Annotated in this window: 41 protein-coding genes and 2 pseudogenes (2 of these 43 only partly in view); 19 read left to right on the top strand and 24 right to left on the bottom strand. The window is 72.3% G+C overall.

From position 1 onward, the window contains the following. Nucleotides 1–569 carry the beginning of a Dyp-type peroxidase gene (locus BJ971_RS27045; RefSeq protein ID WP_184996007.1) on the bottom strand. Its footprint begins 754 nt before the window's first position, so the window shows 569 of its 1,323 coding nt (coding positions 1–569); it begins with the start codon at nt 567–569; its stop codon lies beyond the left edge, outside the window. Between the two features lie 74 nt (nt 570–643). Next, nucleotides 644–1,357 (bottom strand): hypothetical protein, encoded by a 714-nt coding sequence (locus tag BJ971_RS27040; RefSeq protein ID WP_203709088.1) that lies wholly within the window; start codon nt 1,355–1,357, stop codon nt 644–646. A gap of 126 nt (nt 1,358–1,483) precedes the next feature. On the opposite strand from BJ971_RS27040, the gene BJ971_RS27035 reads away from it, so the two are divergent. After that, complete coding sequence (locus BJ971_RS27035) at nt 1,484–2,605, top strand: catalase family protein (protein WP_184996006.1); 1,122 nt, start codon at nt 1,484–1,486, stop codon at nt 2,603–2,605. A gap of 17 nt (nt 2,606–2,622) precedes the next feature. Next, nucleotides 2,623–3,300: a GAP family protein gene (locus tag BJ971_RS27030; RefSeq protein WP_184996005.1), complete on the top strand. Its 678-nt coding sequence runs from the start codon at nt 2,623–2,625 to the stop codon at nt 3,298–3,300. 297 nt (nt 3,301–3,597) lie between these two features. On the opposite strand, the pseudogene BJ971_RS42540 reads toward BJ971_RS27030, so the two are convergent. From BJ971_RS42540 to BJ971_RS27005, 5 genes and pseudogenes are all read right to left on the bottom strand, one after another. Then, nucleotides 3,598–3,711 (bottom strand): annotated as a pseudogene (locus BJ971_RS42540) (S24/S26 family peptidase); the annotation flags it as partial. Between the two features lie 88 nt (nt 3,712–3,799). Next, the gene (locus BJ971_RS27020) at nt 3,800–4,699 is read right to left on the bottom strand and encodes an oxygenase MpaB family protein (protein ID WP_184996004.1); all 900 of its coding nucleotides are present in this window, start codon (nt 4,697–4,699) and stop codon (nt 3,800–3,802) included. Nucleotides 4,700–4,769: 70 nt separating this feature from the next. Then, the gene (locus BJ971_RS27015; protein WP_184996003.1) at nt 4,770–8,105 is read right to left on the bottom strand and encodes a WD40 repeat domain-containing protein; all 3,336 of its coding nucleotides are present in this window, start codon (nt 8,103–8,105) and stop codon (nt 4,770–4,772) included. After that, on the bottom strand, nt 8,092–8,778 hold the full coding sequence (locus BJ971_RS27010) for a hypothetical protein (protein WP_184996002.1): 687 nt from the start codon (nt 8,776–8,778) through the stop codon (nt 8,092–8,094). Before BJ971_RS27010 ends, BJ971_RS27015 begins: the two co-directional genes overlap by 14 nt. Continuing rightward, nucleotides 8,775–9,113: a hypothetical protein gene (locus tag BJ971_RS27005; RefSeq protein WP_184996001.1), complete on the bottom strand. Its 339-nt coding sequence runs from the start codon at nt 9,111–9,113 to the stop codon at nt 8,775–8,777. Before BJ971_RS27005 ends, BJ971_RS27010 begins: the two co-directional genes overlap by 4 nt. Nucleotides 9,114–9,332: 219 nt before the next feature. Here BJ971_RS27005 and BJ971_RS42310 point away from each other — a divergent pair, with 219 nt between their 5' ends. From BJ971_RS42310 to BJ971_RS26980, 5 genes are all read left to right on the top strand, one after another. Next, a complete protein-coding gene (locus tag BJ971_RS42310; RefSeq protein ID WP_184996000.1) occupies nt 9,333–10,634 on the top strand; it encodes an outer membrane protein assembly factor BamB family protein in 1,302 nt (433 codons plus the stop codon). 30 nt (nt 10,635–10,664) lie between these two features. Continuing rightward, entirely contained in the window at nt 10,665–11,504 is an 840-nt protein-coding gene (locus BJ971_RS26995) for an oxidoreductase (RefSeq protein WP_184995999.1), read from the top strand. A 13-nt stretch (nt 11,505–11,517) separates the two neighbouring features. After that, complete coding sequence (locus tag BJ971_RS26990) at nt 11,518–12,117, top strand: TetR/AcrR family transcriptional regulator (RefSeq protein ID WP_184995998.1); 600 nt, start codon at nt 11,518–11,520, stop codon at nt 12,115–12,117. Nucleotides 12,118–12,293: 176 nt separating this feature from the next. Next, a complete protein-coding gene (locus BJ971_RS42305) occupies nt 12,294–14,231 on the top strand; it encodes a GGDEF domain-containing protein (RefSeq protein WP_184995997.1) in 1,938 nt (645 codons plus the stop codon). Between the two features lie 32 nt (nt 14,232–14,263). Continuing rightward, a complete protein-coding gene (locus BJ971_RS26980) occupies nt 14,264–15,226 on the top strand; it encodes a threonine ammonia-lyase (protein WP_184995996.1) in 963 nt (320 codons plus the stop codon). On the opposite strand, the gene BJ971_RS26975 is transcribed toward BJ971_RS26980, so the two are convergent. After that, the gene (locus tag BJ971_RS26975; RefSeq protein ID WP_239087140.1) at nt 15,202–16,062 is read right to left on the bottom strand and encodes an alpha/beta fold hydrolase; all 861 of its coding nucleotides are present in this window, start codon (nt 16,060–16,062) and stop codon (nt 15,202–15,204) included. The genes BJ971_RS26980 and BJ971_RS26975 overlap by 25 nt on opposite strands. A gap of 131 nt (nt 16,063–16,193) precedes the next feature. On the opposite strand from BJ971_RS26975, the gene BJ971_RS26970 reads away from it, so the two are divergent. Next, a complete protein-coding gene (locus BJ971_RS26970) occupies nt 16,194–16,526 on the top strand; it encodes an STAS domain-containing protein (RefSeq protein WP_184995995.1) in 333 nt (110 codons plus the stop codon). Nucleotides 16,527–16,535: 9 nt separating this feature from the next. Here BJ971_RS26970 and phoU read toward each other — a convergent pair whose 3' ends face one another. Next, nucleotides 16,536–17,177 carry a phosphate signaling complex protein PhoU gene (gene phoU / locus BJ971_RS26965; RefSeq protein WP_184995994.1) on the bottom strand — a complete coding sequence of 214 codons (642 nt, stop codon included), beginning with the start codon at nt 17,175–17,177 and terminating at the stop codon, nt 16,536–16,538. A 300-nt stretch (nt 17,178–17,477) separates the two neighbouring features. Here phoU and BJ971_RS26960 point away from each other — a divergent pair. Next, nucleotides 17,478–17,884: pseudogene (locus BJ971_RS26960) on the top strand (HNH endonuclease family protein); the annotation flags it as partial. A gap of 60 nt (nt 17,885–17,944) precedes the next feature. Here the strand turns inward: BJ971_RS26960 and BJ971_RS26955 are convergent. The 7 genes from BJ971_RS26955 to BJ971_RS26925 form a co-directional block, all read right to left on the bottom strand. After that, entirely contained in the window at nt 17,945–18,418 is a 474-nt protein-coding gene (locus BJ971_RS26955; RefSeq protein WP_184995993.1) for a hypothetical protein, read from the bottom strand. A gap of 8 nt (nt 18,419–18,426) precedes the next feature. After that, entirely contained in the window at nt 18,427–19,950 is a 1,524-nt protein-coding gene (locus BJ971_RS26950) for an alkaline phosphatase D family protein (RefSeq protein ID WP_184995992.1), read from the bottom strand. A 243-nt stretch (nt 19,951–20,193) separates the two neighbouring features. After that, nucleotides 20,194–20,577, bottom strand: a complete 384-nt coding sequence (locus BJ971_RS26945) for an STAS domain-containing protein (RefSeq protein WP_184995991.1) — start codon at nt 20,575–20,577, stop codon at nt 20,194–20,196. Between the two features lie 83 nt (nt 20,578–20,660). Then, the gene (locus BJ971_RS26940; protein ID WP_184995990.1) at nt 20,661–21,929 is read right to left on the bottom strand and encodes an MFS transporter; all 1,269 of its coding nucleotides are present in this window, start codon (nt 21,927–21,929) and stop codon (nt 20,661–20,663) included. A gap of 31 nt (nt 21,930–21,960) precedes the next feature. After that, nucleotides 21,961–22,740 carry a MerR family transcriptional regulator gene (locus BJ971_RS26935; protein ID WP_184995989.1) on the bottom strand — a complete coding sequence of 260 codons (780 nt, stop codon included), beginning with the start codon at nt 22,738–22,740 and terminating at the stop codon, nt 21,961–21,963. 19 nt (nt 22,741–22,759) lie between these two features. Beyond that, nucleotides 22,760–23,521, bottom strand: a complete 762-nt coding sequence (locus BJ971_RS26930; RefSeq protein WP_184995988.1) for an ABC transporter permease — start codon at nt 23,519–23,521, stop codon at nt 22,760–22,762. Next, on the bottom strand, nt 23,518–24,306 hold the full coding sequence (locus BJ971_RS26925) for an ABC transporter ATP-binding protein (RefSeq protein WP_377884855.1): 789 nt from the start codon (nt 24,304–24,306) through the stop codon (nt 23,518–23,520). Before BJ971_RS26925 ends, BJ971_RS26930 begins: the two co-directional genes overlap by 4 nt. Before the next feature lie 214 nt (nt 24,307–24,520). On the opposite strand from BJ971_RS26925, the gene BJ971_RS26920 reads away from it, so the two are divergent. Next, nucleotides 24,521–25,183, top strand: coding sequence for a hypothetical protein (locus tag BJ971_RS26920; RefSeq protein ID WP_184995986.1), 663 nt, complete (start codon nt 24,521–24,523; stop codon nt 25,181–25,183). On the opposite strand, the gene BJ971_RS26915 is transcribed toward BJ971_RS26920, so the two are convergent. The 3 genes from BJ971_RS26915 to BJ971_RS26905 form a co-directional block, all read right to left on the bottom strand. Further along, nucleotides 25,151–26,857 carry a GAF domain-containing SpoIIE family protein phosphatase gene (locus BJ971_RS26915; RefSeq protein ID WP_275411344.1) on the bottom strand — a complete coding sequence of 569 codons (1,707 nt, stop codon included), beginning with the start codon at nt 26,855–26,857 and terminating at the stop codon, nt 25,151–25,153. The two genes, BJ971_RS26920 and BJ971_RS26915, sit on opposite strands and share 33 nt — an antisense overlap. A gap of 133 nt (nt 26,858–26,990) precedes the next feature. Then, the gene (locus BJ971_RS26910) at nt 26,991–31,838 is read right to left on the bottom strand and encodes a GAF domain-containing sensor histidine kinase (protein ID WP_184995985.1); all 4,848 of its coding nucleotides are present in this window, start codon (nt 31,836–31,838) and stop codon (nt 26,991–26,993) included. Nucleotides 31,839–31,986: 148 nt separating this feature from the next. After that, a complete protein-coding gene (locus BJ971_RS26905; protein WP_184995984.1) occupies nt 31,987–32,964 on the bottom strand; it encodes a pectate lyase family protein in 978 nt (325 codons plus the stop codon). A 410-nt stretch (nt 32,965–33,374) separates the two neighbouring features. On the opposite strand from BJ971_RS26905, the gene BJ971_RS26900 reads away from it, so the two are divergent. The 6 genes from BJ971_RS26900 to BJ971_RS26875 all read left to right on the top strand — a co-directional run bounded on the left by BJ971_RS26900 (nt 33,375) and on the right by BJ971_RS26875 (nt 47,359). Continuing rightward, entirely contained in the window at nt 33,375–35,012 is a 1,638-nt protein-coding gene (locus tag BJ971_RS26900; RefSeq protein ID WP_184995983.1) for a non-ribosomal peptide synthetase, read from the top strand. Next, nucleotides 35,009–40,288, top strand: a complete 5,280-nt coding sequence (locus BJ971_RS26895) for a non-ribosomal peptide synthetase/MFS transporter (protein ID WP_184995982.1) — start codon at nt 35,009–35,011, stop codon at nt 40,286–40,288. The genes BJ971_RS26900 and BJ971_RS26895 overlap by 4 nt, the downstream gene beginning before the upstream one ends. Before the next feature lie 84 nt (nt 40,289–40,372). Continuing rightward, a complete protein-coding gene (locus BJ971_RS26890; RefSeq protein ID WP_184995981.1) occupies nt 40,373–43,816 on the top strand; it encodes an ATP-binding protein in 3,444 nt (1,147 codons plus the stop codon). Nucleotides 43,817–43,833: 17 nt separating this feature from the next. Continuing rightward, nucleotides 43,834–44,991 carry a hypothetical protein gene (locus BJ971_RS26885; protein WP_184995980.1) on the top strand — a complete coding sequence of 386 codons (1,158 nt, stop codon included), beginning with the start codon at nt 43,834–43,836 and terminating at the stop codon, nt 44,989–44,991. A 64-nt stretch (nt 44,992–45,055) separates the two neighbouring features. Then, on the top strand, nt 45,056–46,243 hold the full coding sequence (locus tag BJ971_RS26880; protein WP_184995979.1) for a hypothetical protein: 1,188 nt from the start codon (nt 45,056–45,058) through the stop codon (nt 46,241–46,243). Nucleotides 46,244–46,270: 27 nt separating this feature from the next. Then, a complete protein-coding gene (locus BJ971_RS26875; RefSeq protein ID WP_184995978.1) occupies nt 46,271–47,359 on the top strand; it encodes a hypothetical protein in 1,089 nt (362 codons plus the stop codon). A 54-nt stretch (nt 47,360–47,413) separates the two neighbouring features. Here BJ971_RS26875 and BJ971_RS26870 read toward each other — a convergent pair whose 3' ends face one another. Both BJ971_RS26870 and BJ971_RS26865 read right to left on the bottom strand, forming a co-directional pair. Further along, on the bottom strand, nt 47,414–49,168 hold the full coding sequence (locus BJ971_RS26870; RefSeq protein WP_184995977.1) for a M20/M25/M40 family metallo-hydrolase: 1,755 nt from the start codon (nt 49,166–49,168) through the stop codon (nt 47,414–47,416). Nucleotides 49,169–49,270: 102 nt separating this feature from the next. Further along, complete coding sequence (locus BJ971_RS26865) at nt 49,271–50,572, bottom strand: lipase family protein (protein WP_239087142.1); 1,302 nt, start codon at nt 50,570–50,572, stop codon at nt 49,271–49,273. 266 nt (nt 50,573–50,838) lie between these two features. Here BJ971_RS26865 and BJ971_RS26860 point away from each other — a divergent pair, with 266 nt between their 5' ends. Next, nucleotides 50,839–51,087, top strand: coding sequence for a hypothetical protein (locus BJ971_RS26860; RefSeq protein ID WP_184995975.1), 249 nt, complete (start codon nt 50,839–50,841; stop codon nt 51,085–51,087). A 60-nt stretch (nt 51,088–51,147) separates the two neighbouring features. Here the strand turns inward: BJ971_RS26860 and BJ971_RS26855 are convergent, their stop codons facing one another. From BJ971_RS26855 to BJ971_RS26845, 3 genes are read right to left on the bottom strand one after another with little or no spacing between them, the layout of a single operon-like run. After that, on the bottom strand, nt 51,148–52,368 hold the full coding sequence (locus BJ971_RS26855; RefSeq protein ID WP_239087143.1) for an SGNH/GDSL hydrolase family protein: 1,221 nt from the start codon (nt 52,366–52,368) through the stop codon (nt 51,148–51,150). A gap of 9 nt (nt 52,369–52,377) precedes the next feature. Further along, entirely contained in the window at nt 52,378–54,858 is a 2,481-nt protein-coding gene (locus BJ971_RS26850) for an NPCBM/NEW2 domain-containing protein (protein WP_184995974.1), read from the bottom strand. 26 nt (nt 54,859–54,884) lie between these two features. After that, on the bottom strand, nt 54,885–55,958 hold the full coding sequence (locus BJ971_RS26845) for a cellulose binding domain-containing protein (protein WP_311772791.1): 1,074 nt from the start codon (nt 55,956–55,958) through the stop codon (nt 54,885–54,887). 170 nt (nt 55,959–56,128) lie between these two features. On the opposite strand from BJ971_RS26845, the gene BJ971_RS26840 reads away from it, so the two are divergent. After that, nucleotides 56,129–56,512 carry a VOC family protein gene (locus tag BJ971_RS26840; RefSeq protein WP_184995973.1) on the top strand — a complete coding sequence of 128 codons (384 nt, stop codon included), beginning with the start codon at nt 56,129–56,131 and terminating at the stop codon, nt 56,510–56,512. Nucleotides 56,513–56,609: 97 nt separating this feature from the next. Next, nucleotides 56,610–57,671 carry the 5' portion of an amidohydrolase family protein gene (locus BJ971_RS26835; RefSeq protein WP_184995972.1) on the top strand. The gene runs 978 nt beyond the window's last position, so only the first 1,062 of its 2,040 coding nucleotides appear in the window; the start codon lies at nt 56,610–56,612; its stop codon lies beyond the right edge, outside the window.

The following is a 57,671-nucleotide window of genomic DNA, read 5'->3' as shown; positions in this document are numbered from 1 at the left end:
CGCGGGTTGGAGCCGGGCAGGCCGACGCCCTCGATGTTCGGATGACTGATGCCGTCGCGGAAGCCGAAGGTGGTCCGCCCGGTCGGGAGCTGGCGAACCTCCTGCTGCCAGATGACCTCCACGCCGGGTGTTTCGTGAAAGGCGACGTGGGCGCGCTCGAGAGCCTTGTGCAGCCGGGCGGCATCGGGAGAGAGCGCGCTCACCGCGATGTGCACCTCGCCGGTTCCGAACGGAGGCTCCCAGTTGGCCGGGGCGCTCTCGCCCACGTCGCCGATGTGGTCCGCCCGCGCGGCCATGCCCTCGCGGAACGGCTGCGAGAAGCTGTCCAGCGACTCCTGGGGTACCCCGAGGGCCCGCAGCCCCTGGTAGGTGAACGCCACCGCCACCCAGGCGTCCTGGCTCGGGTCGGGGCTGGGCCAGCCGCCGTCGATCGCCGGGAGCAGCCGCCGCAGCAGGGCACGCCCGGCGTGGCGGTCGTCGACGCGCAGAAAGGCGAACCTTCCCACATACGGCACCGGCCGCGGACGCAGTGCCGCGCTCTGGATGTCGTCGATCTCGATGCCCGTCATGTCATCTGTGCTTCCGCATCGGTCCTACGTGGACAACCCCACGGGGGTCGCAGGCGCGGGCGGGGATTCCGCCCCTAGGCTTCCGCTTCCGCCATCAGCCTCTGGAACTCCGGCGTGGCCTTCAGTTCCGCGATCGCCGGGTTGTCCAGCATCTCGCGGAATTCCTGGGTGTCCAGCAGTGCCTGGAACGCCTCGTTGACGTGCTGGTCCTTCCAGATCTGCTGAACGGTCAGATCGGGATAGGAACTGATGAACACCGCCGCGGGCTCCTGGCGCTCGAGGAACCAGTTCTTCACCCCCGGATCCTTGATGCCGGGGAAGTCTTCGCAGTGCTGGAAAACCTCTCCGAAACGGTCACCGACCACCGTCTTGGCGAAGTCGTCGATGTAGGCGTCCCAGGTGCCGTCGAAGACGCTGGCGAACATGAATTGTGTGTCGTTGTCGAATATCACGTGGCGCGCGTCGTGCAGGGTACCGATCTGGCGCACCGCATCGTGGGCCTTGGCATCCGCCGCCGGGCTGGCCATTGTCGCGAGAACCTTGCGCAGCTTGTCCGCATGACCCGGCCTGATCTTGGCAAATACGGTGAACTCGGTGCTCATCCCATCCTTCGCGCCTTTGCGCTCCAGCTGGGCTGTCGACTTTCCGGCCATGGTGAGTCTCCTGCCGCGGGATCCGTCCGAGGGTCGCCCGGTGCTCAGGGATGAGGCGCCATCGCCCTCGTCACCGATTCTGGCCGCGACGCCGACGCCGGACTGCGGGATTGCGGAAAGACGGAACAGAAACAACGCCGCAGTCTGCCTACGGACTGCGATCTGTCTCAATCCCGGAATCAGCGGCATCGAGCTCGGCTAGAGTTCACCACGAATCACCCCATAGGCCTGATATCGAACACAGGTGGAGTCGGTCGAGTCATGGCATCGAAGTTCGTTCCCTACAGCCCGGACGTCGAGGTCGTCGATCCGCACTTCGACAAGCACGCACAGACGGTGATCGGGAAGACCCAGCGGTTCATCACCGGGTCGGTCGAGTCCGAGGGCACCGGGCAGGCGGTGCGTGACGCGCACGCCAAGGGATACGGACTCGTCAGAGGTGAGGTCGAGATCCTCGACCGGCTGCCCGCCGAGTACGCGCAGGGCATCTACGCCACACCCGGCAGGCATGACGCGCTCATCCGCTTCTCCAACGGCTCGCCGCATGCCGGTGCCGACGCGCGACTCGGCAAGGCGACCGGGCTGGCGCTGAAGATCTTCGACATCGACGGGCAGACGCTGCTCGAGGACGAGCCCGGCAGCCGCACGTTCGACTACACCAACATCAACGCACCGGTCTTCTTCTGCAACACCGTCGAGCATTACCTGTTCATCCAGGAACTGTTCCTCGCGGCGCCGGAATACTTCGCGCAGGGCCGTCCCGGGCAGCACCGATTCTACCGGGACTTCGTCACCGGCAAGGGAACGCTGGGCGAGGACGAGTGGGCGTGGGACGAGTTCCTGGCCTTCCTCGTCGTCGCCCAGCGGCCCCTGGTCAACCTCCTGCTGTCGACGTACTGGTCGATGGGCGCGGTCCGGCACGGCGACTACATCGCCAAGGTCCGCTTCGCCCCCGACCCCGCCTGTGCCCAGGCGGTGGTCCAGCGCACCATCGACCCGTCGTCCGCGGAGGACGTCTTCCGGCCCGCCCTGGCGGCCGAACTCCGCGACCGGCCGTACACGTTCGACATCCAGGTACAGCTCTGCGCCGACCTGGAGCGGATGCCCGTCAACGACCTCACCGTCGAATGGCCGGAGAAGCTGTCACCGTTCGTCACAGTGGCCAAGCTGCGCCTGCCACAGCAGGACATCACCAGCGGCGACAACCTCACGAAGATGGACGCGCTTTCCTTCACCCCGTGGCGGGTCACCGCCGCACACGCACCGCTGGGCGAACTGATGCGCGCACGCAAGGAGGTCTACCGCCAGTCCTCCATCCTGCGCCACCAGCTCAACAACCAGGAACGCCGCGAGCCACCCAGTGCGGACGAAGTGCTGTCGTAGACGGTCAGGAGGACGGCATGGGCGCAGTTCTCGGCGACGAACTGGGATTCGCGGCTGGCGTGATGATCAGCCCGCTCCCGATCATCGCGATGATTCTCATCCTGGCGACCCCGCGTGGGCGAATGAGCGGGTTGGTGTTCGCCGCCGGCTGGCTGGTCGGACTCTCGGCGCTCGGCGCGATCACCCTGGTGCTCTCGGGAGGTGCGGGCGCCTCCGGGAACGGGCAGCCGGCCGACTGGGTAGGCGTGCTCAAACTCGTCATCGGGTTGCTGCTCCTCCTGCTCGGTCTCCAGCAGTGGCGTCACCGTCCCAGGGACGCCTCGCAGGCGGAACTGCCCAAGTGGATGGCCGCGATCGACCGCTTCACCCCGGTGAAGATCCTCGGGCTCTCGCTCGTGCTGTCCGCGGCCAACGCCAAGAACGCCGGGCTGACCATCGCCGCGGCCGCCGCGATCAGCTCGTCCGGGATTCCCACCGACCAGCAGATCGCGGTGCTGACGATGTTCGTGCTCATCGGCTCCCTGGGGATCCTGATCCCGCTTGTGGTGTTCCTGATCGCGGGCGAGCGCGCCAGGAACACCCTTTCCAGCTGGAAGAACTGGGCCGCGCTGCACAACGCCGCCATCATGACGGTCCTGTTCGTCGTGCTCGGCATGAAGCTGCTCGGGGATGGCATCGGCATCCTGATCTCCTGATGCCCCGATTCTGAAGTTATCCGTGATTCGCGTATTACCTGCGTTCTGAGCTGCGGTACAGCACCTTCGCCGAGCGCCCGCTCGACCGGCTGCGCCACGATGAGCTACGTCTACGTGGTCGGCAACGACGTGCGGGCCGGCCAGGTCTTCATCCGCGCCCGGACGGTACGGGGCAGCGGCCTCTCCGCGGACGTCGGTGCCGGCCGCGACCACACAACCACGCACCAGGCCGGCGTCGACGGTCCCGTCGGTGACCGCCGCCACCCGCTTCACCACCCGCGCCTGGCCGCCGCCCGGCACCGCCGCGGCATCGGCCAGCACGATGTCGCCGCGGGCGGCGCCACTGGACCAGGTGTCCACGATGATCCGGTCGCCCGGCACGATCGCCGGCGCCATCGACCCGGTCGGCACCGCGTACACCCGGTAGCGGAGCAGGAACAGGGCCGTCGCACCCAGCAGCAGGAGCAGCCCGGTGGCCAGGGCGGCGTTGCGGAGACGCTCAGCCGCGACGCCGGAACTCGGCCGGCAGGTCCGCCGGGGGAGCGGCCGGGCCGAGGTCGGCCGGACGATAGCGGCCGGGATAACCCGGATAGCTGCGGTTGTGCGGCGCCACCCCGAGCACCGAGCGGCGGCGGGGCGGCGCGAACCGCAGCGCGCGGGCCCGGGCCCGCAGGCCGGCGTGAGCCAGCCGGGACACCCAGCGCGGTGCCGGGTCGAAGCCGAACGCGCGCAGCATCGGTTCGTCGAGCATGCCGCGCACACCCAGGCGGGCGGCGGGCCGCAGCGGCCGCGGGAACCAGGAGGCGAACAGCTCCAGGGTGTACTCGCCGATCTCGCGGTTGGTCGGCGCGTAGACGAAGGTGAGCCGCTCGTACTCCCGCTTGAACGCCTGGAACTCGGCGTAGCCGGCCGGGATGTCCCGGATGCCCATGCGCCTGCCCACCTCGCGGTAGTAGTGGAACGCCGCGAGCCGTTCGTTGTCGTGCGGCGCGCGCCAGCCGTAGCGGTCGAGCCAGTCGATCGGGTCGTAGACGAAGGTGGAGAGCACGTAAAGCATGTCGTCGTTGCTGATCGTGTATCGGCCGTGCGCCTGGTTCACCACCCGTAGCGCCTCCCGGCCGCGCGGCGAGTCATAGCCGTGCGCCGCGATCTCGGCCATCAGCAGCAGGGTGTCGTCGTAGCGCCGCTGCGGCCGGTCGCGGAACTCTCCGGTCGCCGCCAGCAGCCGCGAGACGCTCGGCACGCAGTACGTCCGGAACAGCGCGAACTCCAGCGCCCGGGTGTAGTCCCAGGGGAACTCGAGCCCGGCGGACAGCTGGTAGATCTCCAGGTGGTCGCGCTCCGGGTCGAGAGCGGCGATCCGGTGCAACCTGCGATGGCGGTACAGCCCGGCGGCCATCGGCTCATCTCCCTCCAGGCTTGATATTTGATATCTTAACGGTGACGTCAACCAAAGGCGACGATCGATATCAGCGAGGACAGAGCGGGCTGTTCGGCAGGCCCGGCGCGTACCGCGCCCACATCTGCCGGCTCAGGTCATGGCCCGCGATCCGGCAGGCGGCGGCGATCGGATCGGTGATGACGTCGAGGATCGGCTGGAGGTTCCGCAGCCGGATCAGCGCCTCGCCGTTGTAGTAGCCCACAACGCCGTCGGCGGTATGGGTGGCGGCGAGCAGGCCGTCGCGGGTGAGGGCGGCGTGGCCGAAGTAGACGGGGTTCTCGTCCTCGCTGTCGAAGGCCACGGCGCGAGCCGCCGCGCGTGGATCGGCGACATCCCAGATGTCGATCGCGCCCGGCACCGCGAGCACCAGGGCGGATCCGGCGAGTACCGCCTGGTCGGCGTTCGCGTCGGCGTCGGCCCGCACGGTGTTCAGCAGGACCGGGGACGCCGGATCCGCGACGTCCCACACCGTGCCGGGACCGTTGTCGCCGGTCACGTACATCCGGCGGCCGTCCGGTGCGAAGACGATCACCCCGGCCGCGTCCTCGCCGGCGGGCAGGTTCCGGGTGGCCAGCGCGGACGGATGGCCGGGGTCGGAGACGTCCCACCAGGTCACGGTGGTGGACGCGACGACGGTGACCAGGGTGCGGCCGTCCGGGGAGAAGGCGATGATCCGGGGCTGGGCGCCCGCCGGCAGCACGCTGACCGGTCGCGGCTCGGCGCGGACGTCCCACAGCGACACCGACGCCGTCGCGGACGCCGACGCCGTCGGCGCGGCGTCCTGGCGGGTGACGACGGCGAGCAGGGCGCCGTCCGGTGACATCGCCCGCGGCTCCACACCCTTCGCGCCGATGGCCGGTATGGCACCGGTCCGCCGGAAGCGGCCGCCGGAGTCGACCGTCCAGACACCGATGCCGTCGCCGGAGGCGACCGCGAAACGGGTCGCGCCGCGGTCGAACACGCTGCGCGAGAACGAGTCGCCGGTCGGCTCGACGGCTCCCAGGCGGACCGGACGGGCCGGATCGCCGACCTCCCACAGCGAGGCGCCCTCACCGGCGACCGTGACCAGCAGGCGGTTCGATCCCGGCTGGGCGGCCAGGCCGGTGACCCGGGCCGGTGCGAGCGGCAGCGTACCCACGGTGGGTGGTTCGTCGAGACCGGACACCCGCCACAGCGTGGGATCCTCACCGGTGAACACCAGGGCGACCGCGCCGTCGGGCGAGAGGTCGGCGCTGCTCACCTGCTCGTTGGTGAGCGCGAGGTGGCGAACCAGCGTCGGGCCGGACGCGCCGAGCTGCCAGACGTAGCTCTTCGCATCCGCCGCGCCGACCAGCCGGGAGCCGTCCGGGGTGAACCCGAGCGAGGCGGTCGGCAGGCCGAACGCCGACCTCACCGGCACGGTGCCGCCGCGGACGGGCCGGGCCGGATCGCCGACATCCCACAGGTGGATGCCGTCGGCGAGTCCGAGCGCGAGGATGCCCCGCGATGAGACGGCGAGGTCCTGCGCATGGCCCGGAATCGAGGCGACGACCCGGGGCTCGGCCGGCCGGCTGACATCGGCCAGGACCACCCGTTCGTACTCGGCGACGGCGAGCAGGCGGGAGTCGCGGGAGAAGGCGAGCGCGGCAGCGGATCCGCGGCGGTCGGTGATGATGACGGCGTGTTGCCGTGGTCGTCGCGGATCGGCGACCGACCACAGCCGGGTCGGCTCGCCCTTGGCCGTGGTCGCGAGCAGGCCGTCGGGCGCGTACCGCACGCTCTGCACGGGGACGTCGCTGACCGGTGCGGGCAACGTCGTGCCGCCGGCCGGTACGAGGTGGAGCCGGTCGCCGACGGCGAGGGCGAGGGTCCGCCCGTCGGGGGCGAAGGCGCAGCCGCTCACCTGTGCGGGCACCGGGATGCGCGTGTCGACCGTCCGGTCCCGGGCGTTCCACACCACGACCTCCCGCGGCGGTAGCTGCCGAATGGTGACGACGCGGGTGCTGTCCGGGGACCAGACCTGTGACCCGCCGCAGGGCACCTGGAGACCGGTGCCGGTCAGGGCGCCGGCATAGCGGTTGGCCAGCGCGCTGCGGATCAGCGAGGCTCTCGCGCCGGGCGCGCCGCGCCGCGTCGCGAGGCCCTCCAGCAGCAGAGCGTCGGCGGGGTCGACGGCACGCAGGTCGCGGGCGGCGGGCAGCAGGCCGGCGGCGATCTCACCCTGGTGCGTGGCCCGGGATGCCCGGACGGCGGCGAGCATGCCGCCGGTCACCCCGGCCGCGGCGACCATCAACGTGATCATGATGAAGACGAAGGCCGGATTGAGACGGGTACGGCTCAGCCGTACCGCCGCGGGAAGGTCGTCGGCGAACCGCAGCCGGACATCGCGCATCAACGGCTCGGGAATGCTCTCCCGGTCGGAGGAGCCGGCGAGGATGACGCGCAACCGCCGGCGTACCGCCGCCTCGAGCTTGTTGGGCACGCCGGTGACCGGGGACAGCCGCTGGTCGGGTTCGAGTCCGGCGGTGATCGCGCGGCGGCGGTCGAGCCGGCGTACCCGTATCGGCGGCGGGGTCCGCCGGGCCAGGTCGGTCAGCGCCACCCCGAAGGCCGCGCCGAGCGACCCGCCGGTCACCTCGTCGCAGGGCGTGTCGTCGGTGGTGAGGCGCCACACCACGCACCGCCGGTGCAGCGACTTCCCGGCGGTGCGCCACGCCACGTCCAGCGCCTGCGCGAACCACCGGTCGCCGACCAGGAACAGCATGGCGCGCGGGTCCGGGTAGAGGCCGGGCGGCCCGCCGTCGAGCAGCGTCAGGCGCAGGGTGCCGTGCCCACCGGTGGAACGCCGGTCGAACAGCACCGGTGTCTGCGCCTCGCGGCGGCGGCGCGGAAACTCGCCGGTCAGCGCCCGAACCAGCAGGTCGAGCAGGCCGAACGCGGCGGCGTCCGGCCCGTTGGCGTCGTCGGCGAGCACGGCGAGCCGGCGCCGGACCGCGGCCTGCGGCGAGTCGCGGCCGGCGGGAATGTCCGCGCCGGTCAGTGGCATCTCGGGCAGCACGTTGGCGCGGCGCCAGTGCGCCGCGGCGCCGCGCAGCAGGTCCCCGGGTTCCGCCGCGCCGCCCAGAGCGGCGACGACGTCGGTGGCGGCGAGCGCCGCCGACGCGGCCGGCCCGGGCGCCGCCGTCGGGGCCTGCCACAGCCGGGAGGTGCCGGGCCAGGCGGCACGGGTCGCGAAGGCCGCCGCCGCGTCGCCGCCCGCGGCCAGCCGTCGCCGCAGTTCGTCGGTGGCGCCGGGGTCACCGGTGGCGTTCCGGCACAGCTCGAACCAGGTACCGGGGCCGTACAGCAGCCGCGTGCACAGCTCGTAGGGGTCAGCGGGCGGCATCTTGGATCGTCTGGCTCAGCGGGTCGTCGTCGGGCCGGGCCGCCACGATCGCCGCCCAGGCCGGCATCGCCGGATCGGGGGTGGCCCTGACCGACCGCGCGACCGTTGCCAGGGTCGCCGCGTCGCCGCCGTCGAGCTCCGCCACCGCGAGGTCCTCGTCGACGGTCACGTCGGCCCACCTGGACATCCCGGTCAGGTGCAGTACCCCCACCGATCCGCCCGCGGTGTCCGGCACGAGCAGCAGAAGATAGCGGTCGCTGCCGCTCACGGTGGTGACCTCGACGGGCAGCACCCGGTCGGCCGGCAACCGGCCGCCGGCCCGCACGAGCAGCTCGATCCTGCCGGCCCCCGACTCCCGGATGACGAACTCCCGGTCGCCCACGCTCCACCGGGCCTCGGGATGGCCGGTCTCCTCGGTGGCGGCCATTCGCGCGGCGAGCCGGTCGAACCGGGGCAGCCGCAGCCGGGCGCCCTCGGCCGTCGGCTCGGTGACACCGCGGCCGAACGTCGCCGGCTCGGCGGTGTGCGGCGCGGGCAGCGGGAAACCCAGCAGGGTGGACCAGTAGCGGCGCCACAGCCCGTACCCCTGCCAGGCTCGGGGTCCCGGCGATTCCCGGCCGGCGGCCGGGGCCGTGGTCAGCGCACGCCAGTAGCGCTGGGACAGACCGCTCACGGCGTCCCGCTCTCCACCGGCACCGACGGCACGCGGGACGCGCCGAGCTGGGCGAGCAGCGCGGGGCCGGAGGCGCCGACCGCGATCGCGGTGAGCGCACCGGAGATCTGCGTGTGCAGGATGGCCGCGGCGGCCGCGCCGAGGGCCAGCCGGGTGACGGCGACGAGCGTGTCGGCGGCCGGGTCGATGTAGCGGGTCACCGGCGGAAGCCGGCGGCCGCGGCGGCGGGCGGCGTGGCGGTCCTTCTGCCAGGCCGCGAGGTTGCCCCAGACGGCGACGACCTCGACGATGCCGCCGCCGACCATGCCCAGCAGTGCTGCGGTCGTCCACTCCATGCCAGCCGCTCCCGCCGAACTGTTCAAGAGGCCTCAACCTATCGAAGAGCACGGACCTTTGTGGACCCAGGACGCCGCCTGTGGACGGATACTGGCAGAGACCGCTGTCGCGGCGGTGGATCGGGGGACACCGTGGGACGACGACGGAGAGGCGCGGCGGGGCTGTGCCTGGTCCTCGCCGTGTCGGGCTGCGGTTGGCTGTCGGATGAGGAACCGCCGGTGCGGCCGGCGCCGAAGGCCCGGCAGTTGTGGGTCAGCGACGGCAAGCCGGTCGGTCAGCCGCTGGCCATCGGCGGCGTCGTGGTCGGTGAGGTGACCGAGAACCGCGATCTCTTCGTGGTGGGCATCGACCCGGTCACCGGCAAGGAGCTCTGGCGCGCGGCTGCCTCGCCGGGAGAGGTGGTGCCCGGCATCGCGGTCGCTCCGGTCGAGGCCGGCGACAAGGTCGCCTTCTTCCGGCGCGATCCCGCCGGCAATCTGTACGCCCGGCTCGTCGTCGCCGACGGCCGGACCGGCGACGAGGTGGCCTCGACCGGCCCGCTGCTGTTCGGATCTCCGCCGGAGCAGTGCCCGGACAGCGACGACGTGTGCACACTGTCGCGCACCGGCTACGACAAGCCCTATCAGACCCACCGGCTGAACGTCGCCACCGGCAGGTACGTGGCCGAGAAGACCGGATTGCCGCCCCGTGCCAGGCGCATCGGCACGGCGGGCCTCGTCGACTTCGGCCAACGGGATCCCGAGATCATCGGATTGGTCCGGAAGGGCAAGCTGCGATGGCGGACGCCGCTGCGCGACGCGTTTCCGGCGGAGGGATTCAGCACCGACAACGGGTGGAACTGGCAGCTGTTCCCCGACGAGAAGGTCTATGCCGGCAGCGTCTATGGCAAGAGGACCGGCTCCTACGGCAAGACCGACGTCGTCGTCTCCCTGGAGGCCGCCGCGACGGCCGGTCTCTCCGAGGAGAACGGCGCCCTGTTGTGGACCGACGCCGGCAGCGACATCTCCTGCACCGGCAAGAAGGCGCCGGCCCGCTGCCGGTCGAAGGGCACGTTGACCATCTCCCCGAAGCTCGATCGCACGTTCACCGGCCTCGACGTGACGGTGGAGGGATTCGACGTGCGGACCGGCAGGACGACCTGGTCGGTCCCGGTCGGCGCCGCCGAGGGGCTGGTCGGCGCGAAGACGGCCGCACCGACCGCCGGTGACACCGAGATCATCGTACGAACGGCCTCCGGCCCGCTGCTGCTCGATGTGAACACCGGCAGGCAACGTGCGCCGGGCGCCGACGAGATCTTCTGGTGCGGGACCCGCCTCGACTTCGAGTACCGCGAGCCCTACTTCAGCAAGGGCGTCGCGATCTACCAGCGGGCCGGTGAGCGGGCGGTGACCTGCAACGCGGCGGGTGACCCGGTGGCCGGCTCACCCACCGTCGCGGCGACGACCGCGACGGGGGCGCACGTGGGCCCCTACGCGGTGGTCGCCACGGAGACCGGCTTCGTCGGCTATTCCCTCGCGTGACCCTTGACGGTGTACGGTACCGTTTCGTACATGGCGGAGAAACTTGCGATCGTGACCGGCGCGTCCGGCGGTATCGGCTTTCACACGGCACGCGAACTCGCGGCGCGGAACTGGCGCGTCATCACCGCGGCGCGGCACCGCAACGACGACATTCCGGGTGCCGAGTGGTGGGAGCTCGACCTCGCCGACCTCGCCTCGGTGCGGCGCTTCGCGAGCAGATTCCTCGACGGGTACGGCCGGCTCGATCTGTTGATCAACAACGCCGGGGTGATGGCCCTGCCGCGGGCGGTGACCGTTGACGGGTTCGAGCGGCAGTTCGGCGTCAACCACCTCGGCCACTTCGCCCTGACCGGCCTGCTCCTGCCCGCGCTCCTGGCCGGCGACCGGGCCCGGGTCGTCACCGTGACCAGCGGGCTGCACCGGCGCGGCCGGATGAACTTCGACGACCTGATGGGCGAACGCCGCTACTCGAAGCTCGGCGCCTACACCCAGTCCAAGCTGGCCAACGTCCTGTTCGCCCTCGAACTCGGCCGCCGGACCCCGCTGACCAGCGTCCTCGCCCACCCCGGCTTCGCGCACACCGACCTGGCCCGCACCGGCAACCCGCTGCGGTCGGCGTTCCTCGCACTGGCCCGCCTGTCGGCGCAGTCGGCCGAGGCCGGCGCCCTTCCGTCACTGCACGCGGCGACGAACCCCGAGGTCAAGGCCATGGAGGCGTACGGGCCGGACGGCCCGGGCGAGCGCAGGGGCAACCCGACCCGGATCGAGGTGTCCGCACGCGGACGCGACGAGGGTGATGCCCGCCGGCTCTGGGCGATCTCCGAGGAGCTGACCGGGGTGCGATACCGTACGGTCACCGTCGCCGACTGACCTGGAGGGCCGGTTGCCGCAGTCACCGGCCACCACGCAGCACCGCCTCGATCCGGGACGTGAGCAGGCCATCCTCGACGCCGTCCGTGACCTGCTGGCCGAGGTCGGCTACGACCGGATGACGATCGACGAGGTGGCGCGCCGGGCCCGGGCCAGCAAGGCCACCATCTACCGCCGCTGGTCCGGCAAGCCCGGCATGGTGGCCGCCGCCCTGCACGGCATGATGCTGGAGCACCCACCGCTTGCCGACACCGGCTCGCTGCGTGGCGACCTCATCGCGGCGCTCAACACCTTCTGCCGCGTCTACGAGCGCAAACAGCCGATCGTGCTGAGCCTGCTTTCGGCGATCCGCACCGATCCCGACCTCGGCCGGCTCCTGCACGAACACGTCCTGGAGACCGGTGTCGCCGACGCGGAGTTCGTCTTCGCCCGCGCGGTGGCCCGTGGCGAGCTGGCCGGCCCTCCGGACGCCGGCGCCGTCATCGAGGTCTGCAAGGCGCTGCTCTGGCACCGGCTGCTGCTCAGCGGGGAATCGCTCGACGAACCGTGGGTGATCCACGTGGTCGACAGCATCCTCCGGCCGATGCTGGGGCACCCCGGAAACCTCTCGTGAGCGGTGCGGAACATCCGCTCAACATCCGCCGCGCGCGGGCGATAGATAACCAGTAGCGCTACCGCTACCCCCGGTTATCTGGATGGTCGCCGATGCACGCCGATGCAAGCGCTGAGCCTCCGCGCGCCCGCGGGGACTCGCGCGCGGCCACCGTGCGCACCAGCGGCGCTCGTGCCATGCTCGCGCCGGCCGTCGTCGCCGTGTACCTCGCGGCAACGCCGCACGGGTCGCACCGTCCGCTCATGCTCGCCGTCGCCGCCGTGATGTTCGCGGTCGCGGCCGCGACCTGGCGCGCGGCGCCGTGGATCGCCCGGTCCCGGGCACGCGTGACGGTTCAGGCCCTCGGCGTGCTCGTCAGCCTCGCCGGCTCGGCCACGCTCAGCCTGCTCGACGGTGGCATCCACGGCCCGCTCGGTGCGCTCGTGCCGATCACCGTCGTCTTCTACGCGATCATGATGCCGCCCCGTCCGTTCGCGGTGACCGGGGTGCTCGCCGCGGTGGCGTACTGGGTCGTGGCGGTGCTGGGCGAGCCCGCTCCCGCCGGGTACGCCGTGGTCTACACGCTCGGCCTGGGCGGAGTCTCGATCCTGTGCATGCGGCACGCCGCCGCCCTCGCCACGCTGCGGCGCCGGCTGTCCGAGGCGTCGCGCGTCGACCCACTCACCCGCAGCCTGAACCGCCGTGGCTTCGACGAGCAGCTGGAGCGCGCGGTGGCCCGGGCGAGGCACGGCGGCGAACCGGTCACCCTGCTCCTCGCCGACCTGGACAAGTTCAAGATCATCAACGACACCTGGGGCCACCGGGCGGGCGACGCCGTCCTGGCCGCCACGGCCCGCACCATGAGCGGCGCGCTGCGCGACACCGACCGGGTGGGCCGGCTGGGCGGCGACGAGTTCGGCGCGCTGCTGACCGGAACCGGTCCGGACGACGCACCCGCGATCGTCGACCGGCTGCGCGCCGCGCTGGAGCACGGCGCGCCGGCCAGCCTGGGCTACGCGAGCTGCCCGGCCGAGGCGGGCACGGTCGAGGAGCTGCGCCGGCTCGCCGACGCCCGCGCGTACGCGGACAAGACCACCCGCGGCGGCCGCGTCCCCGTCGAGCGGCACGTCGAGCTGGCCCGTGAGCAGGCGGCCGGGCCGACGGCGGCCCGGGTCACCCGCACGGAGCGCCGGCGCCGGTCCATCGCCGACATGGGCCGGATCTGCGCCGCCGACAGCTTCGTCGGCGCCGTGTACGCCGCCGGGTTCGCCACCCAGTCGCCGCACCGGCTGGCCCTCGGGGTGGTGTGCGTCCTGGGGGTGCTGTACGGCCTGGGCGTCATCGCGGTCGCCGGCCGGCTGAGCCGCTCCGCGTATGTGCGGCCGCTGATGGCGCTCAACGCGGTGCCACTTCTCGCCCTGGGAATCGCCGCGCCGGTGCTGGACGGAGGTGTCTCGTCGCCGACCGGTGTGGGCATGCTGGCGCCGATGACGCTGTTCGCCCTCGGCGCTCGGCTGCGGGTAGCGGTGCCGATGCTCGCCCTGAACGCCGCGGCCTACCTGGTGCTGGCGGCCACCGTCGGCGACGCCGGCCCGGCGTACGCGATCATGCATCTGCTCTGCTTCGGCGTGGTCGCCGCCGCGTGCGCCGCGCAGGGGCGCGCCAGCGCCGAGCGGCGCCGCCGCCTGACCGACATGTCGCACACGGACGCCCTCACCGGCCTGCTCAACCGCCGCGGTATCGACGACCGGATCGCCGACCGTCTGCGCGCGGGCCATCCGATGGGCCTCGTGCTGTTCGACCTGGACGGCTTCAAGACGCTCAACGACACGGCCGGGCACGCCGCCGGCGACGAACTGCTGGTCTGGGTGGCGACCACCCTGACGGCGAACGCGCCGTCCGGCTCCGTCATCGGACGACTGGGCGGTGACGAGTTCGTGGCGCTGATCCCGGATGCCGAGGTACAGGCGGAGGCCGAGCGGTTGCGCGCCGCGCTCGCGCCGCGCACCGCCGCCAGCGTCGGTGCCGCCGGGTCGGACGCCGACGGTGCCGACTTCGCCGCGCTGTACGCGCACGCCGACGCCGCGCTGTACGCGGAGAAGGCGGCGCGCCGCCACGGCGCGATCGTGGCCTGACCCGGTAGCCGAGGCGCGATACGTTGCCGGACATGATCACGACGCGCCTCGATCTTGCCCGGATCCGCGCGGCCCGGAGCGACATCGACCCGATCTTCTTGAACACCCCGCTGTACCAGTGCGACGCGCTGGGACGCGAGCTCGGCTGCACGGTCAGCATCAAGCTGGAGACGGCGAACCCGGTGCGCAGCTTCAAGGCGCGCGGCACCGAACTCGTCGCGAACCTGCTCGCCGGCCAGGGCCGCACCGCGGCGGTGTGCGCCAGCGCCGGCAACCTCGGCCAGGCACTGGGCTGGTCCGGTCGCCGCCGCGGCCTCGACGTGACGGTCGTGGCGTCACGAGCGGCGCCCGCTGTCAAGCTCGATCGGATCCGTGCGCTGGGTGCCGAGCTGGAGCTTGTCGACGGCGACTTCGAGGCGGCCCGCGAACGGGCCGCGGACATCTCGCTCCAGCGCGGTATCCGGCTGGTCCAGGACAGCCTCGACATCGAGACCTGCGAGGGCGCGGCGACCATCGGCCTGGAACTGGCCGATGCGGGGTCCTCGTTCGACACCGTCCTGATCGCCCTGGGCGGCGGCGCGATAGCCACCGGCGTGGGCTACGCCCTGAAGACCCTCTCGCCGGACGTCGAGGTGATCTGTGTGCAGCCCCTCGGCGCACCGGCGATGACCCACTCCTGGCGCCGGCGCCGGGTCGTCACCACCGACTCGACCGACACCATCGCCGACGGAGTCGCCGGCAGGTTCCCCATCCCCGAGGTCCTGGACGATCTTCTCGCGGTCGCCGACGACGCCGTCCTGGTCCAGGAGTCCTCCATCGTCGCGGGCCTGCGGCTGCTGCTGGAGCAGGCGGGCCTGGTCGTGGAGCCCTCGGCGGCCCTCGGCGTCGCGGCCGTACTGGAGGACCGTGACCGCTTCGCCGGCCGCCATGTTGCCACCATCATCTGCGGCAGCAACGTCGACCTGGACGCCTACCACCGCTGGATCCGTACGTGAGTCCCGTTCAGGCTCGGTGCAGCCACTCCAGGGCCCGGCACCGCCGCCGGCGGCAGGACCGAGACGTGGCCCTCACCCTCGACGAGGCGCAGCGTCGACCCGCTGATGTGGTCGGCCAGCCAGGTGCTGTGCGCGCTCGGCACCACCCGGTCGCCGGTGCCGTGCACCAGCAGCACCGGCACGGCGACCGCGGCCGGGTCGAAGCCCCACGGGTTCACATAGCTCAGATCGTCGTCGATCAGCGGGGCCGGGCCGCACGCCATCGCCGGCTCGACCACGCTGCCGAACCAGCCCCACTCGCCCTCCAGCGCGGCCCAGTCGGCCGGGATGAAGTCGACGTCCGAGGCGCCGGCCGCCTCGTGCGCCTCCTTCGCGGCACGCCCGGCGGCCGCCGCCCGCAGCGTGGCCTCGCCGGACGGACCCATCCCGGCATACCAGTCCAGGCCGCCGGACTCGTACGGGGCGAGGCAGGAGATCGCGACCGCCGCGGTCACCCGGCCCGGCAGCAGGGCCGCACAGGCCAGCGCGCACGGTCCGCCGCCGGAGTGGCCCAGCACCGCGAACTCCGCCACACCGAGGGCATCGGCCACCGTTGCCGCGTCGGCCGCCACGGAGGCGATGTCGCGGCCCGGCACCGGGGGGGATCCGCCGTAACCCGGACGGTCGTAGGAGACCAGCCGGAGGCCGAGCCGGTCGGCCGCGGCGAACAGCGGCACCGGCGGGAAGCCGATGTTCGGTGTCCCGTGATGCCACATGACGACCCGGTCGCCGCGGCCCCGGTCGTAGGCGTGCAGGGTCCGTCCGTCACTCGCGCGGACGTCGACCTCGGTGACCACTCGGGCAGCCTAGCCGGAATCCCATCGTCGGATGGGTTGTCATGTGGAGCCGATGATCCCATCGACTCGACGCGACCCGCGGTCGTAACGTTGTCTCGGAGCTGAACAAAAGGTAGCGAAGGGTGAGCCGAATGGATGCGCCCGAGGTCGAAGTGCGCACGGAACCCGACGACACGGTCGTCATCCGGCCGTCCGGCGTCATCGATGCCGCCGCAGCGGTGCACCTCCAGCGCATCCTGGTCCACACGGTACGGAAGGTGCGGCCGCCCAGGATCATCCTCGACCTGTCCGCCGTGTCCCACCTCGACCCGATCAGCGTGGGCACCGTGTCCGCGGCCTGCGAACTCGGCGACGATCACCAGGTCGCGATGTGCTTTCACAACCCGTCCAGCCGCATCTCCGAACAGCTCACCAAGGCCGGCGTGCCACGCCAGCGCCTGCACCGGAACGACGTCGTGGCCTGACGCGGGTGTTCAGTCGGTCTTGCCGGTGATCAGGGCTACGACGTGGTGGCCGACGTTGACGGCGTTGTCGGCGTAGCGCTCGTAGTAACGGCCCAGCAGCGCGCCGTCGATGGCCGCCTCGACGCCCATCGGCCAATCCGGGCTGAGCAGGACGGCGAACAGGCGCTGGTACAGGTGGTCCATGGCGTCGTCGTCGCGGTCGAGCTGGGCGGCCAGGACCGCATCGTGGTCGGACAGCGCCGATACGATCTTGCCGGCCAGCCCGTCGGCCACCGTGCCCATCGCCTGGAAGAGCTCGGCCAGCTCGGGAACCACGGCGGGCGCCGGGTGGCGGCGCAGGACGGAACGGGCCACATGGACGGCGAGGCCGCCCATGCGCCTGAGGTCGGCGGCCACCTGAATCGAGGTCACGGCCTTGCGCAGGTCGTCGGCGACCGGCTGCCGGCGAGCGACCAGGTCGTAGGCCCGGTCCTCGGCGACGCGGTAGAGCACGTCGATCTCGGCGTCGCGGGCGGTCACCTGTAGGGCGACGGTGTGATCGGCGGTGATCAGGGCGGTGCTCGCCTGCCGCATCGTCTCCCGCGCCGCCATCGCCATGGTGACCAATGTGCTGCTGACCCGGTCGAGCTCGGCCTGAAAGTCCTCGCGCATGGCGCTCTCCCTCGCTTGCCGTGGGCCGGTGGCCGCGCCCGGGTCCGGGACCCCTGAGAATCCGCCTCAATGGTGCGGGCTGTCACCGAATCCTTTCAGATGCGTCACCGACCTCGCACGGCGACGGTGCCGGCGACGGCCGGCCGGTGCGGGCGCGCCACACCGAATCGGCGAACAGCCGGCGCCGGTCCGTGAACGTCGCCCAGGCCGAACGCCTCCTCGTCGCCATAGGACGACGAGGGGATGTTCACGCGCCGGACCCGGCTCTCCACACTGGCCACGATCAATATGTGGGCGACACCCCTCAAGCGCGACGGCACGTCCGTGGTCACCGACAGCGCCTGCGCCGCCACCTCCGGCCGCTGGTTCTCCCCTACGACGGCGCCACCTGGACCGCCGCCTCCGACGTCGACATCGACCATGTCGTCCCGCTCGCCGAGGCCTGGCGTTCCGGGGCCAGCGCGTGGACGACCAGCCGGCGGCAGAGCTTCGCCAACGACCTCACCCGCCCGCAGCTGATCGCCGTCACCGACAACGTCAACCAGTCCAAGGGCGACGAGGATCCGTCGACCTGGCAGCCGTCGGTGACCTCGTACTGGTGCACCTACGCCAAGATGTGGATCGCGGTGAAGTCCTACTGGGCGCTCACCGCGCAGTCCGCGGAGAAGACCGCGCTACAGACCATGCTGAACACCTGCACCTCCTGAACGCACACGGCGCGCCCGGCCCGCACCGCAGGGCCGGGCACGCCGCCCGACGGAACACGGTCACATCCGGGACGCGTCCGCGGAGGCGTCGTTCGTCCAGTCGCCGTTGGTGGCGCCGACGCGGCCGGAGGCGAGCAGTGCGCCGGTGGGCGAGACGACGCGGTACGGGACGTTGAAGTACCCGTTGCCGTCCGGGTCGTCGGCCCAGACGACCACGGCGTTGCCCCTGTCGTCGAGTCCGACGTCGGGGGTGATGTGCTTCCAGTCGGTGCCGGTGGTGCCTCCGCCGGAGAGCTTCACCTCGTACGCTGGCGTGCCGTTGCCGAACAGGCGCAGGTAGATCTCGGAGTGGTTGTCGTCGCCGGGCTCGGCGGCGTCCCGGTCGTCCTCCCAGACGACGGCGACCTGGCCGGAGCGGTTGGTCGCGATGGCCGGGCCGTCCTGATCCCCGGTGGCCACGGTGTTGGCGGTGGAGAAGGTGACCGTCGTCGCGGCGAGGGCGGCGGCGACGGCGGCCGTGGCGATGGCTGACATCCGGCCTCCTAAAGGACTTCGAGGCCGGGGCGGCCATCGAGGACGACGAAGGACTTGAGGGTGGTGACGGCCGCGCCGTGCTCGGTCACCATGGGCACCGAGCGGAAGTCGGCCCGTACCTCGGTGGGGGTGATCGTGGTGAGGGTGTAGCCGCGCCGCTCGGAGTAGAACCTAAGGTGCGGGTTGGTCGCGGCGTACGGGATCGTGGTGGTCGCCGAGCCGTTGCCGCCGGATGCGATCGAGGTGCAGACCAGCTCGGTGCCGACGGTCGCGGAGTTGGGGTCGGCGTAGTCGGCCTTGAGGTCGTTGGCCCAGGCCGTGTGCACGTCGCCGGTGAGCACGAGCGGGTTGCGCACCGCCCGGTCGCGCCAGCCCTGCTGAATGCGGGCCCGGGCGGCCCGGTAGCCGTCCCAGGAGTCCATGTTCGCCCCGCCCGCCGCGTCGAACTGGCGGGCGAAGAACACCTGCTGGCCGAGGATGTCCCAGGTGCCGTAGTGCTGCGCGAGCCCGTCCAGGAGCCACGCCTCCTGCGCGGCGCCGGTCAGGGTGCGGGCGGCGCTGTCCGCGGCGGCGCAGACCTTCCACCCGTCGCCGCAGGCCTGGTCGTCGCGGAACTGGCGGGTGTCGAGCATGTGGAAGGTGGCCAGGCTGCCCCAGCGCACCCGCCGGTAGAGCGCGATGCCGTTGCCGGTCGGCGCGGCGGCCGGGCGCAGCGGCATGTTCTCGTAGTAGGCGCGGTACGCGGCGGTGCGCCGGGCCGTCCACTGCGCGGCGGTCAGGGCCGGGCTGCTGTCGGCCCGCACCATGGCGGCGTAGTTGTTCTCCACCTCGTGGTCGTCCGGCACCACGAGCCACGGTGCGACGGCGTGCGCGGCCTGGAGATCGGGGTCGGTCTTGTACTGGGCGTGCCGGCGCCGGTAGTCGGCGAGCGAGACGATCTCCGCGCCGGCGTGTTCGCGGACCGATCCGGAGGTGGTCGCGTCCTCGTAGAGGTAGTCACCCAGGTGCAGGACGAGGTCGGGCCGGTCCTCGGCCATCCGCCGGTAGGCGGTGTAGTACCCCGACTCGTAGTGCGCGCAGGAGGCGAAGGCCATCCGCAGGGTACGGCCGAAGGTGCCGCCGGCCGGCGCGGTGCGGGTCCGCCCGACCGGCGAGAGGTGCCCCTGCGCCCGGAAACGGTAGTGGTACTCCGCGTCGGCGGCGAGCCCACCGGCGACGACGTGGACCGAGTGCGCGTCGGCGTACCGGGCGGTGACCGACCCGGACGCGACGATCGAGGTGAACTGGTCGGTGGTCGCGACCTGCCAGTCGACGACCACGTCGGCGTTGGGCATGCCACCCTGCCCGTCGGCGTTCAGCGGGGCGGTGGCGAGACGGGTCCAGAGCACGACGCTTGCCGCGTCCGGCTCGCCCGAGGCGACACCGAGCCGGAACGGGTACGGCGTCGCGGCACCGGCGGCGGAGTGGACTGCGAGGGTTCCGGCGGCGGCCAATCCGCCGAGCACGAAGATCCGGCGATTGATGACGGTCATAGCCGCTTACGCTGCGAGCGTCCCGTAAACCATGGATGCTCATCAATGCAATGGCGAGTGGCGACGGCCGCAAGGCAGCGAGGACTTTCGCCCAACGGCGCGCCGCCCGAGCGGGAACGAGGCGTGGCAGTCGGGCATCGCGGGAACGTCGGCCCGCGCGGCCTGCGCGTTCAGTGGTCGCCACCGGGCTTGCGGTGGTAACGGGCGGAAGTCCCGCCGGTGACCTTCCGGACCCGCCGGGCGCTACGGCGCCGGCTCGTCCGTCCCGATGCGGCGTGGCGTCGCGGCGCAGGCCCGGATGGTGGCGCCGACGCGTCGAAGCCGGTGCAGTGGGACGCCGGCGGCGCTGAGTTGCTGGGCGATCGGCACGGTGGAGTGGTCGAGGAACACCGCGACGTGATGGTCGTCGCCGAGTTGGCAGGCCGCGGCGAGGGTGCCCAGGTTGATCGGGTCAAGGGCCGTGACGTCGTGCAGATCGAGGACCAGTCGCAGCGGCCGGAGCCGTCGCAGGACGTGGATCAGGATGCGGCGCAGGTCGACCGCGTCGGCGGCGTCGAGGGCACCGTGGGGCTGGATGACGAGCGTGCCGTCCGCGCTGGTGTCGACGTCGACCGTCGCGCTGGCCATTGCGTTACCTTCCGTTCGCCGGTGCTTTCCGAACGATCAGGTTAAGGATTCCTGGGATGTTCGTCGACCTTCTCCTGAAGAATTCACCTGGTTACGGGAAGGCCACGATCATCTGCGTCCACAATGCATTGAGCATTCGAATTCACGGTTCCGGTCGGGCCTCGTCGCTCGCCGGCGAAGCCGGCCGCGGCCAGGCACAGCCCGACCGCGACAAGTGCCACGCCGACCCACGCCGGAGCCAGGTAGCCGAGGCCGCGGGCGATCACCAGCCCGCCGAGGGCGGCGCCGAGGCTGTTGGCCAGGTTCAGCGCCGACTGGCTGACCGCCGCGCCCATCAGCTGGGCGCTCGGCGCGACGTCGATGAGCCGGGCCTGTAGCGCCGGGCCGACGAAGAGGCTGGTCCCGCCCGCCAGGAACGCGCCGAGGAACAGGCCCGCGGTGGTGTCGGCGATCAACGCGAACACCACGATGGCGGCGATCGCCGCGGCGAACCCGGCGAGCGTGGCGCGCCGCAGGTCCCGGTCGGCCAGCCAGCCGCCGAGGGCGTTGCCCACGGCCATGCCCAGCCCCATCGCCACCAGCACCCACGGCACGGTGCCCGCGCTCAGGCCGGCCACCTCGGTGGTGACCGGGGCGAGGTAGCTGTACACGGCGAAGAAGCCGGCGAAACCGGCGGTCGCGGTGGCCGCGGCCAGCCAGACCCGCGGGGTGCGCAGGGCACGCAGCTCGCCCGCCGGCGAGCCGCCCGGCGTCGCGGCGACCTCGGGCACCAGGATCCGGACCGCCGCCAGGGTGATCAGGAAGACCGCGGCGATGACCAGGTACGCGACCCGCCACCCGGCCGTCTGCCCGAGCCGGGTGATCAGGGGTACGCCGACGATGTTCGCCGCGGTGAGCCCGCTGAGCACGACGGCGTACCCGCGGGCCTGCCTGCCCGGGCCCATCAACGTCGCCGCGAGCAGCCCGGCCGCGCCGAAGTAGGCGCCGTGCGGCAGCGCCGCCACGAACCGGGCCACCAGCACCAGCCCGAAGCTGGGCGCGACCGCGGAGGCCACCGTGCCGATGACGAAGACCGCGAGCAGCCCCAGCACCAGCCTGCGGCGCGGCACGCGCGCGGTCGCGGCGGCGATCACCGGCGCGCCGACGACCACCCCCAGCGCGTACGCCGTGATGGTCCAACCGCCCTGCGCCACCGCGTCGGCCGGTGACTCGGAGTAGGCCTGCGGCAGCAGGCCACGGCTGATCTCGGGTAGCAGACCCATCGCGACGAACTCGGTCAAACCGATCGCGACGCCGCCCATGGCGAGGGCACCCAGTGCGCCCCAGCGCAGGTTACGGCTCAGTTGATCCACGAGGCGCGACTCTAGCGACGCGTACGCGTGGTCAGCCGGGCGGCTCCGGCAGCCGCTCGAGCCGGCTCCAACCGTCCCAGCCACGCTCGCGCATCAGCTCTATCAGTCGCTCCGCCTTCGGGTCGTACTCGACGGAGAGTGCGTCCAGGAGGTCGAACGACAGATCGTCGCGCGCCGCCTCGCCGAGGTCGATCTCGCCCGAGGCGTATGCCTGCTCGGCCAGTTCGGCCATGATGTCGGCGGCCTCCACCAGGAGCGCGTCGTCGCAGGCGTCGCTGTCGAAGATCTCCGACAGGACCCGATAGAGCCGAACGAGTCGCGGGTCGTCGAGCTGCGCGAGTTTCGCGGGCATCCACTCGCGGACGGCATCGGGCCAGCGGGCCACCACCAGGATCCACCCGTCCTGCTCGGCGTCCACCATCCGCTGCGACACCCCGAGTTCGCGGAGCCGATCGAGATAGGCGACCACCTCCGGTGGGAGTGCCATCCTGTCCCCGGTGGCGAGCCGCGCGATCTGCCTGCGGCTGGTCTCCAGCCGGGAGATCTCGTCGCGCAGGTGGTTGTCGATGCTCTCGACCGCTTCGGCGAAGGCCGGCCCGTCGGCTTTGAGCAGCTCGGCGACCTGGGACAGCGGCACGCCGGCGTCGGCGAGTGTACGGATCTTGATGAGGGACACGACGGCCGTCGCCCGGTACCGCCGGTAGCCCGACGCGTCCCGCTCCGGCTCGGGCAACAGCCCGATGTGGTGATAGTGCCGCACCGCGCGCACCGTGACGCCGGTGTACGCCGCCAGTTGCCCGATCGTCAGCATGTCCTCATCCTGCCGCCGCTCAGGAGATCTTGCGCCGATAGGTCATGGTGGCGATCAGGTACGCGACCACGACGATGCCCGCGCACCAGGCAAGCGCCGTCCAGATGCCGGTGCCGACCGGTTGCCGGGCGAACAGGTTCCGGATCGCGTCGACGATGGAGGTCACCGGCTGGTTCTCGGCGAAGGCGCGTACCGGACCGGGCATGGACTCGGTGGGCACGAAGGCCGAGCTGATGAACGGCAGGAAGATCAGCGGATAGGCGAACGCGCTCGCGCCGTCCACGGACTTCGCGGTGAGGCCGGGTATCACGGCGATCCAGGTCAGGGCCAGGGTGAACAGGACCAGGATGCCGGCGACCGCCAGCCACTCCAGCAGGTCCGCGCCGGTACGGAAGCCCATCAGCAGGGCGACGCCGACGACGACAACGAGTGAGGTCAGGTTGGCGACCAGCGAGGTCAGGACGTGCGCCCACAACACGGACGCGCGGGCGATCGGCATCGACTGGAACCGGGCGAAGATGCCGCCCTGCATGTCCAGGAAGAGCCGGTACGCGGTGTAGGAGATGCCCGAGGCGATCGTGATGATCAGGATGCCGGGCAGCAGGTAGTTCACGTACGAGTCGGACCCGGTCTCGATCGCGCCGCCGAGGACGTAGACGAAGAGCAGCATGAAGGCGATCGGCATGACCGCGGTCGTGATGATGGTGTCCGGGCTGCGGGCGATGTGGCGCAGCGAGCGGCCCAGCAGGACGGTGGTGTCGCCGAGGAAGTGCCGGTTCATCGTTGTTCCTTCTCCCTCCGGGCGCCGACGAGGGTGAGGAAGACGTCCTCGAGGGTCGGCTGCTTCTCGATGTACTCGACCTTGGCCGGCGGCAGGAGCTTCTTGAGCTCGGCGAGGGTGCCGTTCACGATGATCCGGCCCTCGTGCAGGATCGCGATCCGGTCGGCGAGCTGCTCCGCCTCGTCCAGGTGCTGCGTCGTGAGCAGCACGGTGGTGCCGCCCGCGGCGAGTTCCCTGACGGCCTGCCACACCTCGAGCCGCGCCTCCGGGTCCAGCCCGGTCGTCGGCTCGTCGAGGAAGATCACCGGCGGATTCCCGATCAGGCTCATCGCGATGTCCAGGCGGCGGCGCATGCCACCGGAGTACGTCGCCACCCGCCGGTCGCCGGCCTCGGTCAGCGAGAAGCGCCGCAGCTGGGCGTCCGCGATCGTGCCCGGGCCCTTGAGGTGCCGCAGGCGGGCGACCATCACCAGGTTCTCCCGGCCGGTGAGGATCTCGTCGACCGCGGCGAACTGCCCGGTGAGACTTATCGACTCGCGGACGTCGGCGGCCTGGGTTGCGACGTCGAAGCCGTTGACCAGGGCCGTCCCGGCGTCCGCCTTGAGCAGCGTGGAGAGGATGTTCACCACGGTGGTCTTGCCGGCACCGTTGGAGCCCAGCAGGGCGAAGATGCTGCCCCGGGCCACGTCGATGTCCACGCCGCGCAGCACCTTCAGGTGCTTGAACGACTTCTCCAGGCCCTGTATGCGTATCGCCGGCCGCTCGATGCTCATGCCGGTCAGCATGGAGGGTTGACCCTGCGTCATAGTCAAGCCCGCTGGGCGGACCCGATCCGCCGTGATCGTCGGCACCGGCTGTTTCCGCTGGTTGGCGGCCTGGCGGGCATGGATTACGGTCGTGCCGATGTCACGTCGCCGCCGCCTTCACCCCCCTCGCCGCCGCCCGCAGCGCCCCGATCCGTGGCGGACTGCCGAGCGGCGGCCCGCACCGGCCCCGCCGGTGAGCGACGTGCTGCCCTGGCACGCGATCCGGTGGGCCCTGGTCGTCGAGACCGTCGTCATGTTCGCCGCGGTGGCCGCCGCCGGCCTCGCGGTGGACGAGGACCCGGAGACGTTTCCGTTCTGGCCGCTGCTGCTGGTGGCGATCCCGGTGGTCGCGGCGGTGCGCGCGAGTCTGCGCCGCTCCCGTGACGTGCTGTCGGTGCTGCGGAACCTGTTCGCCCCGATGGCCGCGGTGTTCGTCCTGGGTGTCGTCCAGTTGCCGTTGATGTACCCGTTGTGGCTGATCGACGAGCACACCATGGGGTTCGCGTTCGCCGCCATCCTCGTGGGCACCGTCGGCGGCGCCGGGGCGATCCTGATCCTGCTGCTGATGGCCTGGGCGACGCTGTTCTTCGCGATCGGGCAGCCGCCCGGCACCGGCCTGCTGCGGCGGTCGATCGTCGGCCTGCTCTTCCTGTTCCTGCTCATGACCGCGTTCGGTGTGGCGCTCGGCGCCGACGGCCCGCGCGGGCGCGGCATCGGCACGGTGCTCATGCGGCTGGTCTGGTCCGAGCCGACCTCGTACTGGCTGTGGGCCGGCCGGATCGGCGCGCTCGGCCTGATCGCCGTCGTGGTGACGTTCTGGCTCTCACTGCCGCGGTGGTGTACGCACGGCGAGTAGGGCGACGTCGTCCTCCTGGTCGTCACCGGCGAAGGCGGCGTAGATCCGGTCGAGCAGCTCGGTCAGGGGGAGGTCGTGCAGGCCTGCCAGCGCGGCGTGCAGCTCTCGTTCGCGTTCGTCGAAGGGGTGCTCGCGGGTTTCGATGAGGCCGTCGGTGTAGAACAGCACGGTCGATCCGGGCGGCAGGTGCCGGGTGTGGCTCGTGCGCGGCGTGCGGCGGGTGACGCCCAGCAGCGGGTCGTGGCCGGTCAGCACGGTGACGCCGGCGGCGTCGAGCAGCAGCGGGTTCGGGTGCCCGGCGTTGGACCACTGCAACTGGTGCCCGTCACCCCCGGGTTCAGGGCGTAGGTAGGCCAGCACGGCGCTGGCGATGATCCGGTCGCCGAGGGCCTGGTTGGCGGAGTCGAGGCGGCGCAGCAGCGCGGCGGGTGGCTCGTGCCGGTCGACGAGCAGCAGGCGCAGTTTGCTGCGCACGCGTCCCATTAGCGCGGCGGCGCGCATGTCGTGCCCGGTGACGTCGCCGATCACGAGGGCGAGATATTGCAGGTCGAGGCGGACCGCGTCGTACCAGTCCCCGCCGACCTGCTCGCCGCGGGCGGCGGGTTCGTACCGGGCCGCCAGTTCGAAGGGTGCCGAGTCCGGCACGTCGCTGAGCATCGCCCGTTGCAGGATCGCCGCGACGTTCTCCCGCGAGCGGAGGTAGTCGGCACGTTGCAATGCCTGGGCGGTGTAGACGGCCAGGGCCGTGAGGATCGTCAGCTCGGTGTGGTCGAGCACGTGGGGCTGTTTCCACACGAACGTCAGCGCACCGACCCGCCCGTCGAACCCGGGCAGCGGCACGCTGGCCGCCGACTGCCAGCCCATCTCGAGGTAGGTGTCCACCGCGTCCGGGGTCAACGCGCGAACGGCGGCCAGATCGGGCAGCAGGACCGCGGCGCCGGTGCGGACGGCCAACCCCGACGGGATCGCGTCATGCTCCGACCACCTGGCGGCGGACGCCGGTAACGCCGGGCCGGACTGCCAGCTCACCATGCGGGAACGGTCGAGCAACGAGACTTCCACGTGTGCGGGGTTCAGCGTGCCGGTGACCAGGTCGTGGACGACGGCGGCCACGTCGTCGGCCGTGCTCGTGTTCGCCAGCGCCACGCTGGCACGCAGCAACAGCTGACTGCGGTCGAGCGCCGCATCGGACTCGGCCGACCGCCGCTGCGCCGTGCTGTTGGCGATCCGCAGCCGCAGGCCGTCCGAGCACGCCGCCGCGAGATCACCGAGCAACGCCAGCTCGCTGCCGGTCCACCGCCGGGGCGCGGTGTCGATCGCGCACAGCGTGCCCAGCTCCACCCCGGTCTCATCGGTCAACGGCATCCCCGCGTACGCGACGACGTTCAGCTCGCGGACGGCCGGGGTGCCGGCCGATCGTGGATCGGTCCGCGCGTCCTCGATCACCAGCGGCGCGCCGCCGGTGGCGACGTGCTGACCGGGCGCGTACGACAGCGGTGTCTGCCGCTGCTGCTGCCACGGCTCGCTCAGCCCGGACGCACCGGGGAGCACCTGCCGTTCCGGCTCGATCAACGCGACCAGGCCGATCGGAACGTTCAGCATATTCCGTACCATTGCGGCGAAACGATCGCATGCCGGATCGGCGGCAGCGGTCAGCCCGGTCTGCCGCAGCACCGCGAACCGGTCGGCTGTTGTCGGCAGCGATCCTGCCTCGCCGGAGCTCACGGCACCACGCTATACGGCCAGGTCTTCATGAACTCCAATTCGGATCGCGATTGAGATCCGAGTCGATCGGCGGCGGGTGTCGTCATTCGGCCGGTCTGCGGCTGCCCACCGTGTTCCGGACGACGGTCGCCGGTGGAAGCGAGACGACGAACGTCGATCCGCGTACGGGCGAGGGGCGATAGCGTACGTCGCCGCCGTTGGCGCGGGCCAGTTCGCGGACGATGTACAGGCCCAGCCCGGTGCCGGCGACGTTCCTGGCGGTGCCCTCGGCGCGTGCGAAACGGCCGAACAGCCGGTCGCGGAACTCCGGCGGCACGCCCGGGCCCCGGTCGGCGACGTCGATGGTCACCGGGCCCGCGCCGGAGCCGTGCGCGTCGATCGCCTCGACCCCGCCGCCGTACTTGTCCGCGTTGCTGATCAGGTTGGTGAGGATCTGGTCGAGGTGGCCGGGCTGGACGGCGGCGACGAGGTCGGGCGGGCAGGAGACGGTGACCGCGGTGGTGGCGGTGGCGCCGAGCGCGGCCTCGATGTGGTCGGCGACCCGGACCGGGCGCGGTGTCGCGGTGAGCCGGCCGGCGTCGATGCTGACCAGGGCGAGCACCTCGTCGACGATGCCGGCCAGCCGCCGGGTTGCGCCGTGCGCCCTGGCGACCAGCAGCTCGGCCGACGGCGGCAGGGGATCGTCGGTCAGGACCAGGTCGAGGCTGCCGAGGATCGTGCCGAGGGGATTGTTGATCTCGTGGCCGAGCATGCCGATCAGGTCGGCCTTGAGCTGGTTGGCGGCCTCCAGCTCGCGGTTGCGGTCGGCGATCTCCGCGGTGCGGGCCCGGACCTCGCCCTCCAGGGAGTCGTAGTGCAGGGCGTTGTCCAGGGAGACGGCCAGCTGACCGGCGATCAGCTCGACGGTCTCCAGGCGGCCGGTGGAGAAGACGCCGCCCTGCCGCCGGTTGGCCAGGACCAGGACGGCGTCCTCCGCGCTCTGGCAGGGCACCGGGATGACCAGCAGGCTGCACGCCTCGAGACCGGTGAAGTACGGATCCTGCGAGAACCGGTCGTCCCGGGTCGCGTCGGCGACCAGCAGCGGGTGGTGGGTGCGCTGGACGTAACGGACGGCGGACGCCGGCAGATCGGTGGTGGAGGAGCCGGAGACGGTGCGGTCCCGCAGCGACAGGCGCACGTCGGTGGCCCCGGTCATCGCGCACAACACATCGATCACCTGCGTGGTCAGTCCGGCGAGGGTGGTCTTCGAGCTGAGCGCCCGCGACGCGCGCAGGATCGCCATCAGGTCCAGGCGGTCGGCGCCGGTCCCCGGGCCCATGCTCGCCGTGTTCCGCAGGAACGGGTGCTCGGCCTCGAGGCGTGCGGCCGGGCCGCCGGCACCCCACGCCCGGTACGCGTCGCGCGCCTCGACCAGCAGCCGGCGCCCGGTGTGCGGAAGCCCCTGCTCCAGGTGCAGGCGTGCGGCCCGCTCGGCGAGCAGGGCGTGATGCCACGGGCGGCCCGTCACCTCGTGCAGGCCCTCGTCGAACAGCCGCATCGCGGCGACGGCGTCGCCACCGGCCCGGGCGACCTCGGCATCCACGAGCAGCAGCAGCGGCCGGAAGTTGCGGGGCGAGTCGGCGGCCCGGCGTGCCAGCCAGTCGCGGGCGTCCGCCGACGCGGGGGAGGGGTCGCTGAGGCAGCGGGTGACCCGGGCGAGCGCACTGGAGTAGAACCCACGGATCGCCTTGCTGTGCTCCATCGCCGCGGCCGAGTGCTCCGCCAGGGCCGCGGTGTCGTCGCTGAGCAGCGCCGTCAGCGCCCGGTCCAGGTGATAGTCGGCCAGCAGGGCCGAATTCTCCCCGATCTCGTCCAGGTACGCCGTCTCGTCGAAGCCCTCGCCGTCGGTGTGCCCCCGCAACGCCTGGATCAGCTGCCGGTGTCCTAGGGCGATCAGCCGGGCGTACCAGTTGCCGGTCTTCTCCGCGAAGGCCAGCACCGCCGCGGTCTCCTCGGCGCAGGTCTGCAGCGACTCCTCGGTCTCCACCAGCAGGACCAGCAGCCGCGCCGAGTGCCATCCGGCGATCTGCACGTCGCCGACCGTGAGGAGCTCGTCGCGGGTCTGCCAGCAGGCCTCGACGACCTCCTCCAGCGGCTCGAACCACGGCGCGGCCAGCATGAAGTGCTGGTAGGCGGCCACCGCCGCGGCCGCGGGGTAGCCGTGCTCGCGAGCGGCCCGCAGCGCGTGCCCGGTCAGCACGTATCCGGTGCGGTGGTCGTCGAGCAGCCAACTCGTCACGCGGATGGCCCCGCCGAGGGTGCCGGTCAGCGGCGAGCACACCCCGTTGTGCTGCCACAGCACGTGTGCCCGCAGCACCAGCCAGGCGTGCAGGTCCGGGTCGGCCACGAAGGTGGGCACGAGCATCCGTTGCAGGATCCGGGCCACCGCGACGATCTGCGGAGAGGTGCACTCCCACGTCGGGTACGCCGGTCCGAACTCCGCCACCCAGTCCCGGAGCTCGACCACGGCGCGCTGGTTGTCCGCGGCCAGGTCGGCCGGCGGGGTGATGCCGAACCGCCGCAGCGCGTCGAGCCCGAGCGTGATCGCCGCGTGGCATTCGTCGCGCTGCGTCAGGCTGTTGATCTGCACGGCGGTGGCCGCGACCAGGACGAGCGGGTCCGGGGAGCGGGCGGCGAGATCGCGGTAGATCCGGTCGGCCTCGGCGTGCCGGCCCAGGGAGAAGAGCGTGGTGTGCCGGTCCACCGCGATCGCGTCCCGGCCGGCGGCGTCGGCGGCGGGTAGGAGCCGGTCGGCGGCGGTCAGCAGCTCGTCGGCGGCCGGATAGTTGGTCATCCGCGCGGCGTGGCGGCCGGCCTGGTGCAGCAGCGCCGACGCGGTCCGGCGCTCGCCGTCGTCGCCGATGAGGCCGGTCGCCGGGAGGTACTGCTCGGCGGCCTGCTGCTCGTAGCCGCCGTGTGCGGCCAGGCGACGGGCCATCGCCAGCCGCGTCCGATCCATCTCGGCGGCCGGGAGCAGATCCCGGGCCGCTTGCAGGACCAGGTCGTGGCAGAACTTGACGGTGCTGTCCGCGCAGATCAGGCCGTCGGTGACGGCGGGAGCGAGGTGTGCCGGTAGGGCGGCGGGCGGGATCGCGGCGGCGGTGGCGAGCAGTTCCGGGAGTACGTTGCTGCCGAGACAGGTCAGTGCGACAAGCAGGCGCCGGGTCGTCGCCGCCTGTTGCTCCAGGCGGGCGGTGAGCAGCTGCGGCAGGCGGTGGCGGGCGATGAAACCCCGTACCGGATCGGGGTCCCAGTCCCAACCGCCTTCCGCCGGTCTCAGCAGGCCCTCCGTGCGAAGCCCGTTGATCAGTTCCACGGTGGCGTACGGATTCCCGGAGGTCGCCGTGCCGATCAGGTCGGCGAGCGACTCCGCGGCCGGGTGCTCGAGCCGCAGCACCGCCCCGGTCAGCTCGGCCAGCCCGGCCCGGTCCAGCCCGGCCAGCCGCAACGGCGGCTCGGCGAGCCCGTCGCGCTCCCAGCGCGCGGCGACGCCGGCGAGCGGATGGCCGGCGTCGGCCTCCTCGTCCCGGAAGGCGCACACGACCAGCAGCCCGGGGATCGGCCCGGCGGCCACCAGCTCATCCAGCACTCGCAGCGAGGTGCCGGTCGCCCACTGGAGGTCGTCGACCACCATGACCAGGGGACGGTGCGCCGCCACGGTGCGCAGCAGCGTGACCGAGGTGCCGCCGGCCCAGATCGGCGGGGTGACCAGGTCCAGCGGCTCGGCCGGCACCTGCCCGCCGAGAAGTATGTCCAGCTCGGGCACCACGCCGGACACCACTTTGCCGACCGGATTCAGCGCGGCGACCAGCCGCTCCCGGTGGCCGGTCAGCTCCGCCTCCGGCAGGGCGAGCAGCAGCCTGGCCAGGTTTCTGATCACCTGCCCGGTGCCGCCGGCGTCGACACCGGTGCGGAACTGCTCGTACTTGCCGGCGATGAACCAGCCGCCGCGAGCGGCGATCAGCGGTCGCAGCGTCTGAATCAGGGTGCTCTTGCCGATCCCGGCCGGGCCGCTGACCAGCACGGCCCGGCCGTCGCCGCTCAGCGCCCGGTCCAGGGCCGCGGCCAGGGTGCCGATCTGCGGGTCCCGGCCGACCAGGACGGGCGGTGCCGGCAGGAACTGCGGGAAGTCCCGGTCGCCCGGCGTCCAGTCGCCGTCCGGGTCGGCCGTCCAGCGGGCGAGATCGTGGGCCAGGCCCTCGGCGCTCTGATAGCGCCGGTCCGGGTCCTTCTCCAGCAGCCGCATGATGATGTCGCCAAGCCGAGGTGGCAGACCCGAGGCGGACGGGGTGCCGACCAGGGTGTCGCGCACCAGCTCGAGAGGGTCGTGGCCGGTGACCGGGGGAGTGCCGGTGGCGAGGGTGTACAGGGTGGCGCCGAGGCCGTAGAGGTCGGCGCGGCGGTCGGTGCTCAGGCCGGTGCGGCCGGTCTGCTCGGGCGCCAGGAACCCGAGGGTGCCGACCGGGCCCTCGTCGGTCTCCGGTGCGCCGGTGAGCGCGAGGTCGAAGTCGATGAGCAGCGGGGGAGCGTCCGGGCGCAGCACGACGTTGTCCGGGGTGATGTCGCGGTGCAGGACACCGGCGCGGTGGACCGCGGCGACCGTCGTGGCCAGGGCGTGCGCGATGCGGACCAGGTCGGGCAGGTGCATCGGCCCGGCCGGCGGCGGGCCGCCGCCGTCGTCTTGCAGGACCAGGGTCCGGCGCTCCTGGTGAGCGGCGAGGCGGGGGACGCCGGGCAGACCGGCGAGCTTCTCCAGTACGGCACGCTCGTGCTCGATGCGGCGGATCGCACCGGCCCCGGTGGCGTGTTTGCGAACCACGCCGGGACCGTCGGACGGGGTGTGGCGGGTGACCTGCGTCCGGTCACTCAGATACAGCAACTCCTCACCCACATAACGGATGATGCTACTTTTGACATGATTTTTCTCTATGTTCCATCCCCGGCCTCACCCATCGTCAGACCAAAGCGCTGGTGGAGAGGGCGAGCCCGCGAAATCCCGAACGGCGGCGCCCGGGGGTGGGCGCCGCCGTCGGGGTGGCTCAGATCTTGCCGGTGCCGGCGCCCGCGGTGACGGTGGCCTTGACCGTGTTGTTCGCCTGCGGGGTGTAGGAGTAGGGGATCGCGGCGACGCTGGCGCCGTTGCGGACCTGCTCGGTGCCCGAGTTGACCTTGTAGTTGTTCAGCACCTTGATGTTGCCGGCGGCGGAGTCGCCGGTCTGGGTGACCGTCGGGTTCGCCACGTTCTCGAAGTAGTTGCGCTCGACGTAGACGCCGGCGTTCTCGGTGGAGGCGACGCCGTACGAACCGACGTTGCTGTAGTAGTTGTTGAGCACGTGCACCGGGTTGGCGAACCGGACCCGCGGGTGCCGCTGGTTGGTGCCCTCGAACCAGTTGTGCACGTAGGTCACCCGCAGGTGGCCGAGGTCCTCGCCGGAGTTGTCGTCGCTGTGGCCCAGCAGCATGGACTTGTCGTGGTCGTGCAGGCGGTTCCACGACACCGTGATGAAGTCCGACCCGCGCTTGATGTCGATCAGGCCGTCGTACCCGCTGGCCAGGTCGTTGTGGTCGATCCAGACGTTCGTGGTGCTCGACTGGACGTTGATCGAGTCGTCGCTCGCGTTGCGGAACACCAGGTTTCGGATGATCACGTTCCGGACGCCGGAGAGGTTGAGGCCGCCGCCGGTGATCCCGGAGCCCGAGCCGACGCCGATGACCGTCTTGTTCGACGCGACGCTGTACATGCCGGAGATCGAGATCAGGCCGGATACCCGGACGGTCTGCGAGGTGCCGGAGCTGAGCGCCGACTTGAGCGCCGACGCGCTGGTCACGGTCACCACGGTGCTGGACGAGCCGCCGCTGGTGCCGCCGTTCATGCTGGCGAACCCGACCGGACTGGACTCGAACGCGGCGGACGCGCTGGCCTGGGTGAGGACCAGCGTGCCACCGACGGTCAGGATGCCGGCCGAGATGGCGGCGACGACGGTGCGGCGGCGGTAGGTGCGGGCCGTTGCGGACATGGATGTTCCTCCGTTGCGGGGGAGTGGATGCCGCCGGGGCGGCATGCGGGGTACCCGGCCCTCGCGCGCTCGGTGACGGGCGGGTGGGCCGGGTTGGCGCCTGTTGAGATGTGCGGAGCCGTTCGGCCGCAAGGCTCCGGCCTGCAGGTAAGCGCTTACCCGCGCTGAACCTAGGCCCGCTGTTAATTGATGTCAATCCATGTAATGCGCCGTTCATCGAGCGATGCTTAACCGGTTCACGATGACCTGGTGTTTCGCTACGACACCGCACGGGTGGTTGGCGCATGGAGTCAGATCGGACATGCGTCAGGCCGGTTTCCGTGCCGCTTCAGCGCGTCTTGCCATAGTCGCGGCCGACCGGCTGTCCGGGCCGCTGCGCGCCCGCCGGGGGGACACGTTGGAGAAGAAGCATGCGGGTAGAACGCAGTGTGGAGCGGATCCGCCGGTACGCCGAGACCAGCCCGGCGCACGGCGCCATCGAGTGCGGCGGGCTGACCATCAGCTACCGGGACCTCGCCGACCGGCTCGATCGGCGGCAGGCCGAGCTCGCCCCGGTGGTACGGCCGGGGGTGCCGTTCGTCATCGGCCGCCCGAGATCGCCGGAGTTCGTCGTCGACTTCCTCGCCGTGCTCGCGCTCGGAGGCGTGGCCGTGCCGATCGACCCCGGGCTGCCGGCCGGACGCCGGGAGATCCTCGAACGGCACCTCACCGCGGGGCCGGCGCACGAGGACGGCGCGTACGTCTTCTTCACCTCGGGCTCGACCGGCACGCCGAAGCCGGTGCTGGGGTCCGCGGCCGGGCTCCGGCACTTCCTCGACTGGCAGGTCGCGGAGTTCGGCATCGGCGCGCGGGACCGGGTGGCGTTCCTGACCGCGCTGAGCTTCGACGTCATGGTCCGCGACGTGATGCTGCCGCTGTGGGCGGGCGGCACGCTGGTGATACCGGCGCCGGGCGAGGCCGAGGCGCCGGAGGCGGTGGTCGCCTGGCTGACCCGGCGGCGGATCAGCGTCGTCAACGTGGTGCCGTCGGTCGCGTGGAGCTGGCTGCGCTACGGCGCTGCGCCCTGCCCGTCGGTGCGCACGGTGTTCTTCGCGGGCGAGCCGCTGACCGGCGTGCTCGTCGAGCAGTGGCACGAGACGTTTCCGGCGACCCGGGTCCGGGTCAACTTCTACGGCACCACCGAGACCACCCTGCCCAAGGTCTACAAGCGGCTGCGGCGTTTCGAGTCGACCAGCGGCCTGCTGCCGGTCGGAAAGCCGGTACCGGGTGCCGGCTTCACCCTGGCCGAGACCGGCGAGATCGTGCTGGTCAGCCGGTACTCCAGCCACGGCTACCTGGGCCTGCCCGAGGAGACCGCGGCGCGCTTCACCCGCCTGGCCGGCGGCGAGACGTCCTACCGGACCGGTGACCTCGGCCGGCTCGACGACGCGGGCGACCTGCTCGTCGTCGGGCGCGGCGACGACGAGGTGAAGGTCAACGGCGTCCGGATCCACCCGGCCGAGGTGGCGGCGTCGATCCGGGCCGGCGGCGAGGTGCACGACGTCTTCGTCACCACCGGCCCGCTCACGGCGTACGTCGTGCCGGTCCGCGTGCCGTTCGACGACGCCGCCGTACGCCGGGACCTGATGGCCGTGGTGCCGCCGGCGATGGTGCCGTCCCGGTTCGTCGCCGTCCCGGCCCTGCCGCAGCTGCCGAACGGCAAGATCGACCGGGCCGCGCTGCACCGCCTGGACGTCGCCGCGCCGGACGCTGTGCACGTGCGACCCTCCGGCGAGCTGGAGCGCTGGGTCGCCGCACAGTGGACCGAGCTGTTCGGCACCCCGGACGTCGGCGCGGCCGACGACTTCTTTCTGCTCGGCGGTGACTCGATCACCGCGATGCAGCTGGCCGCCCGGATCCGCCGCGACTTCGGGGTCGCGCTGTCGGTCCGCAATGTCTTCGCCAACCCCACCGTCGCCCTGCTCGCCCAGGAGATCGCCGACCGGCAACTGGCCCAGATCGACCCCGCCGAGCTGCTGGAGCTCCTCGCACAGGCGGAGCGGTCATGACGGCCGCCGCGGTGCAGGAGCGGCTGGCGCGGCTGAGCCCGGCGCAGCGGACGAAGCTGCGCCGGCTGATCGGTACCGAGGGGATCGCGCGCGCCGACCGGTCCGCCGGCCGGGTGCCGATGTCATTCGCGCAGCGCCGCTTCCACTTTCTGCAGAGCGTGGCGCCGGACAGCGCCGCGTACCACGTCGTCGAGGCGGTGCGGCTGACCGGCGCGCTCGACGAGCGGCGGGTGCGTGCGGCGCTCGCGACCGTCGTGGCGCGCCACGAGGTGCTCCGGAGCACCTGCGCCGGCGACGACGAACTGCTCGTCGCCGACGAGGGGCCGGCCCTCGAGTACGCCGCCGTCACGGACTTCGAACGGATCGCGGCCCGGCCGTTCCGGCTCGAGGATGAGTTCCCGCTGCGGGCGGTGCTGGCGAGCCTGCCCGACGGCGGGCATGCCCTGCTGTTCGTGATTCACCACATCGCGGCCGACGCGTGGTCGTCGCGGCTGCTGGTCAGGGAGTTCCTTGACGCGTACGCCCGGCCCGGCAGCCTGGCCGACCTGCCGATCCAGTACGCCGACTTCGCCGCCTGGGAACGACGGCAGAGCTACCCGGACCAGCTGGCGTACTGGCGCAAGCGGCTGGCCGGCGCGCCGCCGGTCCTCGAACTGCCGCTGGACCGGCCCCGGCCGGCCGTCCGCGACCACCGCGGCGCCGAGGTCAGCTTCGCGCTCGACGGTGAGCGCGTACGGGCTGCCGCCCGGGAGGCCGGAGTGACGCCTTTCGCTCTGCTGCTGACGGCGTTCGCGCACGTGCTGCACCGGCACTGCGCCACCGAGGACGTCGTGGTCGGCGTGCCGGTGGCGGGACGCGACCGCCCGGAGGTCGAGCACCTGATCGGCTGCTTCGTCAACACCCTCGTCCTCCGGCTCGACGTGGGCCCCGCACCGACCTGCCGCCGGCTCGTGTCGCGGGTGCACGAGAGCGCCCTGGACGCCTACGACCACCAGGACGTTCCGTTCGACCGGCTGGTGGCCGAGCTCGGCCCGCGGCGCGACCTGAGCGCCGGCCAGCTCGTCCAGGTGATGTTCAACTACTACACGGCGACGGGCCGCGACGTGACGGTTCCCGGGCTGACCGTCGAGCCGTTGCCGGTCGGCCGTTCGAGTGCCCGGTTCGATCTGTCCTGCATGGTGGTCGAGACCGACGGCGACCTGCGCTGCACCCTGACGTACGCGACCGATCTGCTCTCCCGCGAGGCGGTGGACCGGCTCGGGCGGCACCTCGTCGAGACCGTCGACACGCTCGCCGGTGACCTCGACGCGCCGACCGCCGCCCTCCCGCCGATGCCGTCGGCGGACCGGGCCCTGGTGCGGCGGGCGGCGACGTTCACCGAGGCGGCACCGGACCGCCCGCCGCTGCTGGCGCGCTTCGAGGCGCACGCCGCCGCCACCCCGTCGGCGGCGGCCGTACGGTGCCGCGACGACGTCGTCGGCTACGGCGACCTCAACACCCGGGCCAACCGGCTGGCCCGGTACCTGATAGGGGCCGGCGTCGGCGCGGGTGACCTGGTCGCGCTGCTGCTCGAACGATCCGTGGACTGCGTCGTCGCGATGCTCGCGGTGCAGAAGGCGGGCGCGGCCTACCTCCCGCTCGACCCGACCGCGCCGGCCGGCCACGTCGTCCGGGTGCTCGCCGAGTCCGGCTCCCGGCTGCTGCTCACCCACGCCGAGGTCGACCTCTCCGAGGTGGCCGCGCAACTGCCCGCGGAGATCGAGCTCGCCGTGCTGGAGGAGCTCCCGCTCGCCGGGCAGCCGGCCGGCGATCCGCGGCTCGCGGTCGCCGCCGACGATCCGATGTACGTCATATACACCTCGGGCTCCACCGGCCGGCCGAAGGGCGTGGTGGTCGAGCACCGCAACTTCACCAACTACCTGACCGGAATCCTCGGCCTGCTGGCGGTCGAGGACGGGTCGAGCTTCGCGCTGGTGTCGACGCTCGCCGCCGACCTGGGCCTCACCAACCTGTACGGCGCCCTCGCCACCGGCGGCCTCGTCCACGTGCTGCCCTACGAGTGGGCCGTCGACCCCGACCGGCTCGCCGGATACTTCCGCGAGCACCGGATCGACGTCCTCAAACTGGTACCGAGCCACCTCAAGGCCATCCAGGACGCGGGGCTGCTGGCCGACGTCGTTCCCGTACGGCATCTGATGCTGGCCGGGGAGGCCTGCCCGTGGGACCTGGTCGACGCGGTGCGGCAGGTACGCCCGGACTGCACCGTCTGGAACACCTACGGGCCGTCGGAGACGACCGTCGCGGTGCTGGCCAACCGGGTACCCGCGCGACGACCGGCGCCCGGCGACACCGTCGTGTCCCTCGGTTCTCCGATCCCGCACGTCGGCGCCGTCGTGGTGGACGCCCGGCTACGCCCGGTGCCCGTCGGCGCGGCCGGCGAGCTGTTGATCAGCGGGGCCGGCGTGGCGCGCGGCTATCTGTCGGTCGACGATCCGCGGTTCACCCAGGACCCGTTCTCCGCGGCGGAGAGCGCCCGGGCCTACCGTTCCGGCGACCGGGTCCGCCTGCGGCCCGACGGGGAGTTCGAGTTCCTCGGCCGCCTCGACCGCCAGGTGAAGATCCGCGGCTACCGGGTCGAGCCGGGCCACGTCGAGGCCGTGCTGCGCGGTCACCCCGACGTGGCCGACGCCGCGGTCGTCGTGCGGCAGGACAGGCTGGTCGCCTACTACGTCGGCGAGGCGACCGCGCCGCTGTACGAGTACGCGCGTGGCAAGCTGCCGCCGTACCTGGTGCCCAGCCAGTTCGTGCACCTGGACCGGCTGCCGCTGACCCCGAACGGCAAGCTCGACCAGCGGGCACTTCCCGAGCCGGTGTCGCGCCCGGCCGGCACCGGGACGGCGACCCCGGCCCGCGACCCGGACGACCGGCGGATCGCCGCGATCTGGTGCGAGCTCCTCGAACTGGACGAGGTCGGCATCGACGACGACTTCTTCGCGCTCGGCGGCGACTCGTTCACCGCGATGCGGATGGCCCGGGAGGTCGGCGACGGCCTGCGCGTCGCCGCGGTCTTCCAGCATCCGACCATCCGCGAGCTCTCGGACCTGCTCCGGCGGCCGGCCGCGGCCGACGCGCTGCTCTACCGGCTGCCGGGCGCCCGATCCGCCGCGGTCACCCGGGCGACCATCGTCGCGGTGCCGTTCGGCGGTGGCAACGCGTCGGCGTTCCGGGAGCTGGCGGCCGCCCTTCCGGCCGGCTTCCCGCTCTACGCCCTCGATCCGCCCGGGCACGACTTCGGCCGGCCGGAATCGCCCTTGCAGCCCTGGGACGACCTCGCCGGGCGCTGCGTGGCGGAGATCCGGGCGAGCATCACCGGCCCCGTCATCGTGTACGGGCACTGCCTGGGCGCCGCGCTCGCCCTCGAGATCGCCCGCCGGCTCGAGGCCGGGGGCGGCGAGGTGGCCGGCGTCGTGTTCGGCGGCGCCTTCCCGGCGCCCCGGCTGCCCGGCCGGCTGTTCGACCTGTGGGCCAGGCTCCTGCCGAGCGACCGCTGGCGCTCCGACCGGTTGTACCGCGACACGCTGCGCGGGATCGGTGGCCTGACCGAGGACCTCGAGCCGGCCGAGCAGGCGTACATCCTGCGCGCGCTGCGGCACGACAACCGGCAGGCCGAGCAGTTCTACACCCGGCAGTTCCACCGGCCGGACCCCGCACCGACCCTGCGCGCGCTGGTGGTCGTCGGCGAGCGCGACCGGCTGACCGAGTTCCACGAGGAGCGCTACCACGAGTGGGACACGCACTGCGCCTCGACGGCGCTGGCCGTGATCCCGGACGCCGGCCACTTCTTCCTCAAGCACCAGGCCGGCCGGCTGGCCACCGCCATCACCTCCTGGTTCGAGGGGTATGAGCCGGTCGCCGTGGAGAAGAAGGCCGAGGCGAGGCTGAGGGGATTCGCCCTGGTGACCCTCGGCCAGCTGGTGTCCATGATCGGCACCCGGGCGCTGGCGTTCGGGCTCGGCGTGTGGGTGTACCTGGCCACCGGCAGCGCCACCCAGTTCTCGGTGATCCTGGTCTTCGGCCTGCTGCCGGCGCTGCTGGTGTTGCCGTTCGCCGGAGCCGCGGCCGACCGCTGGAACAGACGGCTGGTAATGATCATCGGGGACCTGGTCGCGCTGGCCGGGAGCGGCCTGTGCCTGGCGCTGTTCGCGACCGGCTCGCTGCACGTCTGGCACCTCTACATAGCCGCCGGCCTGAGCGCGATCGCGGCGGCGTTCCAGCAACCCGCCTACCTGGCCGCCACGACCCAGCTCGTGCCCAAGCGGTATCTGGGCCGGACCAACGGCATCACCCAGGCACTGGTCGCGGTGAGCCAGGCGACCGGGCCGCTGCTGGGCGGGGTGCTGATCGTCGCCGTCGGGCTGCGCGGTCTGCTGATCGTCGATCTCGCGACCGTGGTCGTCTCGCTCGCCACGCTGGCCGTGGTGCGCTTCCCCGACCTGCTGTTCCGGCAGCGTGAGGAGTCCATCTGGAGGGAGATCGCCGGGGGAGTCCGCTACATGGCACGGCGGCCCAGTTTCGTGGCGATGATCGGCTACTTCCTCGCGTACAACTTGATGCTCGGCTTCGCGATCGCCTTGACCACGCCGCTGGCCCTGTCCTTCATGTCGGCCGGCACGCTGGCCGCGGCCTCGACGGCCGGTGCGATCGGCGGCATCGCCGGCGGCGTCGCGATGGCGCTCTGGGGCGGCTTCGCCCGCCGCGCCACCGGCATGATCGGCTTCGTCCTGCTGACCGGCGCCGGCATGATCCTCGTCGGGCTCCGGCCGTCGGCGCCGCTGCTCGGCGCCGGGCTGGCCGCGATCGCGGCCTCGCTCGCGCTCCTCAACGGACACTGGCAGACCATGATCCAGACCAAGGTCGGCATGGAGCTTCAGGGGCGGGTCCTGGCCAGCAACCGCCTGGTCGCGAACCTCACGGAACCGCTTGGCTACCTGTGCGCCGGCTGGCTCGCCGACCGGCTCCTCGAGCCGGCCATGCGCGCGGGCGGCCCGCTGAGCTCCTCGGCCGGCGCGGTGCTCGGCGTCGGGCCGGGACGCGGCATGGCGCTGCTGGTGGTGCTGCTCGGCCTCGCGCAGATCGCGCTCGGGGTCGCCGGCCTGCGCTGGCGCACGCTGCACCACATGGAGGACGTCCTGCCCGACGCGATACCGGGCGCGGTGGTGACCTGGGACCGGGACGAGCTCCAGCGGGAGGCCGATCGGGTGCAAGGTATCCAATAGACGATGAAATGGGCGGTGATCGGACGCCGTCGCATGGCTGACTTTGCCGTCCGATCGCCGCGCACCCGCCGCTACCCTCGCCGGGTGCATAGCGAACCCGGGTCTGTGCAGGTGAGGTTGCTCGGCTCGGTCGACATCGTCCTCGCCGGCGAGGCCCGGCCCCTGCCCGGGCTGCGGCGCAAATCGCTGTTGGCCGCGCTGGCGCTGGAGCGTGGCCGGATCGTCAGCACCGACCGTTTGATCGACATCGTCTGGGGTGACGCGGCGCCGGCCGGCCGGGAGAACACGCTGCAACGCCACGTGTCCTACCTGCGGCAGACGATGGGCAGCCGCAACGTCATCGTCTCGCGGCCGCCCGGCTATCTGATGGACCTGCCGCCGGGCTCGGTGGACGCGGAACGCGCCGCGAGCCTCATGCAGCGGGCGCAGCAGTCGGCCGACCCGGCCGATCGGGTCCACTGGACGCGGGAGGCGTTGCGGCTGTTCCGCGGCGCGTCGCTGATCGAGGTGCACGACTCGCCGTGGCTCCGCGAGCAGGCACAGCGCCTGGACGGACTGCGGGCTCAGGCCGTCCGTGCGATGGTCGACGGCCGGCTGGCGCTGGGGCAGCACGCCGAGTTGCTGCCCGAGCTGGAGCAGCTGATCCGGGACCACCCGCTGGACGAGCATGTGTACGGACAGCTGATCCTGGCGTTGTACCGGTCCGGGCGGCAGGCGGACGCGCTGGACGCGTACGGCCGGCTGCGCCGCCGGCTGGGCGACGAGCTCGGCATCGACGTCGGACCCGAGCTGCGCCGCCTCGAGGTGGCGATTCTGCGCCAGGACGCCGGTCTGGCGGCACCCGAGCGGCCGCGACCGCCGGAGGCCGGGCGGCTGCCGCGGCTCGGCGGCGCGCCGCTGGTGGGACGGGAGCGCGAGCTGGCGGTGTTGCGGTCCCTGGTGGACGCCGCCGCGCGCGAGTCCGGTGGCACCGCGTTCATCGTCGGCGAGCCGGGCATCGGCAAGACCCGGCTGACCGGCGAGCTGGCCCGCTACGCCGAGCAGCGGGGCCTGCGCGTGTTCCGGGGCCGGGCCGCGCTGCCCCAGGTGCAGTTCCGTCCGCTCACCGAGGCGCTGCAGTCGGCGATCCGGCGCTTCGGCCTGCCCGCCGACGACCGGCTCCTGCCCTACCGGTACGCCCTGGCCCGTCTGGTGCCGCAGCTGCGCGAGACGCCGCGGCTGCGCGAGGCCGCACCGGCCGCGCCGGACGAGTCACCGGTGATCCTCGCCGAGGCGGTGCTGCGCCTGGTCACGGTGCTCAGCGGCGGCGACGGCTGCCTGCTGGTGCTGGAGGACCTGCACGACGCCGACGCGGACACCCTCGCCATCGTCGACTACCTGGTGGACAACGCGCACGCGGAGCGCCTGCTGCTGCTGGGCACCTGCCGCCGCTACCCGGCGGCGGCGCTCGCGGTGGCCCGCGGCGCGCGGCAGCGGCGGGCCGGCCGCCTCGTCGAACTGTCGCGCCTGTCCGAGCACGAGGTCCGGGAGCTGGCCGCGGGTTGTCTCGGCGTGGCCGCCGGTCAGCTGCCCGAGCCGGTCGCCGGCCGGCTGCTGAGCAGCGCCGACGGCCTCCCGCTGCACGTCGAGGAGCTGCTCGCCGGATTCGCCGACGACGGGACGCTGAGCTGGGCCGCCGGCCGCTGGGAGGTCAGCGGGCCGCTGGACCCGGCGGTTCCGCCGAGCCTCGGCGAGACCCTTGCCGCCCGGGTCGAGCGGCTCGGCGCGGACGCCCGGGCCGTCCTGCGCGCCGGCGCTCTCTTCGGCCGGCAGTTCCCGTCCGCGGCCGCCGGTGCGGCGGCCGGCGTCTCCGGCGCGCGGCTGCTCGACGGCCTGACCGAAGCGGTCGCACACCAGCTCGTGTCCGTCCAGGACGACGACCCGCACTGGTACTCGTTCCGCCACGCGATGACCGCCGAGGCGCTGCGCTCGGCCATGCTGCCCGCCGACCGGGCGGACCTGGCCCGGCGGGCGGCGCAGTTCCTCGCCGAGGCCGCGGTCGGCCGGTTCCACGGCAGCGACCAGCTCCTGGCCGAGCTGTGGAGCACGGCGAGCGAGCCGGCGCTGGCCGCCACCCGCCTGGTCGCGGCCGGCCGGCAGGCATCAGTCCAGGGCGCCGTCGCGACCGCGATCGTGCTGCTGGAACGCGCCCTGTCCATGGTCGAGCGCGATCTCAGCGGCGAACTCGCGACCGATCTCGGTGAGGCGCTGGTCAGCGCGTACGCCGCCGCCGGGCGGGTCGGCGACGCGTACGCCCTGGGCGCCGGCCTGGCCCGCAGCGTCCTGCCGGGCCGTCAGGCGTCCCTGCACCTGCGTCTCGCCGAGGTCGCGACCGCCGCCGGAGACTGGACCGAGGCCCGGTACGAGATCGGGGAGGCCCGGTTGCACGCCGGCCCGGCACCGGCGCGGGCCGTCGCCGCCCGCCTCGACGCGATCGAGGCGCAGGTGGCGATCTGCGACGCGACCACGCCGGACCGACTGGGCCGGGCACGCCGGCTGGCCGGCCGGGCGCTGCGGGCCGCCGTCGAGATCGGCCGGCCCGAGACGTCGTGCAGCGCGCTCGACACGCTCGGCCGCTGCGCCCGCCTGCACGACCTCGCCGAGGCGGACGTGCTCTACGAGCGGGGCCTGACCATCGCGACGGCGCACAACCTGATCGGCTGGCGGATCAACTTCCTCTACCAGTTGGGCACGGACGAGGGGATCCGCGACGGCGATCCCCGCCGGCTCGTGGAGGCGCTGTCGGTGGCCCGGCAGGCCGGGACGGTGGTCACGGCCCTCGACATCGAGCTGGAGCTGTCGGTCGTGCGGCTGTGCCGGGGCGAGGCCGCGGCCGCCGCGGACAGCGCCGCCCGCTGCGAGCGCGACGCGGCCCGGCTGCGGCTGGATCACATCCGGCTGGAGGCCCTCGGCGTACGGATCATGGCGGCGGCGCATCAGGGGCAGCGAGCGGTGGTGGCGGAGCTGCTCGACGCGTTCCGTGCCCGGGGCGGCGAGCAGGACGACCTGGCCAGCGCCGTGCACGGCTTCGGCGTCGTCTTCTGCCACCTGCTGCACTCCGACACCGGCCGGGCCCTGGCCGAGGCCGACCTCGCCGCCGAGCAGGAGGGCCGCCGGCCCGCCGCGTACGTCTCCTACCTGCACGGGCCGCGGCTGTTCCTCGCCGTGCTCGCCGGCCGGGCCGGCGACGCGGAGTGCGCGAGGGTCGCCTCCTCCGCGCAGGCACAGGCGCGGTGGAACCGCCAGTTCGTGCCGCTCGCCGGTGCGCTGCTCGCCGGCCGGGGCGGCAGGCGCGCGGACGCCGAGGCGGCGGTGGCCGAGTTCCTCGTCCTCTCCCGGCCGTACCCGCTCGCCCGCCACCTGGGGCTGCGGCTCGTCGCGCCGGAAGCCGCGGCCGACGGGTGGGGCGAGCCGCCGGCGTGGCAGCGGGCCGCCGACTCCTACCTGCGAGGGCTCGCCTCGGCCACGGAACATTCCTGTCCCGCCTGAACCCGGATGGAGACCGAATGAAGATCAGGATTTCGACCGCCGCGATCGCGGCGCTTGCGCTGGTCGCCGCGGCGGGTGCGGCGGCGCCCAAGTGGACCTTCGTCCCCGCCGTGCCGTTGCCCGCCGGCGTCGCCAACAGCCAGTTGCGCGCCGTCACCGCCGTCTCCGCCCGGGACCTGTGGGTGGGCGGTGCCTGGTGGGACAAGACCCAGGTGCATCCGCTGCTCGCGCACTGGGACGGCACCGCGTGGACGGTTCCCGCACTGCCCGCGCTGCCGCAGGACGCGTACCTCACGGGGGTGGACGCCGTCGGCGCCGGCGACGTCTGGGCCGTCGGCAGCACCGCGCCCGGCCTCGCACCGAACTCGCCGTCGACGCCGAGCGTGCTGCACTACGACGGACTCACCTGGCGGCCGGTGCCCACGCCGGCGCTGCCCGCCGGGTCGGCCAACGACCTCGACGCCATCGACATGCGTACCGCCGGCGACGGCTGGGCGGTGGGGGAGACCTCGACCGGCAGCCTGGCGCAGCCGCTGATCCTGCGCTGGCGGGCCGGTGAGTGGATCGGTTCGCCCGTACCGAAGTCGGCGGGTGCCTCCGGCGGGCTCGTCGCCGTCGCGGCGGCCGCGGCCGACGACGTCTGGGCCGTCGGGACCGAGGTCGACACGGCCACCGGCGCCGGTCATGGGCTGGTGCTGCACTTCGACGGCGCCACCTGGTCGCGCGCGGAGCTGTCCACGCCGGCCGGCACCACGCTGGACGCGGTGGCCGTCGCGGGGCCCGGGGACGTCTGGGCGGCCGGCCGGACCTGCGGTCTCGCCTGCGCGGCGGCGGTCTGGCACCTCACCGCGGCGGGCTGGCAGCCGGTGCCGCCGATCGGCGGCACCGAGGTGGCCGCGCTCGTCGCGTTCGGCCCGGACGACGTGTGGACGCTGGGCTACCAGCTCCTGCCCAACAACAGGAAGGCCGACCACGTCGAGCACTGGGACGGCAAGCGGTTCACCGCGGAGGACACCGGCCTGCCGACGCTCCCGCCGCCGGGCGGCAACCAGGGCGAACTGGGCTCGGCCACGCCGATCTTCGCCGCGGCCGGCGTACCGGAGACCGGCGAGCTGTGGGCGGTCGGCTGGTCGGACCCGCCGGCCGTCGCACCCCGCATGATCCATCGGGGCTGATCGCCGGGCCGGTCTTTCCGCGCCGCGTCAGGGGTGTTTCAGCCCTCGGTGCGACGGTGCGGCGATGGACCGAAGAAGATGCCGGGCAGGCATCGCCGCGGGCGCGGGAATCGTGCTCGCGGCGGTCGCCGCCGCCCCGGCCGAGGCGGCCACCTCCTGGGCCGTCCTGAGCACACCGAACCGCGGTGCCATCGCCAACGAGCTGTACGGCAGCGCCGCGCTGTCGGCGACCTCCGCGTGGGCGGTCGGCAGCTCGTACGACGCGAACCTGGCCGCTCCCCGCACCCTCGTCGAGCGCTGGAACGGCACGTCCTGGTCGACGGTGACCAGCCCGAACGCGACGGCCTACTACAACGAACTGCGCGACGTCGACGCCACCTCCGCCACGAACGCCTGGGCGGTCGGCTACGCCAACGGCGCCTCGGGCGTCAACGGCATGCCGCGCAACACCCTGGCGATGCGGTGGAACGGCAGCAGGTGGTCGATCGTCGCGACGCCACAACCGGGCACGAACTTCCGTCAGCTGTACGGCGTCAAGGCGTTCGGCCCCTCGGACGCCTGGTCGGTCGGCTGGTACTACGACGCCTCCCTGCACGGCGAGGCGCTGCTCCTGCACTGGAACGGCACCGCCTGGACCCAGGCGACCGCGCCCGGCCCCGGCACGTCCGGCAACAGCCTCGAAGGCATCGCCGGCGCCGCACCGAACGACGTGTGGGCGGTCGGCTACTACACCAACAGCGGCGAGAGCGGGGTCCTCGCGCATCCGCTGGCAGTCCACTACGACGGCAACGGCTGGACCGAGACCGAGCTGCCGCAGTCGGGTACCGGCACGTTCCTGCACTCGGTGACCGCCGTGAGCGCGAACGACGTCTGGGCCGTCGGCTCCAAGAACGGCTACCGCGAGCCGGTGGCGTACCACTGGAACGGCTCGGCCTGGAGCGAGGCGGCGATCCCGGCGGCGACCGGCTCCGGCAACAACATCCTGTACGGCGTCGCCGGAACCGCCGCGAACCAGGTGTGGGCGGTCGGCTACACCAGCTCCGGCAGCGACCGGCAGCCACTCGTGCTGCGGTGGAACGGGACCGCTTTCACCGCCGAGAGCGTGCCGCGGCAGGAGTTCGGCGGCATGCTCGCCGGCGTCGCGGCGACCGGCGGGCCGACGGTGTTCGCCGCCGGAACCCGCACCGACTTCTCGGGCGACCTCGGCGCCTTCACCGACCACACGCTGTCCGTGCGCGGCAGCGGAACCTGAGGGGGACCGACGATGGGAATAGCAGCCATGAGTGTCGCCGGGCTGGTGCTCGCCGCCGGCGCGCCCGCACTGGCGGCGACCGCGACCCAGGTCCCGGTGCAGTCGACCGGCTTCTTCGGCGGCCTGCTCGGCGTGGACGCGGTCACGGCCTCCGACGGCTGGGCCGTCGGCGGCAACGGCAACGGGGTGGTCCAGCGCTTCGACGGTACGCGGTGGAGCACCTTCCCCAGCCCGGATCTGCTCGCCGGCGACCCGAACGGCTGGGCCGCCCTGACCGGGGTCGACGCGACCTCACCGGTCAGCGCGTTCGCGGTCGGCAATTCGACGGCCGGGAGCGGCGGGGCGAGGTCCGCCGTCGCGTTGCGCTGGAACGGCGCGGCGTGGAGCAGGCAGGCCGTGCCCAAGGCGGCCGGCACGGACACCGAGTTCGCCGCCGTGCGGGCGTTCTCGGCGAGCGACGCGTGGGCGGTCGGGCAGACCGCCTCGACCGGCTCCACCTTCCGCAAGACGCTGGCCATGCACTACAACGGCACCGCCTGGACCGCGGTGCCGACGCCCAGCCAGGGCACCAGAACCAACTTCATGACCGCAGTGGACGGCGCCGCGAGCGGTGACGTCTGGGCCGTCGGATACTCGCTCAATCTCCCGTACGGCAACCGGGTCCGGCAGTCGACGATCCTGCACTGGAACGGCACCGCCTGGACCCAGGTGACCAGTCCCAACAACGGCAGCACGTTCCTCTACGACGTCGTAGCCCTGTCCGCGACAGACGCGTGGGCCGTCGGCTCGACCTCCGGCGGAGCGCTCGTCCTCCGCTGGGACGGCACTGCCTGGAACACGGTCGCCGCACCGCCGCTGGCGAACCTGCGGAGCGTCGCCGCACGCTCGGCGAGCGACGTATGGGTCGCCGGCACGGACTCCGCGAGCCTGCCCGCCCTCGCCCGATGGAACGGCACGAGCTGGTCGGTCACCCCGGTGACCGTCAACGGCGGCGTGGGCAACCCCGAGCTGACCGCCGTGACGACGGTGGACGGCGGCACGGAATGGGCGGTCGGTGCCCAGTCCGACGGCACGACCGGGCAATCGTCCGGGATCGCCTTCCGCGTCAGCGGATGAGCCGGGTCGATGCCGCAGGGTGGTGGCCCGCCCTGCGGCATCGACCGGTTGCCGTCAGCTGACGTTGAGCGCGGTGTCGTCGATGACGAACGACGTCTTCAGCGAGGAGTCCTCGACCCCGGTGAAGGTGAGGGTGACGGTCTGCCCGGCGAAGGCGGCCAGGTTGTACGAGCGCAGGGTGTACGCGCTGGCGTTGAGGTTGGAGAACACCTGCAACGTGGTGGTGCCGGCCTTCACGGTCAGTTTGTCGTACTGGACGCTGGTGGTCGTCTCCGTCGTGATGATCTTCAGGTAGAAGGACAGCGTGTAGGAGCTGCAGCCGGTGGGAAGGGTCACCGACTGGGACAGGGTTTCGGTATTCGTCGAACCATTGCCGTTGAGCCACGCGCTACGGGTGCCGGTTCGCGGCGCTCCGTCGCCGGTGTTCGCGCCGATGACCCCGGTCGAAGCGGTCCACGGTGTCGTCGCCGTCTCGAAGCCGGGATTTCCGAGCTTCTGGCCGGCGCCGGTGCACCCGCCGGTCCCGTTGACCGTCAGCGTGTACGAGGCGCTGTGGGACGCCGAGCCCGTTCCCGTCACGGTGATGGTGTACGAACCGGCCGCGGCGGCCGTGGTGGTCGCGACGGTCATTGTCGACGATCCACCCGACGTGACCGACGCGGGACTGAAGCTCACCGAGACGCCGGCGGGAGCACCGGAACTCGTCAGCGCGACGGTCTGCGCGCTGCCCGACGTGGTGGCGGTGTTCACGGTGGCCGTGGCCGAGGAGCCCGGGTTCACCGAGCCCGCGCTCGGGCTGAGCGACACCGAGAAGTCGTTGGCCGTCGACGTGCTCGTGGTGAGGGTCCACGCGGCGTACATCTCGGCGTTGGCCCAGCGGCCCAGCGAGGTGGTGTTGATGTTCGACGGGTAGGAGTCGCAGGCCTTGTGGTAGCAGGGGTCGTACGGCTGCCCGGCGGTGCCGCCCCACTTGGTCACCTGCGCGCTGGTCTTCGTGTAACTGGCCCCGGTGAAGTTGAGCGACGCCGGGATGCCGCCGTTGCGGAACGAGCCGTCGTCGCTACAGCACTCGGTCGACGTCTCGGTCGCTACGTTGATCGAGGTGAAGTACTCGCGCAGCTTCACGGCGACCGCGTCGGTGCCGGTGACGAAGTAGCCGCCGTTGGTGGAGGCGACCATGTCGAACGAGCCGTACGCCTTGATCGCGGACTTCTGGGCCGTGGTCAGCGAGTTGATGTAGAACTTGGAGCCGATCAGCCCCTGCTCCTCGCCGGCCCAGAAGCCGAACCGGAGGTGGTTGGTCATCGTCGGGTTGCTCGCGGCCAGCTGGAGCGCGACCTCGAGCAGTGAGGCCGTGCCGGAGCCGTCGTCGTTGATGCCGGGACCGGCCGACACGCCGTCGGAGTGTCCGCCGATCATGTAGGTGTTGCTGGTGTTGCCGCCCGGCCAGTCGGCGATGACGTTCTTCGCGGAGCCGTTGCACGTGGTGCAGGTCTGCATGGTGACGGTGTAGCCGGCCGCTTGCAGCTTCTGCTGGAGATATGTCGTTGTCGCGGTGTGACCCCCGGTGCCGGTGGCCCGGTTGCCGCCGTTGCTGGTGGCGAAGTTCTGCAGTTGCTGCAAGTGTGCCTGGACGTTGGCGAGAGGGACGGCCGGCGGAGCGGCCAGCAGGGCGGCGCTGGATGCCGGCGTGGATGAGCCGGACGGCGCTCCGCCGGGCGCGGCCGCCGCCGGCTGCGCGGTGAGCGCCAGCGTCGCCGCGGCGAAAACAGCTAGGGCAGGTCCTGCCGTCACCGTTCTGAGTCTCATGCGGTGCTCCTATGGTCGAGGCCGATTCACGGCTGGCCGTAGGAGAACAGGAACCGCCGCCGGAAACAAGATATTGAAATGCTTATATTCTTAGGCACCCGGTCATGGCTGGAGGGGCAGGATCGCGCAGGTGGACGGTGCCGGCAGGCCCGCGAGCCGGTGGGCGAGCCAGTCCACGGCCGTGCCCTGGTCGGTCACCAGCGGTCCGAAGTGGTTCAGCAGCGGGTTGCCGGCATCGGGCAGGACGACCGGTGCGTAGACGACGTCGCCGCCGAGCCGGCACCAGTCGACGGCCAGCGTCCGGGCCTGGCCGTGCGGTACGGCATTGTCGAAGACGCCGGTGGCCACCCGGACGATGCCGGCCGGCTTGCGGTTGCCGACGCGCTGCGCGCCGAGGTAGTCCCGCAGCAGCGGTTCGGCCCGGATGATGTCGACCACGGACTCGCCGTTCACCGTCCACTGCGAGCTGTGCCGGTTGCCGTATGCGAAGAGCGCGTCACCGACGCACATGGTGGAGAGGTCCTTGAGCACGGCCCGGCCGGTGTCGCTGAGGTGCCGGTCGAGCAGCGGTCGCAGGTCCGGCTCGGACTGGACGAACCCGTTCACCGACCAGCCCAGCGCACCCGCCAGCTCGCTGCCGTCGATCGCCGCCGTGACGTCGGCGATGTCGGCCGGTGGCGCGCCCGCGTAGGTGGCCTTCAGCCGCACGTCGGGCGCGTACGACGACTGGAGTTCCGCGGCCGAGGCCACCGCGCCGCCGCCCTGGCTGTACCCGTACAGGCCGACGGCCGACCTGGCGGTGACCGAGGTGTCCGGGAGTGCCTTGGCCGCCCGGGCGGCGTCAAGCACGGCGTGCCCGGAGTCCACGCGGTTGATGTAGGTGTGCAGCCGGTCGGTGGTGCCGAGCCCGATGTAGTCGGTCTGCACGACGGCGATGCCCTGCGCGAGGAGCCGGTAGATGGCCAGGATCTCGTAGCCGATCGACACGGTGGACTGTTCCTGGCCGATTCCCAGGATCAGGCCGTGTTGCAGGGCCAGGGAGGTGGAGCACTGGTCGCCCTGGCCCATGGTGCCGGGCGCGAGGACGACCAGCGGGCGTGGTCCCAACCCCAGCCAGGGCGCGGCCGGTTCGAGGTAGGCCCCGGTGACGGCGACCGGCCCGCCGCCCGAATCGGTGGACCTGTACATGATCCGGGTCGCGTCGCCGGGCAGCCGGCCGTTGATGCCCGGCAACGACAGGGCCAGCGGCAGGGGCTCGGTGCGGATCAGCGCGCCGTTCTCCGCGGGCAGCGTCGAGGGCGGCGTGTAGAAGGCGGGAATCGGGATGCCCCGGGACGTGACGACGTTGTCGGCGGCCCCGGCGGGAAGGGGTGCGATGCCCGCGCCCACGATCGATGCGGTCAACAGCGCAGCGGATATGCGGGTGCGGGTGGACATGGCGGCCTCCGTCGGCTCAGCGCGATCCACTCGTTGCGGGGATGTGGCCGCGCGGTTACCGGACGGTAACTATTACAAATGAGAAGTTCCAGGGCCTTCATTTCTCACTCGGGCCTGTACGGGCTTGTCCGGACAACCCCGTAGCGCCTTCCGAACCGGGCACAGGGGCCGGATCGTCTTCGGCGGACGTCCGGCATCGACGCCGGCGACGAAGCATCCGGGAGGACATCGGTATGACCATCGCCAATCCTGATCACCGCGGCCGTAGCTGGCGCGACCTGGTGCGCACGTTCAGCCTCATCGCGGCGGCGGCCGCCGGCCTGAGCGGCATCGCGGTGGTGCACGCCTCCGCCGACGCCGGTGCCGGCACGACGATCGAGGCGGGCCGGACCGGCCCCGGTGGATGGCTGGACCAGTGGTGCACCGAACAGGGTGGAGGCATGTCCTCGAACCCGGACGGCACCGAGACCTGCAACCTGTAACCGGAGCTCCCGCGGGGATGGCGCCGACGGTCATCCCCGCGGGTTACCGGACGTGGTTTGTCAGCGGAAGAGGTTGAGGTCGACGGAGTCGGCCATCGCCTTCTGGCCGGCGATGTTCGGGTGCAGCGGGTCCGCCTGGTAGGCGGGGAGCACCCGGCTGGGGTTCTGCGGATCGCGGATTGCCGCGTCGAAGTCGGCCATCCCGTCGAAGAGGCGGCTGGTCCGGACGAAGGCGTTGACCTTCTGCCGGGTCGCCTCCTGCTCGGTGTCGAAGCAGCCGCCGTCGCAGCCGTACGGGGTGATGGTCGCGCCGATCACCCTGATGCCGGCGGCGTGTGACCGACGGGCGATCGTCGTCATCGCGGCGATGAGGGCGTCGGCGTCGGCGTGGTATCCGATGTCGTTGATGCCGTCGGCCAGGATCAGGTACCTCGCCCGGGTCTGGCGCAGCACGTCGTCGTCGAGGCGCTTCAGCGCGGAGACGCTGGTGCCGGCGCCGCAGCAGTCGGTGCGGTCGGTGAGTACCTGGTTGCCGCCGATCCCCTGGTTGAGCACGCCGAGGTGGCGGTCCGGCGGCAGCGCCCGCAGCCGCGCGGCCAGGACGTCGGTCCAGCGGTCGTTGCCGTTCCAGGTGGTGTACGCCCCGTCGGTGATCGAGTCGCCGAGCGCCACGATGCTGCCCCGTACCGGCCGGGCGGGCCGGACGTCGACGCCGGCCAGCCAGAACGTGGAGTTCACGGTGCCGGTGAACGCGCCGCCCGCGGCGCCGGCCTGGTTGCCGGCCGCGACGAACTGGGTGCCCTGTGCGGCGTCGTGTCCGGTGATCGCGGTGGCGTCACCGCCCGCGGTGACGTAGAGGTCGACGGCGAGGTCCTGGCCGACGCCGACGCTCAGGTTCACCGGGTCGCTGAGGCGTGAGGTGCCCACCGGCACCGTCACGGAGGTCCGGCCGCCGAAAGTCACCCGCCGTGCGGTGCCGGCGACGAGGTCGGCGGAGCCGGCCGTGACCGCGCGGGCCACGTTGATCGCCTTGAAGGTGACGTCCTTCGTGCCGAACGTGTTGGCCAGGCGGACCCGGATCGGGGAGCCGCCCAGCGTCGGGTGGACGAACATCCGCAGCGTCTGATCGGTGAAGACCGGGCCGGCCTCGCGCTGCGGGCTGGTCGACCAGCCGCCGGTCCACGGGCCTGTCGGCGGTGCCGCCGCCGCGGTGTACCCGGTGGTGGTCGTGAGGGTGACGGTGGCGGCGAGCAGGCACAGCGCCTGCCGGAGCATTCTCATGACTGGCCTCTATTCGACGCGCAGGTTGTCGACGTGGTGCACACCGCCGGTGTTCAGGAATATCCAGATGCCGGTGACCTGGCTCAGGTCCAGCGTCACCCCGAGCGGGCAGTCGATGTCGGTGAGGTGGCGGGTGATCGTCCGGCTGGCGCCGGGGTTGGTCCAGGTCCAGAACCCGCCCTGGCACCACGATCCGGCGCTGCCGACCTGGACGGCGATCTCACCGACGGTCCCGGTGCCGCCGGCCCGCAGGTCGAACTTGAACGTGGTACGCCCGGACAGGTCCAGCGGCGTGTCCGGCCTGCTGCCGAACCAGTTGCCGCCGGCGGACGTGGTGACCGCCAGCCCGTATGCGCCGTCGGTGTGGAAGTCGGCGGACCGGGCCACGCCCTCGCCGTCCGGCGGGTTGGCCGTCGTCCAGCCGTCGGTGCCGGACTCGAACGAGTACAGCGTGCGCGACTCGGGCAGCACCGGATCGTCCGGCGCGGCGCCGCCGCAGGTGAGCACGGGCGCGGCCCAGTCGGTCGCCACGGCGGTGGGTGCGCCGGTGCCGCCGTCGCCGGAGGCCGTGACCAGCCGCAGCCAGGTGGCGCCGGTGAGGTCGGCGACCAGGCTCCTCGGTGTGTCACCGGAGTTGACCGGGCCGCTGGTCGCCGCCGCCGTTGCGTCGGCGTACACGGTGAACGTGGCCGGGACGGTGCTCGGCGCCGCGTCGTCGATTCCGACGTCGGTGCTCAGCCGGGAGCAGCGGCCGCCGAGGTAGTAGCGGATCTCGCTGGCCGTCGTGGTGCCGAGGCCCCGGGTGTACACCCGGCCGGCGAGCGTGATGAGCGAGCCGTCGCCGCCCGCCTCGCCGCCGTTGCTCTGGTCGACCTCGACCGGGCCGCGGGCGTTGTGGGAGTCGACCGGCGCGATGGTGCCCAGGTGGCGGTTGCCGTCGGCCGGCGCCGTGACGACGGTGCTGACCAGCTCGCTGTCGCTGTGCGCGGTTCGGCCCGGTGGCCCCCACCCGTATGTGGCGGTCAGCGCGATCGGGTAGCGGCCGGCGGGCGTACCCTCGGGCACCCCGACCGTCCAGGTCACGGCCAGCGATTTGTCGGTGCGCAGGCGCCGCCCGGTGGTGGGTGTGGTCGCGGTCAGCGTCCAGCCGGCCGGTCCCTGCGCGGTGACGGCCACATCGCGCAGCTCGCCGGTGCCCCGGTTGGTCACGGTCGCCGAGAGCGTCGCTCCGCCCGTACCCGAAATGAGGGTCGGCAGGGATGCGCCCACCGTGACCGACGGTGCCACCGCGTGCGGGCCGGTCAGCGGCCGCACGCGGTAGACCACCGTGCCGTGCGCCGGGACCGCCGCCGAGATCGTCGTCTTCGCCTGCACCACGCCGCCGGTCCAAAGATCCCGCATCTGGTACGCCGGTGCGCGGCGCAGCCCGGTCGCCGACGCCGCGACGCCGACCGTGGCGAGCGTGTCCGTAGAGTTGTACAACGCGATCGCGTGATCGCCGTTGGCCAGCGGCTTGTCCAGCACCATCAGGCCGGCGTCGTCGGAGACCACCCGGCCCTGCACGCCCAGCCGGTCCTGGTCGACCGCGATGATCTCCCGGTTGCCGAGGATCGCGAGCGTCTCGGCGGAGGCCGTGCGCAGGTCGGTGCCGATGATCAGGGGCGCCGCCATCATCGCCCACATGCTCATGTGCGTGCGGTACTCGGTGCCGGTCATCTCGCCGTTGCCGATCTCCAGCATGTCCGGGTCGTTCCAGTGACCCGGGCCGGCGTACGGGTACAGCGGCGCGTTCTGCGCGATGATCGAGCGCAGGCTCGGCCAGTTGTCGCTGATGTCGCCGGTGGTGCGCCACAGCTGCCCGACGCCGGGCGCCCAGGTCCACGGCTTGGACGTGCCCCACTCGCAGATCGAATAGACCATCGGGCGGCCGGCCGCGGCGATCGCGTCCCGCATGGCGGTGTACCGGCGGACGTAGTCGGCCTGCGACCCGTCGGACTGGTTGTTGCAGTTGTCGTACTTGAGGTAGTCGACGCCCCACCCGGCCCAGGTCCGGGCGTCCAGCTCCTCGTGGCCGAGGCTGCCCGGGTACCCGGCACAGGTCTTGGTGCCGGCGTCGCCGTAGATGCCGAGCTTCAGGCCCTTGCCGTGCACGTAATCGGCGACGCCCTGGATGCCGTTCGGGAACTTGACCGGATCGGCGACGAGCCTGCCGTCCGCGCCGCGCTCGCGCTGCGACCAGCAGTCGTCGATGTTGACATAGACGTATCCGGCGTCCTTGAGCCCGGACGAGACGAAGATGTCGGCGGTCTGTTCGATGAGCGCCTCGTTGACCTCGCACCCGAACGCGTTCCAGTTGTTGAACCCCATCGGCGGTACGTCGGCGAGCGTGGCGCCGGGCGGTGCGGGTGGCTCCGCGGCGGCCGGAGCCGCCGTCGGCCCGAGGATCAGGAACGCCACGGTGGTGACTGCCACGGCGAAGCCGAGTCGCATCGCATGCTCCTTCGAGGGGAATGCGGTCACGACAGGGCGCAGGTCGCGGCCGGGGGTGTGTTGGTGCCGGTCGACGAGGCGAGGAAGCCGAAGGTCGCGGTGCCGCCGGCGGCGAGCCGGCCGTTCCAGTCGACATTGCGGGCGGTGACCGTCGCGCCGGACTGGGTGACCGTGGCATTCCACGCCTGGCTGACGGCCTGGCCGTTGGCGAACGTGAAGGTCGCGGTCCAGCCGGTGGAGGCCGACGAGGAGCCGTTCCTGACGATGACCTCACCCTGGAAGCCGCCCGTCCATTGCGAGGCCACCCGGTAGGTCGCCGTGCAGGCGCCGGTGGGAGGGGGCGTTGTCGTGGGCGGCGTTGTCGGCGGGGTCGTCGTCGGGGGAGTCGTGGTGCCGCCGAGCACCCTCGCCAGCACGGGATACCAGGCCGCGGCCATCTTCCGGAAGCCGGTGTCGTTCGGGTGGACGCCGTCGGCGTTGTCGGCGACCGCGTCGTATCCGGTCCACAGGTCGGCGAGGACGATCGGCGACTGGGCCGTGGTCAGGCCGGCCGCCCAGGACGGCAGCGCGTTGTTGAGCGCCATCACGTCGGCCGGGCAGGTGGCGCAGGCGGAGGCGCTCATCGGGATGATCTGCGCGACGATGATCTTCATGGCGGAGTTCTGTGCGCGCATCTGGCCGATCAGCTTGGTGAACGCGCTCAGCTTGTCCTGGAGCGGGATGTACCCGCCCCACATGTCGTTGGTGCCCAGGTGCATCAGGACGACGTCCGGCCGGGCGGCGGCCAGCCACGGCGGTAGCTGGTCGTTGGCGGCGATCCCGGTGGCCGAGAACCCGCCGTGTCCCTCGTGGTCGAAGTCGTACGAGTAGCCGGGGTTGCAGCCGCCGCCGTCGGACTGGGTGCCGACGAAGTCGACGCCGGTGTAGCCGCCGGTCTGGAGGCTGTTCCAGAGCTTGGCGCGCCAGCAACCCGGCCCGGCGGTGATCGAGTCGCCGAGCGCCATGATCCGGACGGTGGCGGCGGCGTGCGCGACCGGCGCCACGGTCACGACGAGAGCGGCCGCGAGCAGGGCGGCGAACAGGCCTCTTCGCTTCACCACGAACCTCCGTCATTGAAGCGCTTCGATGGGAGCGCTCCCATAGCTTGGCGCTCCTATCTGGAGAAATCAACCCTGCCCGGGGGTACGCGCTCGGTGCGCGGCGATCGATCTGGATCTGGAACCCTGTGCGGGCGAGACGACGCGGGAACCGGAGAACGAGGGATGAAGAGATGATCGAGACCACGAGCGAGTTGGGTTACGGACTGCACCACGTGCAGCTGTCGATCCCCGCGGGTTCCGAGGACGCCTGCCGCGATTTCTTCATCGGCAAGCTCGGCATGACCGAGGTGCGCAAGCCGCCGATCCTGGCCGCGCGCGGCGGCCTGTGGGTCCGGGCCGACAACCTGGAGATCCATCTCGGGGTGGAGAAGGACTTCCGGCCGGCGAGGAAGGCGCATCCCGGCATCCTGGTCGCCGATATCGACAGGCTCGCCGACCGGCTAACCGCCAACGGCGTGCCGATCACCTGGGACGACGCGTTCCCGGGCCACCGCCGCTTCTACGCCGACGACAACGTCGGCAACCGCCTGGAGTTCCTGTCGCCGGAGCAGTAACGGCGTTCTCAGAGAAAAATTCATCTTTGCTCTATGTCTACGGTGTGACGCTTCTTACACTCGCGTTGCCCGGCGATGATCGAGCAAGGGAGTTTCCGTGACACGACTGCGCAGACTGGCCGCGGGCCTACTGGTGTTGGGGATCGTCGGTGTGCTGCCCGCGCCCGCCGCCGCGGCTCCAGCCTGGACACCCGCAAACGACCTGGAGGGCGTGTGTGCGACGCTCCAGGTGTTCGACGGATCGACGAGCCGTGGATACGTCCGGCGTGCCTCGGTCGGCTACGGCTTCGCCGGCAGCGCGTCGGGTGCCGAGCCGTTCCGGTTCGAGGCCACCCAGCTCGGCCGCTACCTGCTCCGGGACACCACCGGCAAGCCGCCGTACCAGAGCGTGCTCGGCTGGGTGTGGGCCGGTGATTCGTACGGCGACCGTGCCGACTGGACGGTCAGCGTCGCGGACGGCCGCTACCGCTTCGTGTCCACCGCCACAGGCCAGCAGCTGGGCGCCTACCTCGGCGGGCTCGGCGCCGGCAACGCCGGATCGACCGTCGCGCTCGCACCGGCGAGCGGGTGCGCGACGATCCCGGACATCGCCACCGGCGTCAGCGGAACCCCGGCTCCCGGCGTGGACGCCAACGGCAGGCTCGTCGGCTGGATCGACGCGCACGCGCACATCACCGCGGCCGAGGCGTTCGGCGGATCACTGCACTGCGGTGACGCGTACGCGTCCGGCGGCGCGCCGGTCGCGCTCGCGGGCTGCCAGTCGCACGCGACCCTCGGCTGGGGCGCCCTGCTCGAGGCGATCATCGCCGGCACCGACCCGATCGACTCGGCGGAGGACGGCTGGCCCACCTTCGGCGACTGGCCGCAACACGACACGATGCTGCACGAGGCCTCGTACTTCCGCAGCCTGGAACGGGCATGGCAGTCCGGGCAGCGGGTGCTCAACGTGCTCCTGGTCGCGAACCGGGTGATCTGCGGGCTCACGCTGGAGCACACCTCCTGCGACGAGATGGACCAGATCCGGGCGCAGGCCACGTATCTGCGCCGGATGCAGGACTACGTGGACGCCCGCAGCGGCGGTGCCGGCAAGGGCTGGTTCCGGCTGGCGACCACCCCGGCAGACGTGCGCCGGATCGCCGCAGAGGGCAAGCTCGCGGTC

Source organism: Amorphoplanes digitatis (assembly GCF_014205335.1).
Classification (GTDB): Bacteria; Actinomycetota; Actinomycetes; order Mycobacteriales; family Micromonosporaceae; genus Actinoplanes; species Actinoplanes digitatus.
Note: the sequence above shows the minus strand (reverse complement) of the source record. Positions and strands in the feature narration are given on the sequence as shown.

Excerpts from the sequence above, each read along its gene's own strand:
- BJ971_RS26870 (WP_184995977.1), bottom strand. The coding sequence starts at position 49,168 with ATGAGACTCAGAACGGTGACGGCAGGACCTGCCCTAGCTGTTTTCGCC.
- BJ971_RS26840 (WP_184995973.1), top strand. The coding sequence starts at position 56,129 with ATGATCGAGACCACGAGCGAGTTGGGTTACGGACTGCACCACGTGCAG.
- BJ971_RS27005 (WP_184996001.1), bottom strand. The coding sequence starts at position 9,113 with ATGGAGTGGACGACCGCAGCACTGCTGGGCATGGTCGGCGGCGGCATC.
- BJ971_RS26905 (WP_184995984.1), bottom strand. The coding sequence starts at position 32,964 with ATGTCCGCAACGGCCCGCACCTACCGCCGCCGCACCGTCGTCGCCGCC.
- BJ971_RS26925 (WP_377884855.1), bottom strand. The coding sequence starts at position 24,306 with ATGCTGACCGGCATGAGCATCGAGCGGCCGGCGATACGCATACAGGGC.
- BJ971_RS42305 (WP_184995997.1), top strand. The coding sequence starts at position 12,294 with ATGCTCGCGCCGGCCGTCGTCGCCGTGTACCTCGCGGCAACGCCGCAC.
- BJ971_RS26880 (WP_184995979.1), top strand. The coding sequence starts at position 45,056 with ATGGACCGAAGAAGATGCCGGGCAGGCATCGCCGCGGGCGCGGGAATC.
- BJ971_RS26955 (WP_184995993.1), bottom strand. The coding sequence starts at position 18,418 with ATGTCAGCCATCGCCACGGCCGCCGTCGCCGCCGCCCTCGCCGCGACG.
- BJ971_RS26855 (WP_239087143.1), bottom strand. The coding sequence starts at position 52,368 with ATGAGAATGCTCCGGCAGGCGCTGTGCCTGCTCGCCGCCACCGTCACC.
- BJ971_RS26850 (WP_184995974.1), bottom strand. The coding sequence starts at position 54,858 with ATGCGACTCGGCTTCGCCGTGGCAGTCACCACCGTGGCGTTCCTGATC.
- BJ971_RS26900 (WP_184995983.1), top strand. The coding sequence starts at position 33,375 with ATGCGGGTAGAACGCAGTGTGGAGCGGATCCGCCGGTACGCCGAGACC.
- BJ971_RS27035 (WP_184996006.1), top strand. The coding sequence starts at position 1,484 with ATGGCATCGAAGTTCGTTCCCTACAGCCCGGACGTCGAGGTCGTCGAT.
- BJ971_RS26995 (WP_184995999.1), top strand. The coding sequence starts at position 10,665 with ATGGCGGAGAAACTTGCGATCGTGACCGGCGCGTCCGGCGGTATCGGC.
- BJ971_RS27015 (WP_184996003.1), bottom strand. The coding sequence starts at position 8,105 with ATGCCGCCCGCTGACCCCTACGAGCTGTGCACGCGGCTGCTGTACGGC.
- BJ971_RS26950 (WP_184995992.1), bottom strand. The coding sequence starts at position 19,950 with ATGACCGTCATCAATCGCCGGATCTTCGTGCTCGGCGGATTGGCCGCC.
- BJ971_RS27020 (WP_184996004.1), bottom strand. The coding sequence starts at position 4,699 with ATGGCCGCCGGGCTGTACCGCCATCGCAGGTTGCACCGGATCGCCGCT.
- BJ971_RS26935 (WP_184995989.1), bottom strand. The coding sequence starts at position 22,740 with ATGCTGACGATCGGGCAACTGGCGGCGTACACCGGCGTCACGGTGCGC.
- BJ971_RS26895 (WP_184995982.1), top strand. The coding sequence starts at position 35,009 with ATGACGGCCGCCGCGGTGCAGGAGCGGCTGGCGCGGCTGAGCCCGGCG.
- phoU (WP_184995994.1), bottom strand. The coding sequence starts at position 17,177 with ATGCGCGAGGACTTTCAGGCCGAGCTCGACCGGGTCAGCAGCACATTG.
- BJ971_RS26945 (WP_184995991.1), bottom strand. The coding sequence starts at position 20,577 with ATGGCCAGCGCGACGGTCGACGTCGACACCAGCGCGGACGGCACGCTC.
- BJ971_RS27030 (WP_184996005.1), top strand. The coding sequence starts at position 2,623 with ATGGGCGCAGTTCTCGGCGACGAACTGGGATTCGCGGCTGGCGTGATG.
- BJ971_RS26980 (WP_184995996.1), top strand. The coding sequence starts at position 14,264 with ATGATCACGACGCGCCTCGATCTTGCCCGGATCCGCGCGGCCCGGAGC.
- BJ971_RS26875 (WP_184995978.1), top strand. The coding sequence starts at position 46,271 with ATGAGTGTCGCCGGGCTGGTGCTCGCCGCCGGCGCGCCCGCACTGGCG.
- BJ971_RS26970 (WP_184995995.1), top strand. The coding sequence starts at position 16,194 with ATGGATGCGCCCGAGGTCGAAGTGCGCACGGAACCCGACGACACGGTC.
- BJ971_RS26885 (WP_184995980.1), top strand. The coding sequence starts at position 43,834 with ATGAAGATCAGGATTTCGACCGCCGCGATCGCGGCGCTTGCGCTGGTC.
- BJ971_RS26930 (WP_184995988.1), bottom strand. The coding sequence starts at position 23,521 with ATGAACCGGCACTTCCTCGGCGACACCACCGTCCTGCTGGGCCGCTCG.
- BJ971_RS26860 (WP_184995975.1), top strand. The coding sequence starts at position 50,839 with ATGACCATCGCCAATCCTGATCACCGCGGCCGTAGCTGGCGCGACCTG.